Annotated in this window: 46 protein-coding genes (2 of these 46 cut by a window edge); 31 read left to right on the forward strand and 15 right to left on the reverse strand. The window is 71.0% G+C overall.

What is annotated here, in order from left to right; all coding sequences use genetic code 11:
- A protein-coding gene (locus ABH920_RS42555; RefSeq protein ID WP_370355008.1) for an MFS transporter crosses the window boundary here: on the reverse strand, positions 1 to 279 show its start. The gene continues 1,074 nt to the left of window position 1, outside the view; 279 of the gene's 1,353 nt are visible here — the first part of the coding sequence; its start codon is at positions 277 to 279; its stop codon lies off the left edge, out of view.
- Between the two features lie 98 nt (positions 280 to 377).
- Between ABH920_RS42555 and ABH920_RS42560 the strand changes: the two genes are divergently transcribed.
- Positions 378 to 1,475, forward strand: coding sequence for a DUF5937 family protein (locus ABH920_RS42560; protein WP_370355009.1), 1,098 nt, complete (start codon positions 378 to 380; stop codon positions 1,473 to 1,475).
- A 33-nt stretch (positions 1,476 to 1,508) separates the two neighbouring features.
- Here ABH920_RS42560 and ABH920_RS42565 read toward each other — a convergent pair whose 3' ends face one another.
- Positions 1,509 to 3,494: a hypothetical protein gene (locus ABH920_RS42565; RefSeq protein ID WP_370355010.1), complete on the reverse strand. Its 1,986-nt coding sequence runs from the start codon at positions 3,492 to 3,494 to the stop codon at positions 1,509 to 1,511.
- A gap of 42 nt (positions 3,495 to 3,536) precedes the next feature.
- Entirely contained in the window at positions 3,537 to 4,421 is an 885-nt protein-coding gene (locus ABH920_RS42570; protein ID WP_370355011.1) for a LysR family transcriptional regulator, read from the reverse strand.
- Between the two features lie 131 nt (positions 4,422 to 4,552).
- Here ABH920_RS42570 and ABH920_RS42575 point away from each other — a divergent pair, with 131 nt between their 5' ends.
- On the forward strand, positions 4,553 to 5,545 hold the full coding sequence (locus ABH920_RS42575; RefSeq protein ID WP_370355012.1) for an amidohydrolase family protein: 993 nt from the start codon (positions 4,553 to 4,555) through the stop codon (positions 5,543 to 5,545).
- A gap of 97 nt (positions 5,546 to 5,642) precedes the next feature.
- A complete protein-coding gene (locus ABH920_RS42580) occupies positions 5,643 to 6,923 on the forward strand; it encodes a hypothetical protein (protein WP_370355013.1) in 1,281 nt (426 codons plus the stop codon).
- Between the two features lie 238 nt (positions 6,924 to 7,161).
- On the opposite strand, the gene ABH920_RS42585 is transcribed toward ABH920_RS42580, so the two are convergent.
- From ABH920_RS42585 to ABH920_RS42595, 3 genes are all read right to left on the reverse strand, one after another.
- Positions 7,162 to 7,881, reverse strand: coding sequence for a transposase family protein (locus ABH920_RS42585; RefSeq protein WP_370355060.1), 720 nt, complete (start codon positions 7,879 to 7,881; stop codon positions 7,162 to 7,164).
- Positions 7,882 to 7,979: 98 nt separating this feature from the next.
- Positions 7,980 to 8,804: a hypothetical protein gene (locus ABH920_RS42590; RefSeq protein WP_370355014.1), complete on the reverse strand. Its 825-nt coding sequence runs from the start codon at positions 8,802 to 8,804 to the stop codon at positions 7,980 to 7,982.
- Positions 8,805 to 8,985: 181 nt separating this feature from the next.
- Positions 8,986 to 10,800, reverse strand: a complete 1,815-nt coding sequence (locus ABH920_RS42595) for an FUSC family protein (protein ID WP_370355015.1) — start codon at positions 10,798 to 10,800, stop codon at positions 8,986 to 8,988.
- Between the two features lie 88 nt (positions 10,801 to 10,888).
- On the opposite strand from ABH920_RS42595, the gene ABH920_RS42600 reads away from it, so the two are divergent.
- Together ABH920_RS42600 and ABH920_RS42605 are read left to right on the forward strand one after the other, a co-directional pair.
- A complete protein-coding gene (locus ABH920_RS42600; protein ID WP_370355016.1) occupies positions 10,889 to 11,329 on the forward strand; it encodes a MarR family winged helix-turn-helix transcriptional regulator in 441 nt (146 codons plus the stop codon).
- 27 nt (positions 11,330 to 11,356) lie between these two features.
- Positions 11,357 to 11,923 (forward strand): GNAT family N-acetyltransferase, encoded by a 567-nt coding sequence (locus ABH920_RS42605; protein WP_370355017.1) that lies wholly within the window; start codon positions 11,357 to 11,359, stop codon positions 11,921 to 11,923.
- A gap of 11 nt (positions 11,924 to 11,934) precedes the next feature.
- On the opposite strand, the gene ABH920_RS42610 is transcribed toward ABH920_RS42605, so the two are convergent.
- Positions 11,935 to 14,217: an FUSC family protein gene (locus ABH920_RS42610; RefSeq protein ID WP_370355018.1), complete on the reverse strand. Its 2,283-nt coding sequence runs from the start codon at positions 14,215 to 14,217 to the stop codon at positions 11,935 to 11,937.
- A gap of 167 nt (positions 14,218 to 14,384) precedes the next feature.
- Here ABH920_RS42610 and ABH920_RS42615 point away from each other — a divergent pair, with 167 nt between their 5' ends.
- Positions 14,385 to 14,960 carry a MarR family winged helix-turn-helix transcriptional regulator gene (locus ABH920_RS42615; RefSeq protein WP_370355019.1) on the forward strand — a complete coding sequence of 192 codons (576 nt, stop codon included), beginning with the start codon at positions 14,385 to 14,387 and terminating at the stop codon, positions 14,958 to 14,960.
- Positions 14,961 to 14,975: 15 nt separating this feature from the next.
- Here ABH920_RS42615 and ABH920_RS42620 read toward each other — a convergent pair whose 3' ends face one another.
- Complete coding sequence (locus ABH920_RS42620) at positions 14,976 to 16,562, reverse strand: MFS transporter (protein WP_370355061.1); 1,587 nt, start codon at positions 16,560 to 16,562, stop codon at positions 14,976 to 14,978.
- Between the two features lie 397 nt (positions 16,563 to 16,959).
- Here ABH920_RS42620 and ABH920_RS42625 point away from each other — a divergent pair, with 397 nt between their 5' ends.
- The 12 genes from ABH920_RS42625 (at position 16,960) to ABH920_RS42680 (ending at position 33,153) form a co-directional block, all read left to right on the forward strand.
- Positions 16,960 to 20,403 (forward strand): FtsX-like permease family protein, encoded by a 3,444-nt coding sequence (locus tag ABH920_RS42625; protein ID WP_370355020.1) that lies wholly within the window; start codon positions 16,960 to 16,962, stop codon positions 20,401 to 20,403.
- Complete coding sequence (locus ABH920_RS42630) at positions 20,400 to 23,216, forward strand: FtsX-like permease family protein (RefSeq protein WP_370355021.1); 2,817 nt, start codon at positions 20,400 to 20,402, stop codon at positions 23,214 to 23,216. Before ABH920_RS42625 ends, ABH920_RS42630 begins: the two co-directional genes overlap by 4 nt.
- 10 nt (positions 23,217 to 23,226) lie before the next feature.
- The gene (locus ABH920_RS42635; protein WP_370355022.1) at positions 23,227 to 24,240 is read left to right on the forward strand and encodes an ABC transporter ATP-binding protein; all 1,014 of its coding nucleotides are present in this window, start codon (positions 23,227 to 23,229) and stop codon (positions 24,238 to 24,240) included.
- Positions 24,241 to 24,386: 146 nt separating this feature from the next.
- Entirely contained in the window at positions 24,387 to 25,754 is a 1,368-nt protein-coding gene (locus tag ABH920_RS42640) for an ATP-binding protein (protein ID WP_370355023.1), read from the forward strand.
- A gap of 3 nt (positions 25,755 to 25,757) precedes the next feature.
- Positions 25,758 to 26,168, forward strand: coding sequence for a roadblock/LC7 domain-containing protein (locus ABH920_RS42645; protein ID WP_370355024.1), 411 nt, complete (start codon positions 25,758 to 25,760; stop codon positions 26,166 to 26,168).
- Positions 26,165 to 26,512 carry a DUF742 domain-containing protein gene (locus tag ABH920_RS42650; protein WP_370355025.1) on the forward strand — a complete coding sequence of 116 codons (348 nt, stop codon included), beginning with the start codon at positions 26,165 to 26,167 and terminating at the stop codon, positions 26,510 to 26,512. Before ABH920_RS42645 ends, ABH920_RS42650 begins: the two co-directional genes overlap by 4 nt.
- Complete coding sequence (locus ABH920_RS42655) at positions 26,490 to 27,104, forward strand: ATP/GTP-binding protein (protein WP_370355026.1); 615 nt, start codon at positions 26,490 to 26,492, stop codon at positions 27,102 to 27,104. The genes ABH920_RS42650 and ABH920_RS42655 overlap by 23 nt, the downstream gene beginning before the upstream one ends.
- 41 nt (positions 27,105 to 27,145) lie before the next feature.
- Complete coding sequence (locus ABH920_RS42660) at positions 27,146 to 28,315, forward strand: cytochrome P450 (RefSeq protein WP_370355062.1); 1,170 nt, start codon at positions 27,146 to 27,148, stop codon at positions 28,313 to 28,315.
- A gap of 138 nt (positions 28,316 to 28,453) precedes the next feature.
- A complete protein-coding gene (locus tag ABH920_RS42665; protein ID WP_370355027.1) occupies positions 28,454 to 29,698 on the forward strand; it encodes a cytochrome P450 in 1,245 nt (414 codons plus the stop codon).
- Between the two features lie 62 nt (positions 29,699 to 29,760).
- Positions 29,761 to 30,465 (forward strand): response regulator, encoded by a 705-nt coding sequence (locus ABH920_RS42670; protein WP_370355028.1) that lies wholly within the window; start codon positions 29,761 to 29,763, stop codon positions 30,463 to 30,465.
- A complete protein-coding gene (locus ABH920_RS42675; RefSeq protein WP_370355029.1) occupies positions 30,465 to 32,294 on the forward strand; it encodes a sensor histidine kinase in 1,830 nt (609 codons plus the stop codon). Before ABH920_RS42670 ends, ABH920_RS42675 begins: the two co-directional genes overlap by 1 nt.
- A 52-nt stretch (positions 32,295 to 32,346) precedes the next feature.
- Positions 32,347 to 33,153, forward strand: coding sequence for a L,D-transpeptidase family protein (locus ABH920_RS42680; protein WP_370355030.1), 807 nt, complete (start codon positions 32,347 to 32,349; stop codon positions 33,151 to 33,153).
- Position 33,154: 1 nt separating this feature from the next.
- On the opposite strand, the gene ABH920_RS42685 is transcribed toward ABH920_RS42680, so the two are convergent.
- Positions 33,155 to 33,742: a TetR/AcrR family transcriptional regulator gene (locus ABH920_RS42685; RefSeq protein ID WP_370355031.1), complete on the reverse strand. Its 588-nt coding sequence runs from the start codon at positions 33,740 to 33,742 to the stop codon at positions 33,155 to 33,157.
- A gap of 70 nt (positions 33,743 to 33,812) precedes the next feature.
- Here ABH920_RS42685 and ABH920_RS42690 point away from each other — a divergent pair, with 70 nt between their 5' ends.
- From ABH920_RS42690 to ABH920_RS42700, 3 genes are all read left to right on the forward strand, one after another.
- On the forward strand, positions 33,813 to 34,706 hold the full coding sequence (locus ABH920_RS42690; RefSeq protein WP_370355032.1) for an NADP-dependent oxidoreductase: 894 nt from the start codon (positions 33,813 to 33,815) through the stop codon (positions 34,704 to 34,706).
- A 106-nt stretch (positions 34,707 to 34,812) separates the two neighbouring features.
- A complete protein-coding gene (locus ABH920_RS42695) occupies positions 34,813 to 35,142 on the forward strand; it encodes a plasmid stabilization protein (RefSeq protein WP_370355033.1) in 330 nt (109 codons plus the stop codon).
- 50 nt (positions 35,143 to 35,192) lie between these two features.
- Positions 35,193 to 37,157 (forward strand): aconitate hydratase, encoded by a 1,965-nt coding sequence (locus ABH920_RS42700; RefSeq protein WP_370355034.1) that lies wholly within the window; start codon positions 35,193 to 35,195, stop codon positions 37,155 to 37,157.
- A 75-nt stretch (positions 37,158 to 37,232) separates the two neighbouring features.
- Here ABH920_RS42700 and ABH920_RS42705 read toward each other — a convergent pair whose 3' ends face one another.
- Together ABH920_RS42705 and ABH920_RS42710 are read right to left on the reverse strand one after the other, a co-directional pair.
- On the reverse strand, positions 37,233 to 37,604 hold the full coding sequence (locus ABH920_RS42705; RefSeq protein WP_370355035.1) for a hypothetical protein: 372 nt from the start codon (positions 37,602 to 37,604) through the stop codon (positions 37,233 to 37,235).
- Positions 37,605 to 37,894: 290 nt separating this feature from the next.
- Positions 37,895 to 39,406, reverse strand: a complete 1,512-nt coding sequence (locus ABH920_RS42710) for an amino acid permease (protein ID WP_370355036.1) — start codon at positions 39,404 to 39,406, stop codon at positions 37,895 to 37,897.
- A 91-nt stretch (positions 39,407 to 39,497) separates the two neighbouring features.
- Between ABH920_RS42710 and ABH920_RS42715 the strand changes: the two genes are divergently transcribed.
- Both ABH920_RS42715 and ABH920_RS42720 read left to right on the forward strand, forming a co-directional pair.
- The gene (locus ABH920_RS42715; RefSeq protein ID WP_370355037.1) at positions 39,498 to 40,406 is read left to right on the forward strand and encodes an aminoglycoside phosphotransferase family protein; all 909 of its coding nucleotides are present in this window, start codon (positions 39,498 to 39,500) and stop codon (positions 40,404 to 40,406) included.
- 620 nt (positions 40,407 to 41,026) lie between these two features.
- On the forward strand, positions 41,027 to 42,427 hold the full coding sequence (locus ABH920_RS42720; RefSeq protein WP_370355038.1) for a serine hydrolase domain-containing protein: 1,401 nt from the start codon (positions 41,027 to 41,029) through the stop codon (positions 42,425 to 42,427).
- A gap of 13 nt (positions 42,428 to 42,440) precedes the next feature.
- Here the strand turns inward: ABH920_RS42720 and ABH920_RS42725 are convergent, their stop codons facing one another.
- Positions 42,441 to 44,225: a cellulase family glycosylhydrolase gene (locus ABH920_RS42725; RefSeq protein WP_370355039.1), complete on the reverse strand. Its 1,785-nt coding sequence runs from the start codon at positions 44,223 to 44,225 to the stop codon at positions 42,441 to 42,443.
- 316 nt (positions 44,226 to 44,541) lie between these two features.
- Between ABH920_RS42725 and ABH920_RS42730 the strand changes: the two genes are divergently transcribed.
- The 8 genes from ABH920_RS42730 to ABH920_RS42765 all read left to right on the forward strand — a co-directional run bounded on the left by ABH920_RS42730 (position 44,542) and on the right by ABH920_RS42765 (position 52,952).
- Positions 44,542 to 45,501 (forward strand): dihydrodipicolinate synthase family protein, encoded by a 960-nt coding sequence (locus tag ABH920_RS42730; RefSeq protein ID WP_370355040.1) that lies wholly within the window; start codon positions 44,542 to 44,544, stop codon positions 45,499 to 45,501.
- 71 nt (positions 45,502 to 45,572) lie between these two features.
- Entirely contained in the window at positions 45,573 to 47,294 is a 1,722-nt protein-coding gene (araD, locus tag ABH920_RS42735) for an L-arabinonate dehydratase (RefSeq protein ID WP_370355063.1), read from the forward strand.
- A 253-nt stretch (positions 47,295 to 47,547) separates the two neighbouring features.
- Positions 47,548 to 48,783: an extracellular solute-binding protein gene (locus tag ABH920_RS42740; protein ID WP_370355041.1), complete on the forward strand. Its 1,236-nt coding sequence runs from the start codon at positions 47,548 to 47,550 to the stop codon at positions 48,781 to 48,783.
- A gap of 2 nt (positions 48,784 to 48,785) precedes the next feature.
- Positions 48,786 to 50,015, forward strand: coding sequence for an ABC transporter ATP-binding protein (locus ABH920_RS42745; protein ID WP_370355042.1), 1,230 nt, complete (start codon positions 48,786 to 48,788; stop codon positions 50,013 to 50,015).
- On the forward strand, positions 50,012 to 50,932 hold the full coding sequence (locus ABH920_RS42750; protein WP_370355043.1) for an ABC transporter permease: 921 nt from the start codon (positions 50,012 to 50,014) through the stop codon (positions 50,930 to 50,932). Before ABH920_RS42745 ends, ABH920_RS42750 begins: the two co-directional genes overlap by 4 nt.
- Positions 50,933 to 50,949: 17 nt before the next feature.
- Entirely contained in the window at positions 50,950 to 51,810 is an 861-nt protein-coding gene (locus tag ABH920_RS42755; RefSeq protein WP_370355064.1) for an ABC transporter permease, read from the forward strand.
- An 18-nt stretch (positions 51,811 to 51,828) separates the two neighbouring features.
- Complete coding sequence (locus tag ABH920_RS42760; RefSeq protein ID WP_370355044.1) at positions 51,829 to 52,086, forward strand: hypothetical protein; 258 nt, start codon at positions 51,829 to 51,831, stop codon at positions 52,084 to 52,086.
- Complete coding sequence (locus tag ABH920_RS42765; RefSeq protein WP_370355045.1) at positions 52,083 to 52,952, forward strand: NAD-dependent epimerase/dehydratase family protein; 870 nt, start codon at positions 52,083 to 52,085, stop codon at positions 52,950 to 52,952. Before ABH920_RS42760 ends, ABH920_RS42765 begins: the two co-directional genes overlap by 4 nt.
- A gap of 265 nt (positions 52,953 to 53,217) precedes the next feature.
- On the opposite strand, the gene ABH920_RS42770 is transcribed toward ABH920_RS42765, so the two are convergent.
- The 3 genes from ABH920_RS42770 to ABH920_RS42780 form a co-directional block, all read right to left on the reverse strand.
- A complete protein-coding gene (locus ABH920_RS42770; RefSeq protein ID WP_370355046.1) occupies positions 53,218 to 55,209 on the reverse strand; it encodes a hypothetical protein in 1,992 nt (663 codons plus the stop codon).
- Positions 55,210 to 55,319: 110 nt separating this feature from the next.
- The gene (locus ABH920_RS42775) at positions 55,320 to 57,380 is read right to left on the reverse strand and encodes a glycoside hydrolase family 76 protein (protein ID WP_370355047.1); all 2,061 of its coding nucleotides are present in this window, start codon (positions 57,378 to 57,380) and stop codon (positions 55,320 to 55,322) included.
- A gap of 12 nt (positions 57,381 to 57,392) precedes the next feature.
- On the reverse strand, positions 57,393 to 57,671 hold the final stretch of the coding sequence (locus ABH920_RS42780; RefSeq protein WP_370355048.1) for a hypothetical protein. The gene runs 1,242 nt beyond the window's last position; 279 of the gene's 1,521 nt are visible here — the last part of the coding sequence; its start codon lies off the right edge, out of view; the stop codon is at positions 57,393 to 57,395.

Genomic DNA, 57,671 nt, shown 5'->3' on the forward strand with positions numbered 1-57,671 from the left:
GATGCCGTAGAGCAGCAGGAACGGCCGCAGCAGGCCGTTGCCGAAGGAGTCGACGAGCAGCGCGACGGCGTAGCGGGGTCCGCCGGTGGCGCGCAGCAGGCCGCGTGCGCTGACGCGGGGTCGGGCGGCAGCGGGCCGGTCTTCAGGCGAGGCGGCGTCATTCGAAGAGGCGTCGGACGAAGAGGCGTCGGACGAGGGGGCCTCGGACGCAGGGGCGCCAGGGGTGGTGGCGCCGGACGCGGCGGTGTCGTCGGGCACGGTGGGCGCGCTCATGGTCATGGCTCAAAGGTGCGGACCGTCCGCCGAACGGTCACGTGAGTTGACGAAACGCGTCAACCGACGCGGCGTTCAGTACCGCCACCAGCGACAATGGTCCCGTGACCTTGCGCATCGACATCACCGGCATGCCGCCCGAGCGGCTGCGCTTCGCCGTCTCCCCGCTCGCCGAGCTGACCGCGATGCTGCACGCGCTGGCCGCCACCGAGCACCACCTGAACGTCGCGCCCTGGGCCGCCGGCGTCCGTGCGGCGCTGCGTCCGGAGCTGGCCGAGCGCCTTCAGGAGGCCGAGTTCCTGTGGCGCTCCTCGCGGGCGGACTTCCTGCTCCCGGCCCGGCCGAAGCCGAGCCTGAAGGAGGAGTTGGACGACGTCGACCGCATCGACGACGAGGCCTACGTGCTTTCCGCGCTGGTCACGACGTGCGGCAGCAACCGCGTCCACTTCGGCGCGGCCTCGCCGCTGACCGACGACGCGGCGCGCGAGCGTGCGCTGGAGCAGGCTCAGGCGCGCGGCGCGGTGCAGGAGGCGTTCGCCGAGCGGCTGCTGGCCGATCCGGCGGCGGTGCGGCAGCGGGTGCGGCAGACGCTTGAGCAGTGCGCCGAGGCGTTCTTCGACGCCGCCTGGCCGGACGTCGTGGTGCGGCTGGCGGCCGACGCGCAGGTGAAGACGGATCTGCGCGAGCGCGGAGGCATCGGCCGGGCGCTGGCCTCGGTGTCCGGCGCGGTGGCGGTCACGGCGCTGGGGGACGCAGGCGAGTGCATCGTCGTGGACAAGCTGCAGGACAACGCGACGAGCGCGCAGGGCGTCGGGATGACGCTCATCCCGAGTGTGTTCGGCAGCCCGCATCTGGTCGCGGTCCACGCCGCCGGCTGGCGGCCGGTGATGCAGTATCCGGTCGCCGAGCTGAGCGTGGTGGAGCGTCCGGTGCCGATGGACGTCATCGAGCGGCGGCTCCAGGCGCTGTCGCATCCGGTGCGGCTCCGGCTGGTGCGGACGATGGCTCGGAGCCCGCACACCACGGGCGAACTCGCCGACGCCTGGCGGCTGACGCCTCCGGAGGTCTCGCGGCACCTCGCGGTGCTGCGGAAGGCGGGGTTGTTGGTGACCGAGCGGCGTGGGCGGTATGTGTATTACGCGGTGGACGCGTCGGTGCTGACTGCGCTTGGCGGCGATTTGCTGTCTGCGGTGCTGCGCTGATTCTTCCGCGTTGACGGTGCTCGGCTCTCGCTCTCAGCTCCACAGGATGCCGATGCCCGCCCCGAACGGCTTCGTGTACTTCTTCACGTGGTTGGCCCACTGCTTCCGAGTCGTCAGGTCGTACCAGCGGTTCGTGCCGGTGGTGCCCGCGTTGATCCAGTCGGGGCCGTAGTCGCCGCTGCGTGCTCCGAAGAGGTTGCGCAGTGCGGGGTCGTTGTCGGTCAGAGTCTTGACATAGTCGTCGAGGATGCTGCCCTTGAGCGCGTTGGTGAGGGCGGTCGGGTTCTTCGACTTGGCGATCGAGGCGAGGTTGTCCCTGGTGTAGCCGATCTTGCCCTTGTTCCAGGCGTCGAGGGCCTGGTCGACGTAGTTCTTCAGCTTGTTCGCGATCGGGTCGGGGTTGGCGAGCGGCTTCCCGTCGGGGCCGACCAGGCGGGCCGTCGTCGGGCAACTCGCGGCGGCGCCGGGGGCGGCGGTGCGGAACGCGCTCGGCACGGCGTTCGCGGGCGAGCACGGGTCTTCTTGCTGGTCGTCAGCCTGCTGATTCTCCTCGTCCCGGACGAGCTGGTCGACGGAGACCTGGGCCGTGGCGTAGACGTAGTACTCGCCGTTGAAGTGCACGTAATAGGGGACTTCGGCGCCGTTCTCGGCCCTGGACTGGGCCTCGGCCGCCGCCTTCTTCTCGGCGTCGACGGACGTGAACACGCCGCCGGCGCCGGGGTCCGAGCAGCCCATCGTGGCGGTGTTGTTGAGCGGGAGCTGGCCGCTGGAGTCGCAGGACCCTGCCGGTTCGCCCTCGATGCTGACGTCCGCGTGCAGCTCCGCCGAGATCTGGCCGCCGGTGATCTTCGCGTTCGCGGTGGTCGGGTCGATCGTGTTGCTGACGGCGACGCTGACCTGGCAGCCGCCGGCGTTGCAGCTGATCTGGCCGTTGCCCTGGAGTTTGAACTGGAGGTCGCTGTTGACGGCGGTCGCCAGCTGCTTGGTGTCGTCGAGGATTTCGTTGTCGGTGGCGGCGGGCTCGGTGGACGGGTCGGTGGGGAAGTCGGTGTCGGGAGCTTGCCGGCCGGTCCAGGTGAAGGCCGCCGCCGCGGCTGTCGGGGAGCCGTTGTTCGGCGGGGGCGGGGACGCCGCGCCGTCGCCGAGCGACACGATGCGGTACGGGGCGTCTCTGGACACTGACAAGGTGCCCAGCGAGGTCTTCGCCGTCAGGACACGAACACCGTCGACCACGGTTCCGGGGTCGGTGTCGGACGGGAGATCGCCGCCGGCGGCCAGGGCCTGGGCCAGCCGGTCGGCGAGTTGTCCGGGCGGGACGAAGGGGGCGAGGCGGTCGCCGAGCAGGGTGTCGACGTCCTTGCCGGTCAGCCACTTGCCGCTGATCGCTGCGAGCTGGGCTTTGTTCGTCACGCCGGGCAGGCCCGAGGCCGGCGGCTTGATGTAGAGCTTGCCGGCGACGCTGAGCAGGCTGATCGCGGCGCCGCTGTCGGTGATGGTGCCGACGGACTCGCCGTGGCCGGTGACGCGGATGTCGATCGGGTCGCCGTCGACGGTGCTGCGGTAGTGGATTTCGGGTGCGGCGGCCAGGGTGTTCAGGGCGGCCATGAACGGGGCCTGCGATAGGGCCGGGTGCAGCTTGGGGACGGCGGGGGTGGCGGACGAGCTGGTCGTGCCGGTCGTGCCGTGATGCGTGGACATGGCCGGGACGATGGTCACCGCTGCGAGGACCGCTACGGTCAGCGCGCCGATGCCGGATGCGAGGATCAGCTTCCGCCGTCGCTGCGGCTTCGGTGGCGGGGGCGAAAGCCAACCTGGAACGGGAACTGGAGTCGGCCCCGCGGCCCAGGTGCCCAATTGCACGGTCGGGGTGCCCGAGTTCGGCGCCGGCGGCGTGGCCGGCATCATCGGCGTGATCGGCGTGACCGGAGCGCTCGTCGGCGTGCCCTGATTTGGTTGCTGCTGCCACGTCGGTTGGTTCGACGCGGAGCCTTGCTGCTGCCAGTAGTGCTGCTCGTCCATGGCGTCCCTCCCTCGGCCGTGGAGGCCAACTGTAGGAACGCGCTAAGAGGACCGGTCCTCCAAGAACGCCGAGACAGCCGGATCGGTCTCGGTCGTCCGGTACAGCAGATGGAACCCCACCTCCAGACCCGATCCCGCGAGCGGCCGGTAGACCACATCCGGCACCGCGGCCCTCCGCACCCCCGCCGGGACCACGGCGACGCCGACACCTGCGGCGACCAGCGCGAGCACGGTCAGCGTGCTGTCCGCGCGGTGGCGAGCCGTGGACGGCGGCAGGGTCAGGCCGGCGCGGCGCAGTGCGTCCGGAACCTGATCGTCCGGCTCCGCGCCGACCGCGTACTCGATCAGGTCCTCGCCGGCGATCTGCTTCACCGTCAATCGTTCGTGCCCGGCCAGAGCATGACCGGTCGGCAGCGCGACCACGAACGCCACCGAGCTGACCGGGACCGACGCCAGCCGCGGCTCGTCGGGCGGCGCGGGCAGGGCGCTGTAGCCGATGTCGAGGTCGTTGGCGAGGATCGCCGCGCGCTGCCGGGGCGGCGTGGCCTCCCGCAGCTCGATTCGGACCAGCGGCCTGGCCTGGTGGAACGCGCGGATCCGGTCGGCCAGCATGCCGCCGAGCACCGCGGCGCCCGCCACGCCGATGCGGACCGTGCCGGAGCGGCCTTCCAACGTCAGGCGCGTCGTGGCCTGGGCCCGCTCGGCCTGCGCCAGCACCTGTCGGGCCTCGACCAGGAACACCTCCCCGGCGGCCGTGAGCCTGGTGTGTCGGGCGCCGCGGTCGAACAGCGGACCGCCGAGCTCGTTCTCCAGGTCGCGGATCTGCATGCTCAGCGTGGGTTGCACGACGTGGAGCCGGCGTGCGGCGCGGCTGAAGCCGCCTTCCTCGGCGACGGCGACGAAGTACTTCAGGTGTCGCAGTTCCACGCGCGGCCTCCTATCAGCAGAACTGATCGCTCCATCATAGACAAGTGTTTGAGCTTATGGCTGATCGGGACCATCGTGGGTGGTGGAGACATCGCTGAAGACGCGGATGTCGAGAAGGCAAGGTGGTAGCGATGCGCATCGTCACGCTCGAAGAACACTGGACCGACCCGGCGATCGCCGCGGCCGGCGCGCCGACCGTGGCCGAACTCGTTCCGGCGAACGCGGAGCTGTTCGCTCCCGGGAATCCGTACACCGAGCGGCTTCAGCTGTTGCGGGACCTCGGCGACGAGCGGATCGCCGACATGGACCGCAACGGGATCACCACGCAGGTGCTGTCGTGCCTGAACATGTTCCTGCCCGCGGATGTGGCCCCCGCTTTGACCCGGACGGCCAACGACACTGCCGCGCGGGCTGTTCGGGAGCATCCGGGGCGGTTCGCGGCGTTCGCGACGCTGCCTACGGCGGTGCCGGAGGTGGCCGGCGACGAGCTGCGGCGATGCGTCGGGGAGTTGGGCTTCGTCGGGACGATGATCCTGGGGCGTACCGACGGGGAGTTCTTGGACGAGGCGAGATTCGATCCGATCCTGCGTGCGGCCGATGCGCTGAACGTGCCGATCTACCTGCATCCGGCTCCGCCGCCGTCGGCTGTCGGCGAAGCGGACTATGGACGTGGGCTGTCGCCGGTCGTGTCGTCGTCGTTCCGGCTGGCGGCATGGGGGTGGCACCAGGAGACGGCGGTGCATTTCCTGCATCTGGTGCTGGCCGGAGTGCTGGATCGGTATCCGGGGCTGCAGTTCATTCTTGGGCACTGGGGCGAGTTCATCCCGTTCTACCTCGATCGGCTGGACGAGGCGATGCCGCGGCACTTGACGAAGCTGGACCGGACGTTCCGCGAGTACTTCCGCGACAACGTGTTCATCACGCCGAGTGGGATGTTCAACCAGGCGCAGCTGCGGTACTGCGTCGACACGGTCGGGGTGGACCGGATCATCGACGCGGTCGACTTCCCGATGCTGGGGAACGAGGGCGCGGTGGCGTTTCTGGCCGATTCGTACCTGTCGGAGGGGGATCGGGCGAAGATCGCGCATGGGAATGCCGACAAGCTGCTCGGGCTGTCCGCGTAGGTGTTCGGTTCGTCCGCGGTTTGCAGGCGACGACTGTACGGATACGATCAGTCGCTCGTTTGTCGGCGTTGGATGATCTGAATATTCGGGGGCTCGCGTGGGTGCGGACAAGCATGAGGGCAAGGGCGAGGACAAGCGCGAGGACAAGCGCGAGGTCGGCGGTGTTGAAGGTTCCCGCAGCGGTTCCGGCGGCGGTTCCGGCGGCGTTGGAGGCGGAGCGCTGCCGTTGCCGTCGGAGCCTTCGCCGGACGCTGAGACGGTCGCTGTCGCGTTCGGGCCCGCGGATGTCGCTGCGGCGGCGGGGGCCGGGGACGGTGATCAGCGGCGTCGTCGCATGGTGATCGTCGGCGGTGCGACCGCGCTGGTCGTGGCGGTGGCGGTGGTCGGCGGGGTGCTCGCGGCGGGTGGCGGCGACTCGCATGCGGCGGCCGCGGGTTCGTCGCGGCAGGGGTCGCAGACCGGGAACGGCGGCGCGCCGTCCGGGGCTGACCTGGCCGGCGGTTCGGCGGGGCAGTCGACGTCTGAACAGGGCGGCGGGGGTGCGGCCAGCGGGAGTGCTACGGCTCCGAGCTCGCTCGGTTCGTCCGGGGCGGTGGGTTCCACCGGTGGCCAGAGCAGCGCTGGCGGTGGGGCTACGAGCGCGGGGCAGCCGGGTGGTTCGTCCAGCGCGAGCAAGGCGGGGCGGCCGTCGAGCTCGGTTCCTTCCAGCGGTGGCGGTCCCAGTGCTGTGGGGACCGGTGGCCCCAGCGCTCCGCCGTCGCAGCAGGCTGCGAAGGCTCCGGCTTATGTTGGGCGGTTGGCGTCGAGTGCGGCTTCATCGTCGTCTTCGACGTCGGTGACGCTGCAGACGTCGGGGTCGTCGGCCGGCGGGGACACGTTGGTGGTGTCGGTGATGCTCACCAATACGCACTCCGGGGGCGTGGGGGCGTCCGACAGCGCGGGCAACAGCTACTCGGTGGTCGCGGACCAGAGTGATGGGGCGGGGGATCGTACCCTGATTCTCGCGGCGGTCGGCGCGAAGGCGCTCGGCGGCGGCGGGTCGGTGACGGTCACGTTCCCGTCCACGCCGGAGCACCACGTCGCGATCGACGACTTCTCCGGCGTAACCGGCATCGGCGGCCACTCTTCGGCGACCGCGGCGTCCGGCCCGTTCGCATCGGGTTCGGCTTCCGGCGGCGGGATCGTCTTCGGCGTCGCGGGCGTGCAGGGCGGGGAGAACGCGACGTGGGGTTCGGGATTCACAGCGTTGCCGACCCTTGTCGTGGCTCCGGCGGACCAGCTGGCGACCGCTTACGAGATCGTGGGGTCGGGGAGCTTCCAGGCATCAGGGTCCTGCAACCACCAGTGGATGGCGGCCGTCGCGACGCTGACCGGCTGAGACTGAGACCGATCGGCTCACGCGCAGTGGCTCGGCGCTAGATAACTGGCCCCTCGGGATCCAGCCAATCTTCAGGGGCACAAGCCAACCCTCAACAGCAGTGGGTCATGACAGGCAGGGCTGACAGGAGCGTTGTGGCGTGGGCGGGGCCGTGCGTGCTGCGCCTGGCGGGCCGGCTAAAGGTTGTTGCATAAGTTTTGGTCCGTGCAGGTGGGCTCGTTGTCGCGATCTTCCTGGATCAGGCAGCCATGGCGAGATTGTGGATGGTGGCAACGGCCTGGACAGCGGTGTGCAGGACGTTGCCCTTGCACCGGCAGTCCCGCAGGATCTTGTAGTTCTTCATCTTCATCCGGGCGAAGGTGTGCTCGACTCGGGAGCGGACTCGTCGGTGCTCGGTGTTGTCGGTCTCCTGTGCCGGCAGCAGCGGGCGCCCAGTACGTTTGCGGTGCGGCACGATCAAGCCGGTGCCCCAATAGGCTCCGTCGGCCAGCACGGCCTGGCCTTCACAGACCTCGGCCATGCCGGAGCGGCGCAGCGCTTGCGCGTCGTCGACGTTACCGGGCACCGGCCGGCCGGTGGCGATCACCAGACGGGAGTCGGCATCGATGATGACCTGCACGTTCGCCGAGAATCGATAGTTCCGCGAGGACGCGGCCACGTTCCGGTCCCGGACCGGGATCATGGTGCCGTCCACAATCCACAGCCGATCCGGGGTTTCCGCCCGGCGCCGTACCGGCTCCAACGCCAGGTGCGGACCCACCTGCGTCACCGTGCGGCACACTGTCCCGGCCGAGACCCCGAACAGCGCACCCAGCTGCCGCATCGTCAGGTTCGTGCGGTAGTGCACCGCCACAAGCAGTACACGCTCCTCCAAGGTCAGCGCCCATGGCCGGCCCAGCGCCGGGTGCGCCCCGCCCCGCTCCCGCACCACCTTCACCAGCGCCCGGAACTGCCGCATCCGTAGCCCCGTGAACAGCTCGACCCACACCGGCTTGGCACGCAAAATCCCGCCCACACCCTGACCGTCCCGCCGCCGGCAGGGTTACGCAACAACCTTTAGTCCGCGGACAGTTGCTCGGTCCCGGGCGGTGCGTAGGCGATGAGCCGCGCCTTCTGGCGCTCGCGGGCCGCGGCGAGTTGTGTGCTGAGGTCTTCGTGGTGGTGCTTTGTCCGGAAGGTGCCGGCGAAGGTTCTCGTGGAGTCCCCTGCCAGTTCGCGGAGTACGACGATGCGGCGGATTTCCTCCAGTTCCGGCTCGGCGGAACATTCCCATACCCGGTCCTGGGCCAGGAGCAAGTCGAGGTCGTCGCGCGCGTGGCACAACTCGCATATGCGAGGGGTCTGGATTTCCGCATCCAGTAGTGCCTGCAACGCTTCCCGCAGTGGCTCCGGGGTACTCGCGCTTGTGCGCCAGTAATCGAACGCGGAGGACGGCGACGCCCACTGGATCTGGATGAGTCGCTGGACCAAGATGTTCTCCGCGCCGTCCTCGCCGCGATCCAGCAGGTGGGCGCGGAACAGTAGTAGCTCCTGGCCGCTCACGCCGATCGCCGGGTGGTCGTCCGGGTTGAGTTCCCATTCGAGGCGGTACTCGCGAGTCGCCGCTGGTGGCACGTCGACCGTGCACTCGATGCGGCGGGGGTCGTCGCTCGGAAGGGTCACCGCGTTGCGCTCCGGGCCCAGTTCTGAGCCGTCCTGTGCGAGGTCGCGGTAGCGCAGCAGAGTCAGGCGCGGCAGGTAGCGGTGCAGCCGCAGGGTCGTACCGGCTTCGTGGTCCGCGGGTCGGACAAGGATGCGAGCGTGGCCGCGGGCGGTGCCGGCCGGCTGCACGATGACGGACTCCACGGTCAGCTCGGGAGTCTGCTGGTTCGATGCGGTCACCTGGCTAGCCTAACGGGCAGTCGTCTGCCCGTCCCCAGCCGTTCCCGCCCGCGGTTGTTAGGGCCGTGTTAGGGCTCTTAGAGGCCCCGGTGCGAGCCTGGTTACCAGGCAGTACACAGTGCCTACGGCGTCGGGCCGCCGTTACTCCCAATCCACCCTGAAGGGGAGATCCGCCATGCCATCATCCACGGGGGCAGTCCGAGGCGTTCTCGGTGCCTGGTACGACGGAGGCGCCGCGTTGCGGTGCTTCGGACGCTTGATCTTCGGTGGGCTGCGGGACGCCGACACCGGGTGGGGGAACTGACCGGTCGGCTGCGATGTGCCGTGCTGCGGGCGGCGCTTCGGACGGCGCTTGGGGCGGTGAATCAGGGGGCTGCCAAGTCAGGAGCGCTGACTTGGCCAGTCCTGTGAGTGCCGTGTTCAGTGCGATCAGGGCCGAGGCGGCGGTGGATCGGGGTTGCGACTCGATCGTCCGGAACGGGGTGCCGGGCCGGCCGCCGAGGGCCCGGCGGATCGCCCCGACGTTCGCCGCGACGGCGCGGCGCAGCGGGTCCCACTCCGGTACGACGGCGGCGCTCAGACCGGTGCCGGCACCGGGACCGGGACCAGCGCCGGTCCCGGCGAAAACCCCGGCAAGCGTCCCGACCGGCTCGACGCAGCCATGCAGCAGGTCGACCGCGTCGGCACGGTCGGAAGCGCCGGACAGCATCCGCTGCGCACGCAACGGCCTGGCGATCTGCTCCAACTGCGTGACCGCGTGCCGGAAGTGCCCCTGCAACCGCCGCACCTCGCCCGCGTCGCCCATCGGCGCGCCGAGGAAGGCGCTCAACGCCGCGAGCGCGTCGGCCAGCCGGCGCTTCACCACGCTCCCGGTGCGCACCGGGAGCAGGAACCAGGACACTGCGATACCGATCGCCGCACCGACGACGATCGCCTCCAACCGCGTCTCCAACAACGACGGCGCGCTCTGCCCGAAGTACCCGTACAGCAGCGACAGCGCCGCAGTGACGCTCCCGGCCCAGAACGCATAACTGATCTCTCGCAGCCAGCTCGCCAGGCCCAGCACCGTGAAGATGATCACCACCGACCACCGGTCCCCGGCCGGAAACGCCCCGGCGATCGCGGTGGCGACGACCGTCCCGACAGCCGCGCCTGCCGCCCGCAGCACGCCCTTGTGCAGCACGTCACCACGTCCCCGCGAGCCGCTGCAGACGATGAACGCGGTGAGCACGGCCCACGGCCAGTGATCGTGGAAAACGCCGTGGCCGAGGGCGAAAGCGGCGCCGAGGGCGACGGCCATCTGGCAGGCCATGCGCGTGCTGGCCGGAATGCGAGCGGTCCTGGACGGAGCAGGCGGAGCAGATGGAGCAGGGGAAGCAGGCGGAGCAGACACGATAGATGGAGTGGACGGCGGGGCGACAGGCGCCGCTGGCGATGGCCTGACGCGCTGCTCGCGAAAGCCCAAAGCCGCACCGCCAAGCTGAAACACCGCGACCCAGAACGCCGCAACCAGCGCGATCAGCGCGCACCACAAGTCATAACTCGCAGCGTGCGCCGGAACCCCCTCGCCATGCGTCACCAGCAGCGTGATGAACGGAACCACCACCACCGTCCCGGCCTTCGTCGCCCGCGGCCCGAACCGCCGCACCCAGATCACGCCGGCCATCGTCGCGGTGAACGCCGCGTCCCCGAAGAACGGATACCGCGATAGCAGAGAACTGACTTCCGAAGCCCCCGCCGCCGCGACCGCGACCACCACCGTCCCGACCAACCGGTCCCGGTGAGCCGCCCCGAGCTGAACACGCCCCAAGGTCATCGTCATCGCCACGGCCGCGATCACGATGTCGACGTGCAGATGCGCACGATGCTCGATCCAGATCGCCGACCCGAACGCGCACAGCACCGCCGCCATCGCCACCACCGCGGCGCGCAAAGCCGCAGGCCGCCACACCGACCGGCTCCGGCGCGACCCGATGGCTATCAGATTAGTACTCACTGTTTACGACCTTGAGCGAGAAAGTTGCACGTCAGAGCATGAGGAGCGTAAGTGGTGTCACTCGGATAGTAAGTGATAGCGTACGGATGTGACAAACGCCGAGACCTCACCGGATCACCTGGAAACCGCCACAGCCATCCGCCACGGCGCCATCCGCCTGGCCCGCCGCCTGCGCTCCAGCCGCTCGGCCGGAGCGCTGAGCACCAACAAGATCAGCGTCCTGAGCCACCTGAAACACCACGGCCCCTCCACCCCCGGCGAGATCGCCGCCGTCGACCGCCAGCAGCCGCAGTCCCTCACCCGCGTCTTCGCCGACCTGGAGCGCGACGGCCTCATCGGCCGCTCCGCCGACGCCGGGGACCGCCGGCAGTCGATCATCACGCTCACCGACGCCGGCAGCCGCGAGCTGGAGCGCGACGTCGCCGAGCGCGACGCCTGGCTCGCCGGGGCCCTGGCCGGCCTGACCGAGACCGAGCGCCAGGTGTTGCGGCTGGCCGCGGCGTTGATGGAACACATCGCGGACGGCTGAGAGGCGAGTGCGCCCGGTTGGGGCAGGATGTGTCAGGTGAGCGACATTGAGCGACCGGCCACCGCCCCCGAGCCGGAGATCCGCGTGGCGACGGTCGACGACGTGCCCCGGATCGTCACCCTGATCGAGTCCGCCTACCGCGGCGACTCCAGCCGCACGGGATGGACGACCGAGGCGGACCTGCTCGACGGCCAGCGCACCGACGAGGCCGACGTCACCGAGGCGGTGACCGACCCGGCCAGCCGCATGATGGTCGCCGAGTCCGGCGCGGACCTGGTCGCGTGCTGCCTGGTGCAGCACCGGGAGACGTACGCCTACTTCGGCATGTTCGCCGTCAGCCCGAAGGCGCAGGGCGGCGGGCTGGGCAAGCGCGTGCTGACGGTCGCCGAGCAGCTGGCGCGCGACGAGTTCGGCATGAGCACGATGCACATGACCGTCATCCGGCAGCGGGCCGACCTGATCGACTGGTACGTGCGCCGCGGATACCGGCGCACCGGGGAGATGAAGCCGTTCCCTTACGGCGACGAGCGATTCGGCAAGCCACGTCGAGACGATCTCGAATTCGAAGTGCTCATCAAGGATCTGGCGGCCTGAGCCGCAGGATCTCAGCGCGCTTCGATCGCCTGGGCCAGGACCCGGTACGTCCGCGCCAACTCCGACGACGGCCCGGCCCCGAGCCCGTCCGAGATCCCGCCCCCGACGCCGAGCCCGCTCCCGGCGGCGCCCCCGACTACGCCGGCGGCCCCACTCCCGGCGAGCCGGTTCGGCACGTCGGCCAGCGCCCGGGTCCGTCGCGCGATCGAGGCGTGCCCGGCGAGCCGGTCGCGCGCCGCGACCGGATCGGTGCCCGATATCAGAGGCCTGGTCATCGGCTTCGCGACCAGCGCGAGCTGCCGCATCCGCTCCTCCATGAGCCGGACCCGCACCGGCAGGTCCGGCTCGGTCTCGTCGTCGAGGGCTGACGCGCTCGCGCGCAGCACGTCGGCGACGGATTCCAGGAACGCGCGCTCGGCGGCGTCCAGCGTGTCGCGGGTGCTCGTCGGCAGCACGAACACGCCGACGGCGATGCCGACCGCGGCGCCCAGCGCGGTCTCCTTCAACCGCAGTACCAGCAGCGACGGCACGGTCTCGTGCAGCACGCCGTAGAGCTGCGCCACCATGATCGTGACGAAGAAGATCATGCCCGCGTACGAGAGGTTGACCACGTAGAACCCGCACGACATGCTCGCCACGATCACCACGACCGCGGTCACGGTGTGCCCGGAGGTCAGTGCGGCCAGGCCGACGCCGACCCCGAGGCCCAGCGCCGTGCCGAGCACCCGCGCCAGCGCCTTGTGCGAGGTCTCCGACCTGGTCGCGGTGCCGCCGAAGACCACGAACGCGGCGATCACGGCCCAGTAGTAGCGCTCCGGCGACAGGATCCGGCCGAGGACGATCGCGAGCGCCCCGGCCAGCGCCACCTGCACCGCCTGGCGCGTCGTGAGCGATGCGCGGCTGAGCGGGTTCCAGCGGCCGCGCGCCGGAAGGGCTCCGGCGACGGCGGCGGATCCGGGCAGCCGGCCCTGGACGAGGGCGACGGCCGGTGCGAAGTGGGGAGCGCGTGCGTGGGCGGGTTTCCTCGGTACTTCTGACTGTTCGGGAGTGCCGGCGATCGCCAGATCCGCGATGGCCGTGGCGGCCAGGGCGAAGCGTGCCAGCGGTGCCTGCGCGCCGAGCTCGGTCCCGGCGGCGACGGTGGATTCGAGGGCTGCGACGTCTTGGGCGTTCGCGCTCGCGGTACCCGTGATCCTTGCGCGGATGCTCACACGGCCACGGCCACGGCCACGGTCACCACCGCCGCCACTAGCCGGGAGCGCCGAGTTCACCGCGTCGAGCAGTTCGAAGGCCTGGTGAACGGCAGCGACCTCGACCGCCATCGGGTCGTCATGCCGCGGCAGCAGCCTCTGCGCGCTCTGGCGAGCGGCATGGTAGTCGCGGCGCGCGATCAGCCCGGCGGTCTGGACCGGCACCTGCATCCGCTGCCCGCCTTGCGCGATCAGCGCTTCCGTCGCGTGCGCCAACTCGTCGAGCGCGAGCTGCGCGTCGAGCAGGCGCCGCCGCAGCGCGAACGCCTCGCCGGCGTCCACAGCGGGATTCGGCTCGGAGAGCCAGGCATCGATCACCAGCGCCGTCTCCGCCAGGCGCAGACCACGCGAGTGCAGCCGCCGCACAGCCCGGGCGGTGCGGCGCGGATCGTCGCCGGCCTCCAGCAGATCGGCGCACGCCCTGGCCACGGCACGTGCCCGGGCGCCGAACGCGTTGCGCAGCCGGGTCAGGGTCCTGCCGGGATGCTGGCCCAGCACGGTCAGCGACAGCAGCAGCGAGACTCCCGTGCCGACCAGCAGATCGGCGAAGAACGTCGGCAGCGTGGAGAGCTTCGCGCCGAGGAACGCGGCGAAGAAGTAGCCCATGAACAGCATGAAGCCGTAGAAGAAGAACGCCGGTCCGAAGCGCCGCACCCAGACCGCGGCGAACATCACGACGACGAAGACGCACAGCATCAGGTCCTTGTGTCCGGCGACCAGCGCGCCGGGCAGCAGTCCCGCCCCGAACGCGACCGGGAAGAACACCGCTGTGCAGACCTTCGGCCGGCGCGCGGTGCCGGTCAGGGCCATCGAGCCCATGATCGCGACCATGCCGCCGAGCAGCATCGCGACCAGTACGCCGCGGGCCGCGTCGTGGATCGCCTCGGCGTAGCCGAACTCGACGGCGAGCGCCGCCGCCATCGCCACCGCCCCGGACACCGCCATCCGGGCCCGCACCAGGCCCGGGTCCGAGGCCACGATCCGGTCCCAGAGTTCGAGCGGGGCGCTCGCCCGCGTCGTGTCGCCAGCAGCCGATATACCCACCCGCAGCCTCCAGTTCCGGCGCCGCGGCGGCCCGTGTCCCGGGTCCGCCGCCGGCGCTCTCGCGGGCTCGGACGCCCTATCCTGCGGGAAAGGCCCTGGCCCGGAGATTACATGTATCATACCGATAATTGGAGGCGGTCGTGGAGGCAGCACGGACGAGCGGATCCGTGGCGAAGCCCGGAGTGGGCGTCGGCGCGGGCCCGAGCTCGGGTGCCGGAGCCGACGTGGACCCGGGCGCGAACCCGGGCGCGGGCGCGGGCCGACGCCGCACCGACGCCCTGTCCGGAGTCGAGCGGCAGACGGCCGTCCTGATCCGCCACGTCGAACTGCTCTATCGGCGCACCGACATCCACGACAACCTCGACCGCGCCGAGTACCTGCTGCTGCGCGCGCTGGACGAGGCCGGGCCGCTGAACATCAACGCGCTGGCCGCGCAGCTGGGCCTGGATCCGTCCACGGCGGGACGTCAGGTCTCGGTGTTGCAGGGGGCCGGGCTGGTCGAGCGCCGTCCCGACCCGGCCGACCGGCGGCGCTCGGTCGTGACGCCGACCGCTGATGGCGCGTCGTTGATGCGTCACGTCCAGGCCAGGCGGACCGAGAACATCGCGGATCTGCTGGCGGCCTGGACGGACGAGGACGTGCGGGCGCTCGGGACGATCCTCGCGAAGTACAACTGCGCGGTCTCGGCCAAGTACCTGACCGGGCCCGCGCTGATCGAGGAGCCCTCGGGCGCGGGTCGGTGAGATCCTGAGTGCTTGCTACTCGTCGTGCCACTGCGGCGGCAGCAGATGCTCGACCGTCGGCGCCGGTGAGGACAGGTCGTTGGCCCGCTGCTCGAACTCCGAGTCGGCACCGGTGAGCCGGATCGAGCGCTGGTCCTGGTGCTCCTGCCACGAGGCCACCTCGAAGACCTCGACGAACGTGTCCTCCTGGTCGCCGTCGCGGAAGACGCCCCAGCGGGTCGCGCCGGTGCGCCGCCGGGACAGCCCGACCCAGTCCATCGCCTCTCTGAACGCGGCCTGGTCGCTCGGCGCGACCTGGTACCGCTTGACCACCAGGATCGGCCCGCTGTCGAGGTCGGGTTCGTAGGTGAGGTGCGGGTCCGGCCAGTTGGCGTTCGTGGTGCGGTCCAGCTTCCCGGTCAGCGCGTGCAGCGGCAGCCAGCGCACGCTCACCGCCGCCAGTACGAGCAGCGCCGCGGCGATCACCAGGACCGTGGTGAGGCCGAGCGGCGCGGCCAGCGCGCCCCAGCCCAGCGACCCGATCGCCTGGCCGCCCATGAACACCAGCAGGTACACCGCCAGCGCCCGGGCCCGGACCCACGCCGGCAACGACAGCTGAAGGGCCGAGTTCAGCGTCGAGAGCGAGACCAGCCAGGCGACGCCGGTCGGCACCATGACGACGACCACGGCCGCCTTGTTCGTGGTCTCGCCCAGGACCAGCGTGCCGACCGCGAACACGAGGGCTGACGCGGCCAGCAGCCGGTTCGACGTCAGGAAGCTGTTCAGCCACGACAGCGTGAACGCGCCGATCACGGCCCCGATGCCCAACGCCGCCAGCAGCACGCCGTAACCCCCGGCGCTCAGCGCGAGCCGGGAGCTGGCGACCACCGGCAGCAGCGCCCACAACGCGCTGCCGGGGATGACGAACAGCGCCGCGCGCAGCAGGATCCGCCGGGGCGAGGGCGCGTTGCGCATGTAGCGGTTGCCGGCGCGCAGCGCGGCCAGCGCCCGCTCGGGGTGTTCGCCGCCGGGCTGCGGGCCGCGGTGCCAGGCCGCCACGGCCAGCACGACGAACAGGAACGACACGGCGTTGATCGCGAAGACGAGCGCGGCTCCGGAGGCGGCGACCAGGAAACCGGCGACCGCCGGCCCGACCGCCCGGGCCAGGTTGACGGTGAGGCTGCCGAGCGTCGCCGCGGCCGGGATCTGCTCGCGCGGCACCAGCTCCGGCTGGATCGCCTGCCACGCCGGCCCGACGAAGGCCTGGCCGCAGCCGAGCAGGAAGGTCAGGGCCAGCAGCACCGCGGGCGTGGTCAGCCCGGCCGCCGTCAGCCAGGCCAGCGCCCCGGCCACCACGGCCATGACCAGCTGCAGGTAGATCAGCAGGCGGCGGCGGTCCAGCACGTCGGCCATCACGCCGGCCGGCAGCGAGAACAGCATCACCGGCAGCAGGCTGGCCGTCTGCACGGCCGCGACCAGCGCGGTCGAGGAGCTGTGCTCGACCAGCAGCCACTGCGCGCCGACCGTCTGCATCCACGAGCCGACGTTGCTGCCCAGCTGCGCGAGCCACAGGATGCGGAAGATGCGGTCGCGCATCGGGGCCCAGGGGCTGGTCGAGGGCATTGCGGCGGCCGGGCGCCGGGCGTTGTCGGCAGATTGCGTCACACCGGAGTTGTACCTCGGAACGAGGCTGCGTCGCCTGCGGGGGTTGTCAGGGGTGTCCGTGTCGGGTCGGCCGCCCGGCGGACTGACGGTGGACGGGTAGCGGGTGGTCACCGGTGAAATCGTCAGTGGTCTTACTTACCAAGCGGCGCGGGCGAAGAACATCGCGCATGCGGCGACTGCACGTCGTCGGCCCAGGACGCGCTGAGCGCCGGAATGTAGGTCTCTCGACGCTCGGATTCTTTCGAGATCCTGTCAGGATATTGCGCCAAGCTGTCGCGACTCTGTAGCCTCGCCGCTGTACGGGCACCGGACCGAGGCACCACACCGAGCACGTCGGCTTGGAAGGACCCACGGGGTGAGACGGCACGTTCGGCGCGCGCTCAGGCAGACCGCCCACCGCCTGCGCACGGGGCTGCCGGCAACGCTGGTGGCGACGTCCGCCGCACTCGTATTCGGCACCTTGGGCGCCTTCGTCGCCGCCCTCGCGCACTCGGAGCCCGCGGCGGTGCTGCGCGGCGCCCCGGCGGCGGACCGGGTGGTGCGGTACTTGGGGACGTACCGCAGCGATGAGCTGGCGGCAGAGGACGCGGCGGTCGCGGCGGCGGCGCGGCGGGTGTTGGGGGACGTGCCGGGGGCGGTGTATCGGCTGGACGCTTCGCCGGTGCTGACGGTCGGTGGGGGAGGGGCGGAGCCGTTCAGTGTGGCGGCGGTGACGGTTGCCGGTGGCGGGATCGGGGAGCATGCGGCGCTGACCGCAGGGCGATGGCCGGGGGTTTCCGCGCCGGGAGAGATCGCCATCCCGGCATCCTTGGCCGGCGCCGAGAACCTCAACCCGGGCAGCGTGCTGACCGTCGGCGCTGACTCCGCCAGCAGCCGCTCGCTCGTCGTCGTCGGCGTTTACCGCCCCGACGGCAGCGCGTTCTGGCAGGCCTTGCCGCCTGCCGCGCTTCCGCAGGTTGCTGCCGATCCGGCGCAGGTTCTGGTCGTGGACTCGGCGGCGCTCGCTGTTCTGGGGCGGGCAGGGAGCGTTAGTTGGATTGTTGATCCGCGCCTCGATGGGTTGTCCCCGGCGCGCCTGTCAGGGCTCGTTGATCGTGCCGATGCTGCCATCGTGCAACAGGATGCGCGTGCGGTGCCCGGCGCCGCGTTCATCAGTCCGCCGATCATCGTCTCCTCGGCGTTGCCGGAGCGGCGCTTGGTGGCGCGGCGCACGGCGGTCGCGGGGGAGGCTGAGCTCGCGGTGCCGGCCGGTGTGCTGATCCTGCTTGCGGGGACGGCCATGGTGCGGGCGGCTCGGAGTGTGGCGGCGCGGCGGCGTGCGGATCTGGTGTTGGCGCGGGGGCGGGGTGCGGGGTCGGTGAAGCTGCTGGCCGCTGTGGGGCTGGAAGGGTTGGGCGTCGGGGTACCGCTCGTCGTCGCCGTTCCACTCGTCGCGCCCGCAGCGGCCCGCCTGCTTGCCGCGACTGCGCACGTCAGAGGCCTCACGTTCCCCGCGACCGCAGCGCAGTCCGTCCTGATCGCGGCGACCGTCGCCGCCGCCCAAGCCCTCCTCGCCCTTGCTGCTGCCTGGCCCGATGCCGTCGAGCGCGCGCCCGGAGCGGCCTTCGGGCGCCGCGGCGCGCGCGTCGCACGCTTCCAGCGCGCCGGTACCGACCTCATCCTCGCCGCCGTCGCGGCCTGGGGCCTGGCCGAGCTCCACCACTACCGCTCTCCGCTGGCCGCGCGGATCAGCGCGCAGACCGCCACCGGCGGCGGCACCGACTCCCTCGACCCGGTCTTGATCCTGGTCCCCGCGCTGGTCACCGGCGCCCTCGCCATCCTGGCGCTGCGCCTGCTCCCGCTCCTCGCGCGGCCCCTGGACAGGCACGCGGCGCGCCGCCGCGGCGTGACCGGCGCCTTCGGCGCGTGGCAGGTCAGCCGCCGCACGACCCGCCTCACCGGGGCGCTGCTGCTGATGGTCATGGCGATCTCCGTCGGCGCCCTCGCCCTCACCGCGACCGCCATGCGCACCGCCAATACCGGCGACCAGGCGGCGTTCGCGGTCGGCGCGGACGTCCGCATCGACAGCTCCGCCCTGCCACCCCTCGCACGCCGCGCCGCCTACACCGCGACGCCCGGAGTCACCGCCGCGACGCCGTACTGGTCGACTGCGGCGACCACGGCCGACGGCACGCACACCGCCACCACCCTGATCGGCGTCGACCCGCACACCGCCGGCGCCGTCATGGCCTTCGGCCCCGGCACCGCCACCCCGTCGGCACGCAACGCCCTCGCGCACCTCGGCGGCACGGCCCTCGGCGGCCTCCCGTTGCCCGGACGTCCAGTGCGGCTCACGGTCGCGATGACGACCACGGTCTCGGACGGGGCACTCCCGGCTGACTCAGAGCTCGAACTGACCCTCACCGACGCCGACGGGCTGACCGTGACGCGCGCCGAACCGCTGACCTCGAACGACGCCACGAACGACGTCAAGAGCGACGTCACGTTCGACCTTGCCGGAACCGGCACGCCCACCTACCCGCTTCGAGTCACCGCCATCAGTGTCCTGACACCGGAATCCCCGACCACGCATCTGGTCCGCATCGACCTCCGCGCCATCACCGGAACCGCCGCCGACGGTATCCCCACCCTCCCGGCCACGTCGCCCGATGCCAACCCCTGGCAAATCACCGCGGGGCAACACGGCGCATCCGGCCGCCCAGGCAACGACTCCATGATCAGCGCTTGCCCCGAGCCGGTTCCGCAGCCCGCACCAGGGCAGGAGATCGGCGGCAGGCTGTGCCGCAGCAAAGCCTCCGCCGGTGCGCTGGTCACGCTCGCCTTCCTGACCCCCGGCATCAACACCACCGGCACGACCGACACGGCCCGGCCACCCCAGCGCGGCCCCCTGAACGTCACCGCCACCCTGCCCGCACCGCTCGCCGATGGCCTGGCCCCCGCACTTCCCGCCGTCGTCAGCCAGGACCTGCTCACCGCGACCGGGACGCACATCGGCGACACGATCACCGTCACCCCCGACGAAGCCCCGACCGACATCTCCCTGCCCGCCGGCCTCGGCAGCGCCGACGAGCTCCGCGCCCTCGACGCCCCGGCGCAGCTCACGCTTCGCATCACCGGCGTCGTCGCCGCCGTCCCGGGCCAAGGCGCTGACACAACCACCGGCCCGGCCGCGATCCTCGACCTCTCCACCCTCGCCGACCAGCTCTCGACGCTCGGCGTGCCGCCGCCAACCGACACGCCCTGGCTGCTCAAGACCGCACCCGGCGGCAACGCAGAGCTCGAACAAGCCCTCGCCGCGCACCCCGCCCTCGGCACCCCGATCCTGCGCACCACCGCGACCACCGCCGCACGTGCCGACGTCTTCCACGCCGGCTCGGCCGCCCTGTTCGCCGCCTGCGTCGTCCTCGCCCCGCTGTTCGCGCTCCTGGGCTTCGCGATGGACACCGTCGTCTCGATCCGCGAACGCTCCCGGGGCTTCGCCGCGCTCCGGGCCTTCGGCGCGCGCCCGCGCGAGCTGGCCTCGGCGCTGCTGATCGAGCAAGGGGTCGTCGCGGTGGTGGCGCTGCTGGCCGGCACCGTCATCGGCGCCGGCGTCGCGGCCATCACCGAACCGCTGCTCGCCACGTCATCCGACGGCTCGGCGGCCCAGCCGGCGATGGCCGTGCTGATCCCGTGGCTTCGCGCCGGAGGCCTCGGCCTGGCGACCGTCGCGGCGGTGGTCGCGGTGCTGTCCGGCATCGCACGTGCCGCCGCCGCGCTGGACCTGGCCAGAGTGCTGCGCGCGGGGGAGGACCTGTGACGCGCGCCGGGGTGCGGGTGCGCATGGCACGCCGCGAACTGCGGACCGACGGCGCGCTGTTGGGATGCATGGCCGCGATCATCGCCGTCAGCACTCTGATCGTGAGCGCAGGTCCTGCGCTGGTCGCGAGGCTGGACGATCGCGCACTGCGTCAGAACGTTGCGACAGCCTCCGCGCAAGGACTCGGGGTCACAGCGACGCTCAGCACGATCGGCATCGACGCCAGCGACAGCACCAGCGGCAGCGGGACGACCAGCGGTAGTCCCAGCACCAACTCCACAGCACCGGCCAGCGTGTTCGCCGGCTTCATCAGCCAACTGCTCGCGCCGCTCCCGTCGTGGGCGCGCCCGATGCTCGGCGCGCCGTCGGTCGACATCGCCGCGCCCTTCGTCGACGCCGGCGCGCCGGGCATCGCCACCGTCGGCGGAGTCCCGCCCGAGCTGCGCGTCGAGTACGCCGATCCGGTTCCGGGCGGCCTGCGCTACGTCGCCGGCAGCGCGCCGCCGCCGGGCCCGCTGGCGTCCGGTGCGCCTGTGCCGATCGCGGCCTCGGTCGCGACCCGCGACGCACTGCACCTCACGCTCGGCGAAACCATCACCCTCGGTCAAACCACTCCCGCGCCCGATGGGACACCGGCAACAACCATCGCCGCTCGCCTCGTCGGCTTCTTCGAGCCCATCGACACCACCTCGCCCGCGACCTCCACGTTCTGGTACAACCACCCCTGGCTGCGCGCGCCGGTCTCCGGCCAGGGCCCGCCACGCAACGGCTTCACCCCGCTCATCCAGCGCGCGACCGTTCTGACCAGCTTTCCCGGACTGGCCGCGGTCCTGCCGTCAACCACAGCCGCCGGACCGGTGACCACCAGCATCACCTTCCCGCTGGCCCCGGCGACGCTGACCGCCGACAGCGCCGCCGCGCTGTCCACATACCTCGGCCGCATGACCGACCCGGCGTTCGACTACCCGTGCGGCACCACAGCACCCACGATGGCGCAGCAATGCGGACCGTTCGCCGTCACGCGGAACGGCCTGGTCATCTCCGCCGACATCAAACCGACGCTCGACCGCTTCGTGGCGGCGCGCGCCGAAGTCTGGGTCGTGGACTCGTTCTCGCTGGCGAGTCTGGCGACCGTCGCACTTATCACGCTCTTCAGCGCGGCGCGGCTCACCGTCGCACGCCGCGAACGTGATCTCGCCCTGCATCGAGCGCGCGGCGCGAGCGTCAGAGGCCTGATGACGGCACGCGCTGCGCATGGTGCGGCGATCACAGTGCCCGCCGTGGGACTCGGCGGGCTCGGCGCGCGCCTGCTGCTGCTCATCGGGCGCCATCGCCCGCAGAGCACTGGTCCCGGCGCCGCCTGGCTGCTCGGCACGATCGCCATCGCAGGCCTCGTACTCCTGCCGGCGCTCACCTGGGCTCGCAGCCGTCCGCGCCGCGTAGCCACCATCGATCGCGCCAGAACCGCCGGCGCCATCGCCAGACGCCGCCGCCTCGCGATCGAAGCCGGCCTGGCGATCCTCGCCATCGCAGCAGTCACCTCCCTCCACAGTCGCGGAACCGCCGCAGCGAGCGCCGCGCCCCGCGTCGACCCGCAGATCAGCCTGGTTCCCGCACTGCTCGGCGCGGTCGGCGCCGTCGTCCTGCTCCGCATCCATCCTGTCCTGCTCGGTGCCTGCGTGCGTTGGGCACGCCGCCGACGCTCCGCCGTGCCGGTCCTCGCGTTCGCCCAGGCCAGGCGGAGCTCCGGCCTCGGCGCCGCCGGCCTGCTCGTCCTGGTCCTCACACTCGCCGGGCTGGTCTTCGGCGGCTTGGTGACCAGGACGGTCACCGGTGCGCACGTCGACGCCGCGAACTCGGTCGGCGGCGACGCCGTCATCACGGGCCGGGGCCTCGCGCCGGCGGTGCGGAGCGACGTCGCCGCAGTGGCCGGGGTCCAGCACGTCATCGCCGAGCAGTCGCTGTGGCTGACCCCTGATGCCGCAACGGGATCCGCGCCGATCAAGACCATCGCGGTGGACGTCGATGCCCTGATGAAAGCTGATCCGCAATCCCGGCTCGCACACCTGCTGACCGGCCCCGGCCAGCTCGCTTACGCCTCGGCAGCGGTCCCGCACAGCGACGCAACCGCCACCGGGACCCTGAGCGCCGCCGATCTGCGCGTGATCGGAAGTGAACTCGGCGACCTCACACCTAACGACCCGTTCCTGGTGGTGCCGTTGACCGCAGTGTCCCGACTGGCTCCGGGCACGGACCCTGACACTCTCGTGATCGACGGCCCCGGCGTGGCCGAATCGGAGCTACGCGCGGCGCTCCCGGCCAACATCGGCTACACGATTCTGCTTCGCAAGGACCTCGGCAGCAGCCTTGATGCCAGTGCTCTCACTCACTCCCTGACTCTGGTCGCGACAGCCTGCGCCGCACTGGCATCAGCCTTCGCACTCCTGGCCGTCATCCTCGAACTCCTGGCCGGAGCCCGCGCTCGCGGCGAGGCCGTGTCGTTCCTGCGCACCATGGGCCTGCGCAGCCGCGCCGCGACGTCCATGCTCATCGTCCAACTGCTGCCGCCGGCCTGCCTGGCCGCGCTGGCGGGCGTCGGTCTCGGTGTCCTGATACCCGCGCTGCTCGGCGCGGCGCTCCAGCTCCAAGCCGTCACCGGCGGCGCCGGCGAACCCGCCATCCGCGTCGACTTCGCCGCCACCGCCGCGCTCGGCGTCGGCCTGATCGTGCTGGTCCTGCTGGCCGCGCTGATCGACAGCCGGCTGGCCCGGCACCGCAAGCTCGGCCCCGTCCTGCGCCTGGATTCCCGCTGACGAGAAGGCGATGACCACCGTGACCACCCTGCCCGACCTCGAAGCCGACGCGACCCGGTCCCGGCCGCGCTTCGGCCACGACGCGCACATCGTCTGCGACAACCTGGTCCGCATCTACCAGACCGAGGGTGTCGAGGTGCAGGCGCTTCAGGGCCTTGACTTGCTCGTCGACCGGGGCGACCTGGTCGCGGTCGTCGGGGCCTCGGGCAGCGGCAAATCGACGTTGCTCAACATCCTGTCCGGGCTGGACACCCCGACCGCCGGCGGCGCGCGGGTCGCCGGCTGCGATCTGTTGACGATGAAGGCGAAAGACCGCCTGCGCTATCGTCGCGACGTCGTCGGCTTCATCTGGCAGCAGACCGGCCGCAACCTGTTCTCCCACCTGGACGCGCTCGACAACGTCATGCTCCCGATGAGCTACGCCGGGACGCGCGGCCCCAAGGCCGAACAACGGGCCGCCGACCTCCTGGAACTCCTCGGCATCGGCTACGCCCGCGATCGCCGCCCGCACCAGCTGTCCGGAGGCGAGCAGCAGCGCGTGGCGATCGCCGTCGCGCTGGCCAACGCCCCCGACGTGCTGTTCGCCGACGAGCCGACCGGCGAGCTCGACACCGCGACCGCGCACCAGGTGTTCGAGGCGCTGCGGACTGCGAACCGCGAACTCGGCGTGACCGTCGTCGTCGTGACCCACGACGCGAACGTCGCCGGTCAGGTGCGGCGCACCATCGCGATCCGTGACGGCCGCACCAGCTCCGAGACGGTCCGCGCGGTCGCAGTGGACGAAGACGGCGCCGAACGCCACGTCGCCGAGGAATACGTGATGCTCGACCGCGCCGGGCGGATGCAGCTGCCGCGCGAGTACGTCGAGCGCCTGGAGATGCGCGATCGGGTGCGGGTCGCGTTGGACGACGATCACGTCAGCGTGTGGCCGACCGCGACCGCGACCGTGGCCCCGAACCCGAACCCGACCAACGAACAACCCGCCTCCGCCGAGAAACCCAACCCAGGCAACGGAAACATATAGTCGAACCCGCATCCGCCTCCGATTCCCTCACCCACTGCGGTAGTGTCAGGCACCGTAGATGCTCCGTGTATCCTTCCGGCCACAGCCGGCTGAGTATCACGCCTGACATGGGCTCGTTCCCGGCGCAGACCTGATTGAGAAGACGGATGAATGCTGATATAGCCCTGTGGTGCACGGTCGGCGCGCTCGTCGTCGCGATAGCGTTGGCGGTGTACTGGGTCACCGCCGCCCGGCGCCTGCGGGCCCGCGTCGCAGGACTCGAACAGGCGTGTGCCGCCCGGGACGCCGCGATGGGCCAGCTCGTCGCGCTCGGCCTGCCGGCGGTGGCCGATGTGCTCAGCGACGCACCCGTGGCCCGGACCTCTCTCGCCCTCGCGCCGTCCCTCAACGGCACCGCCTTCGCCGGCAACGCCGGTGTGCTGGCGCAGCGCTACACCATCGGCCTTCGCGAGCTCCAGGGCAAGGTGGCCGGGGCCGTGCGGCAGCGCGTGGAAGAAGAGGCGCAGCAGACCACTGAGTCCGCGGTGCGCTCCTTCGCCGAGACGGTCGTCAGCCTCGGGGCCAGCCTGAGCAAGGTGGTCGCCGAGGCCATGCGGCAGCACCGTGGCGACGAGACGTTCGAGACCCTCACCCTGATCGACCACACCGTCCAGCAGATGATCCGGCAGGCACAGTCCTACGTCGTGGTCTGCGGCGGGCTCCCGGGGCGGCGCTGGCCGGCGCAGTCGATGACCGACGTGGTGCGCGGGGCGATGGGCCGCATCCAGGACTACCAGCGGATCCGGCCGCGGGAGCTGAGCCGGCAGGTGGTCGGGCAGGCCGTCGAGCCCGCCGTGCACGCCGTCGCCACCTTGCTGGACAACGCCGCGCGCTACTCGCCGCCCGGGTCGTTCGTCGACGTCACGTTCCAGGAAGGCCACCACGGCGTGACCGTCATCGTCGACGACGCCGGCGTGGGCATGAACAGCGAGCAGCTGGACTCCGCGCGGCGCATCCTGTCCGGGCAGGAACCCGTGGACCTGCACCGGTTCGGGCCGCATCCGAAGATCGGGTTCCCGACGGTCGCGGCGCTGAGCAAGCGCTACGGGTTCCAGGCGTCCATCGACGGATCGAGCAGTCCCTTCGGAGGTACGCGTGCCGCGCTGTTCATCCCCGAGGCGCTGCTGGCCGCCGACGCCCCGTCCACGGCTACGGGCACAGACGGCGTGACGCCCGAACCCGCGCAGGCGCAAGGGCAGGCGCAGGGACAGGGGCACGCGATCGCGCAGGCGTCCGCGGCGTCGGCATCCGGGACCGGGCCCGTGTCTGCGTCCGCCTCCGCCCCGCAGGTCGAGCTGACCGAGACCGGCCTGCCGCGCCGCAAGCGGCACAGCGCCACCACCGACACCCAGCCCCTCCCTCCGGTCCTGAGCACCACGCAGCCGCGGCCCAGCGTCGCCGCGGCCTGGCAGAGCGGTGCCCACGGTGCCGACCGCGCGGCCACGCCCTCCGACCCCGCAGAAGGGACTCGATAGCCCGTGAGCACCTCAGCCCCGCCGGCCGACGGGAACAACAAGCTCACCTGGATGCTCTCCAGCCTGGACATCGAAGGGGTGCGCTATTCCGTCCTGATCTCCGGGGACGGGCTGCGCATGGCGCATTCGGACTCGATCACCCGGGACGAGGCCGACGCGTTCGCCGCCGCCGTCAGCGGGGTCCAGTCCCTGGGCAAGGCGCTGGCCGCGATGTGCGGGGACGAGAACAACCGGCTGCGGCAGAACCTCATCGAGTACGACCAGGCGCTGGTCCTGGTCACCGCCGCCGGGCAGAACGCGATGCTCGGGGTGTGCGCGACGCCCACGGCCGATGCCGGGCTGATCGTGCACCGGATGAACGACCTGGCCTCGCGGCTGGGCAACGAGCTCACCAGCGAGACGCGCCGGCCATGAGCCGGCCGCGGCGCGACCCGGATCTGGTGCGCGCGTACGTCATGACCGGCGGGGCCGTGCGCCCCAGCCGGGAGATGGGGCTGGTGACCCTGCTGGTCGCGCAGGACGTCCCGGCCCAGGGCCTGGCTCCGGAGCAGCGCAGGGTGCTGGGGGTGTGCAGCCGGCACGGCGCGCTGTCGGTCGCCGAGATCGCCGCGCACCTGGACCTGCCGCCGTCGGTGGTGACGATCCTGGCCGCCGGGCTCATGGACTCCGGGCATCTGGCCGTCCCCACCCCCGCCGCTGACCTCCCCGACGTCGACGTGCTGAAAGAGGTGCTTCGTGGGCTCCGCCAACTTGTCTGAGGTCGCCTACCTGCCCGGCACCGTCACCCGGTCGGTGAAGCTCCTGGTCGCCGGGCCCTTCGGGGTCGGCAAGACCACGTTCGTCGGCAGCGTCTCGGAGATCAGGCCGCTGCGGACCGAGGAGATGATCACCGAGGCCAGCGTCGGGGTCGACGATCTGGCCGGGCTGCCGGCCAAGACCTCCACGACCGTGGCGATGGACTTCGGCCGCCGGACGTTCGGGGGAGTGGCGCTGTACCTGTTCGGCACGCCGGGCCAGCACCGGTTCCTGCCGATGTGGGACGAGCTGGCCCGGGGCGCGCTCGGCGCGCTGGTGCTCGTCGACACCCGGCGCCTGGACCACGCCGACGAGATCCTGAGCGCCGTGGAGAAGCGGGACATCCCCTACACGGTGGCCGTGAACCAGTTCGACGGTGCCCGCCGTTACCCCGACGAGGAGATCCGCGAGGCGCTGGATCTGGCCCCGGGCACGCCCCTGACGTCCTGCGACGCCCGCGACCAGGCCTCCTCGGCCAGGGCGTTGATCGTGCTCGTCGAACACCTCACCAGCAGCCGAACCAGCCGACCCAGCCGACCGGAGATGTTTGCGTGACCACCCAGACCGCGGCGGACGCCACCACGGCGCGCGTCCCGATGTACACGCCGGAATTCGCCGCCGATCCGCACGGCGCCTACGCCGAGATGCGCCGGCTGCACGGCTCGCTGGTGCCGGTGCTGCTGCACCCGGACGTGCCGGCCACGCTGGTGATCGGCTACCACGCCGCTCTGAAGATCCTGCACGACCAGGACCGCTTCCCCGCCGACCCGCGCCAGTGGGAGGAGGGGATCGACAACGCCTGCCCGGTCAAGCCGATGATGGAGTGGCGGCCCAACGCGCTGCGCAGCTCGGGCATCGAGCACGCCAGGTACCGCAGCGCGAACGTCCACAGCCTCAGCGGCGTGGACCTGCACGGCCTGCGCAAGGTCGTGCAGGACGTGGCGATCGGCTTGATCAACGACATGTGCCAGGCCGGCGAGGCGGACCTGATCACCCAGTTCGCCTTCCCGCTGGCCTTCCAGGTTCTCAACACCCTGCTGGGCTGCCCGCCGGAGATCGGGCAGCGGGTCGCCACCGGGATGGCGCAGATCTTCGAGGGCAACGACGCCGAGGCCGGCAACGCGATGCTGGCCGGGGCGCTGGCCGAGCTGGTCGTGATGAAGAAGGAGCACCCGGCCAACGACGTGACCACCCGGCTTCTGCAGCACGGGTCGGCGCTGGACATCCCGGAGATGGTGCATCAGCTCGCCACGCTCTACGGCGCGGGGATCGAGCCGCAGCAGAACCTGATCGCCAACGCCCTGCTGCTGATCCTCACCGACGACCGCTTCTCCGGCGACGTCCTGGACGGCAACCTGACGGTGCGCGACGCGCTGGACGAGGTGCTGTATCAGGACCCTCCGATGGCCAACTACGCCATCTCCTATCCGCCTTATCCGGTGCAGATCGACGGCGTCTGGCTGCCGGCGCACCAGCCGGTGCTGATCAGCATGTCGGCGTGCAACAACGATCCCGCGATCGCCTCCGACCAGCGGGCCGGGAACCGTGCGCACCTCGCGTGGAGCGTCGGCCCGCACGCGTGCCCGGCGCAGTCCGCCGCGTACCTGATCGCGCAGGCGGCGATCGACCAGATCCTCGACGCGCTGCCGGAGATGGAACTGGCGGTCCCGGTGGAGGAGCTGGTCTGGCGGCCCGGACCGTTCGCCCGGGCGCTGGCGGCGCTGCCGGTCACGATCCCCGGCTCGCCGCCGATTCCGCTGCGCTGAACCGACCGCCCACTGAAGCGTCGATCCCGTCGCGCTGACTCAACCGCCGACCCCCCGCGCTGACCCGAACCCCACCCCCATCCCGTCGCGCCGACCGAACAGCCCTCGTTCGTCCCCGTCCGCCATGGAGGCCCCAGCATGGACCAGCCAGTGCTCACACTCGACCCGACCGGCGCGAACCGCCACACCGAGGACGCCTATCTGCGCGACCACGGTCCGGCCACGCGCGTGGACCTGCTGGGCCAGGAGGTGTGGGCGGTCGCCGATCCGGCGGTGCTCAAGGCGCTCCTGATCGACCCGCGGGTGTCCAAGGACGCCGCTCAGCACTGGCCGAAGTTCCCCGACGAGATCATCGGGAAGTGGCCACTGGCGCTGTGGGTCGGGGTGAGCAACATGTTCACCGCCTACGGCGCCGACCACCGCAGGCTGCGCCGCCTGGTCAGCCCGGCCTTCGCCGGCCGCCGGGTGGCCGCGCTGGCCCCGCGCATCGAGGAGATGACCGACGCGCTGCTCGACGCGCTGGCCGAAGTCCCGGCCGGGCAGAGCGTGGACCTGCGCGAGAACCTGGCCGTGCCGCTGCCGATCCAGGTCATCAGCTCCCTGATGGGGCTGCCGCCGACCGCGCAGCAGGCGTTCCGCGGCCTGGTGGACGCCGTGTTCGACACCACGCTGTCGCCGGAGGAGGCCCAGGACAACGCGGTGAAGCTCTACGGCGTCCTGGCCGGCCTGGTCGCCGAGAAGCGTGAGAACCCCGGCGACGACATGACCTCGGTGCTCATCGCCACCCGCGACGACCAGGACGAGGAAGGCGACGGCTCGGCGCTGACCGAGCAGGAGCTGCTCGACACGCTGCTGCTGGTGGTCTCGGCCGGTTATGAGACCACGGTCAACCTGATCGACCAGGCCATCACCCTGCTGCTGACGCACCCCGAGGAGCGCGCGAAGGTCGACGAGGGCAAGGCCCCGTGGCGCGACGTCGTGGAGGAGACGCTGCGGTTCGAGGCGCCGGTGGCGCACCTGCCGCTGCGGTACGCGGTGGAGGACATCGAGCTGGCCGGCGGGCTGGTGATCCGGCAGGGTGAGGCGATCCTGGCCTCCTACGCCGCGATCGGCCGCCACCCGGACCTGCACGGCGAGACCGCGGGCGCGTTCGACGTCACGCGTGCGGGGCAGGACCACTTCGCGTTCGGTCACGGCGTGCACTTCTGCCTCGGCGCGCCGCTGGCGCGGATGGAGGCGGAGACAGTGCTGGACAAGCTGTTCGCGCGGTTCCCGGACATCGCTTTCGCGCCGGGGGCGGAGCTCGCGCCGCTGGGGTCGCTGATCTCGAACGGGCATCAGGCGCTGCCGGTGGTGCTTCAGCCGGCGGCAGCGAATCTTTAGGAACCTGTCAGGAACGTCGATCTTTGCTGCTTCCGGCCGCTGACATCTCTACAGTCGGTCGGATGAGCGGCACCATCTTGATCGTCGAGGACGACCCCAAGCAGGCGGAGCTCATCCGCGTGTCGCTGGTGAGCGAGGGGTATCGCGCGACGGTCGTGCACGACGCGCCGGCTGCCTTCCGCAGCCTTGAGGATCGGCCCCCGGACCTGGTGGTCCTGGACCTGATGTTGCCGGGGGCCGACGGGCTGAGCATCTGCCGCTGGTTGCGGGGACGCGGGGACACGCCGGTGCTGATGCTGACCGCGCGCTCGACGGAAGCCGACGTGTTGGCCGGGCTCGACGTCGGGGCCGACGACTACATGACCAAGCCGTACAGCCCTCGGGAGCTGGTGGCACGGATACGGACGGTCCTGCGCCGGGCTCGCGGGAGTGTCGGCGCAGAAGCTCCCGCCCCGAACTCGACCGCTCTCCACGTCGGCGCCCTCGTCGTCGACCCGGTTCACCACACGGTCCTCTGCGACGGCCACCCCGTCGCCTGCACCCCCGACGAGTTCGCCGTCCTGGCCGCGATGGCCGCAGCCCCCGGCCGCGTCTTCACCCGGGCCCAACTCCTGCGCCACACCCGCGGCTTCAACCGCGCTTCCACCGAGCGCGCCGTGGACGTCCACGTCATGAACCTGCGCCGCAAGATCGAGCCGGACCCGGCCAAGCCGACCCGCCTGCTCACCGTCTACGGCGTCGGCTACAAACTGGTCGGAGCCCCCTGATGCCGCGGCCGGTTCCGCTCTACCGCAGCCTGCTCGTCCGGCTGCTGGCCGCCTCCTGCCTGATCGCCGGCAGTGCCATCGCGGCCACCGCGTGGCTGGCCGCCTCCACCGTGACCTCGGCCCTGGCCCGTCAGCAGGGGCAGACGCTGCAGGCCGACAGCGACATCGTCTCTCAGCTCAGCACCTACGCCGTCGGGCACACCGACTGGACCGGCGTCGCGCCGTTCCTGCGTCAGCTGTCCGCGCAGTACCAACTGCGGGTCGCGCTGGTCGGCACCGACGGCAAGGTGATCAGCGACTCCGCGGCGCCCCAACCGGCGCCGTTGCCGCCGTCCGCCACCGCCACGGTCGACCCCCTGAGCTTCGACACCTCCACCAACCCGGGGGCGCAGCACCCCGGCATCGACCCGCGCGTGGTCGGCCCGTACCGGCTCACCTCGGCGGAATCCACCGGGCTCAAGCTGATCGCCGACAAAGAGGTCTTCTGCCTGGTGAAGGACGGCACCCAAGCTCAGACGGTCGAGTCGCCTTCCGGCCGATACACGGTCCAGGACGTCTCCGCGATGACCAAGGACGCGGAGACCTGCGCTCCCGATTACGACGAGTACGTCGCCGAGCCCCAGCCGACCGAGTCCAAACCCTTGGCGGCTCTGGCGTCGGCCACCGCGGCGTGCGTGGCACGCGAAGGGCTCGTCGTCCCGTACGAAATGGCCGTCACCCCGACCTTCCAGCTTCGGGAACTCCTGCCGCGCGGCGAGACGGCCGCCCCGAGCGAACAGTGCCTGCACACCGCACGGCTCGACCAACTCCGCCCCTACGTGGCCGCCCCGGCCCAGCTCTACCTCGGCATCGGCACCAGCGCGCGCGGGCGCTTCGACCTGTCCGGACAGAACCGCAGCAAGATCATCTGGACGGCGGCGAGCGTCCTGGCGCTCACCCTGGCCGTGACCGCGCTCGTCGGGCTGCGCCTGGTCAGGCCCCTGCGAGCGCTGATCCACACGGCGCGGCGCGATCCGGGCGAGTTCGCGCGGGCGCCGGTCACCACCCGCGACGAGACCGGGTACCTGGCCATGGCGTTCAACCAGCAGACCGAGCGCCGCCAGCAGATGGATTCCCAGCGCAAGGCGATGGTCGCCGACATCGCGCACGAACTGCGCTCGCCGCTGACCAACATCCGCGGCTGGCTGGAGATCACGCGCGACGGCGTGGTCGAGGCGACGCCGGAGCTGATCACGTCGCTGCACGACGAGGCCGTACTGCTGCAGCGGATCATCGACGATCTCCAGGACCTGGCCAGCGCGGACGCCGGGACGCTGCGGGTGCATCCGCAGCCGATCCCGGCGGTCGAGCTGCTGCAGCAGATCGCCGTCGCGCACCGGGCCCAGGCCGCGGATCTCGGGATCACGGTGACGGTCGAGGCGGCGCCGGGGTTGGAGGTGTACGCCGATCCGGAGCGGATCCGGCAGGTGTTGGGGAATCTGGTGTCCAACGCGGTGCGGCACACGTCGCGCGATGGCCGGATCACGCTGACCGCGGCCGCGACCGCGACTGGCGCCGGCGCCGATGCCGACGCCGATGGCGACGCTGTCGATGCCGTCGAGCTGCGGGTGCAGGACACCGGGACGGGGATCGCGGCCGCCGATTTGCCGTACATCTTCGACCGCTTCTGGCGCTCGGAGAAGTCCCGGAACCGCAGTACCGGAGGCAGCGGACTCGGCCTGGCCATCGCGCGGCATCTGGTGCAGGCGCACGGTGGCAGTATTCGGGCTGACAGCGAGGTCGGCGTCGGGACGACGATGACAGTGCGGCTGCCGGCGCGACAAGAATAGTTGTGCCGACGATCCTGACGAGTTCCGAACAAGTGCTCGTCAGGCTTGGAACATGTCTCGCAGAAGTCTCATACAGTCGGTATGGATAGCGGTTCCTTTCGCGGCGGTCAGCGTATTGCCTACGGCGTGTTCCTCAGCGCATTCGTCGAGCATCGCGGATGCTCAGAGCGACCCCATAGCGGCCACCTCGACACAGGCTGCCGTCCCGGCCGTCTCCTCGGTGCCGCGGGCGAATCCCGATGTCGTGCAGCCGGCGGCGGTGACCGTCCTGACCAGCCTGCCCGGCCTCGGCCCGAGGACGTCGGCCGCGATCCCGGCCTCGGCGGGTCAGGTGGTGCTCGCTACCGGAGCGGGCTCGACATCATCGGACACGACAGTGCAGCTGTTCACCAGGGTTCCCGGCGGATGGCAGCCCGCCGCCCCGGCGTGGCAGGGCCACAACGCGGTCGACGGCTGGACCGCCGAGCACCACGCCGGCGATTCGAGGTCTCCGGTCGGGGTGTTCGGCCTCACCGACGCCGGCGGCCTTCTGCCCGATCCTGGAACAAAGCTGCGCTATACGCAGTCTTCGGGATTCACCATCAACGGGACCGGATTTCGGCACGAGCCATTGGCGGGGTCGTTCGACTATGTCATCGCCATCAATTACAACCGCACTCCGGGCACATCTCCGATGGACCCGACGATGCCGATGGGCGCTTCGCGCGGTGGCGGCATCTGGCTGCATGTCGACCACGGCGGACCGACGCACGCGTGCGTGAGCGTGCCGCGCGACGACATGAGGCAGCTGCTGCTGACGCTGGATCCGGCGCTGAAGCCGGTCATCGTGATGGGGGACCGGGGGTCGCTGGCGCGCTGAATCAGGGTGCTGTCGGCGCGTCCCAAGCCGCCTGGATCATGCCGAAGAGCTCGTCCACGGTGGCTTCCGGATCGTCCGATTCGCGGGCTACGGAGAACGCGTCGACGGCGAACCGGGCGATCGCTTGGCAGGCCGTCGCGGTGTGGTATGTGGAGGTATCGGCGGTGATGGCCGTGGCCAAGGCCTGCGCATGCCGCAGCCGCATCGCCGCCTCGTACTGCCGCAGCGCCGGCGTCTCGTCGATCATGCGCCACATCGGGGCGGCGTCGTCCGTGGTGCAGTGCCGGATCAGGGCCTGGACCTGGTCGCGCAGCGCGGGGATCAGCGGGTCGTCGGGCTTGCGGTCGGTGACCGCCCGCACCAGGCCGCGCTCGAAGTCCTCGTCCTGGTCGAAGACCAGCGCCTCCTTCGCGGCGAAGTGCGAGAACAGCGTGGTCACGGCCACGTCGGCCTCGGCGGCCACCTCCCGGATGCCCACCGCGTCGTAGCCGCGCTCCAGGAACAACTGGAGGGCGGTGTCGGCGATCTTCTGCCGGGTCGCGGCCTTCTTGCGCTCGCGGCGCCCCTGCTGCTCAGGCGGCTCGGTCATGGCTGAACACTAGCAGGTGCAAAACAGTAGCTGTTTCAAAACACTAACCGTTAGTGCTACGGTCTGCGGCATGAAGAAAGTGAGCTTCGCCGAGTTCGGCGGTCCCGAAGTCCTGCACCTCATCGACGCCGAAGAACCCCACGCCGGCCCAGGTCAGGTGCGCATCGCGGTGCGCGCGGCAGGCGTGAACCCCGTCGACTGGCGGGTCCGGGAGGGCCAGAAGCTGTCGGCCCATCCGCTGAAGCTGCCCTCCGGCGTCGGGCTGGACGCCGCCGGGATCGTGGACGAGATCGGGGAGGGCGTCGACGGCGTGCAGGTCGGAGACCCGGTGTTCGGCGAAGGTTCGGAGACCTACGCCGAGTTCGCGGTGCTCGGTGCGTGGGCCCGCATACCCGAGGGGCTGTCGTTCGAGGAGGCGGCCGGGTACCCGTCGGTGGTCGAGACGGCGCTGCGCATCATCGGCCAGGTCGGCGTGCGGCCCGGGGAGACGCTGCTGGTCAGCGGCGCGGCCGGGGGCGTCGGGTCGGCGGTGCTGCAAGTCGCCCGCGATCGCGGCATCGCGGTGATCGGCACGGCGGGGGAAGGGAACCAGGACTACCTGCGCAGCCTCGGCGCCGTCGCCACGACCTACGGCCCCGGCTGGGTCGAGCGCGTGCGCGGGCTCGGGCACGTCGACGCGGCCCTGGACCTGGCCGGCTCCGGCGTCATCGGCGAACTCGTCGAGCTGACCGGCGATCCGCAGAAGGTCGTCTCGATCGCTGACCTCGACGCGCCACAGTTCGGCGTGCGCTTCTCCGGCACGGCCGGCAGCGTGCCGGACGCGCTGGTCGAGGCCGTCGCGATGATCGAGCGCGGGACGCTGCACATCCCGGTCGAGAGGTCGTACACCCTGGCCGACGCCGCGCAGGCGCACATCGACAGCCAGGCCGGCCACACGCGTGGCCGACGGGTGATCGTCGTCTGAGCGGTGACCGCCGCCGGGCCGGAGCGTGTTTGATCCACTGACCTCCGGGCACACGCAGCCAGATGTCCTGCCGCAGGACATCGGTCTCGTACCAAGGGAGGCGAACATGCCCCGCGGACAGTGGAGCGCAAAGCGCGAACGCCAATACGAGCACATCAAGAAGAGCGCCGAGGAACGCGGCGAATCCGAGTCGCGGTCCGAGGAGATCGCCGCCCGGACCGTGAACAAGGAACGAGCGCGCCAGGGCGAGTCCAAGACCGCCAGCCCGCTGTCCAAGCAGGACATCTCCTCCGGACGGCGCGGCGGGCTGCGGTCGCACCAGGGCTCCGGCGGCCGGACCTACGACCAGCTGTATCAGGAGGCCCGGCACCGCGGGATCAAGGGCCGCTCCAGGATGACCAAGGCCCAGTTGCTGAAGGCGCTCGGCGATCGCTGACGGTTCCTTCGAATGCGTTTAGTTCTGTACTTACCGGGCAATCGTCGGCAATGGCCGGAATGAACCTTGCGCGCAAGCTCATCGGAGCTCATCTGGTCGACGGCGAGATGTCGCCCGGCTCCGAGATCGCGGTGCGCGTGGACCAGACGCTGACGCAGGACGCCACCGGGACCCTGGTGATGCTGGAGCTGGAGGCGCTGGGGCTGAAACGGGTCCGGACCGAGGTCTCGGTGCAGTACGTCGACCACAACCTGCTTCAGGCCGACGAGCGGAACATGGCCGACCACCTGTTCCTGCGCTCGGCCGCGCAGCGCTTCGGGCTGTGGTTCTCCCCGCCCGGCGGCGGGGTGTCGCATCCGGTGCACATGCAGCGCTTCGGGATCCCGGGCAAGTCGCTGATCGGCTCGGACTCCCACACCTGCGCCGCCGGCTCGCTGGGCATGCTGGCGATCGGTGTCGGCGGGCTGGAGGTCGCGCTGGCGATGGCGGGGGAGCCGTTGTATCTGACGATGCCGCGGGTGTGGGGTGTGCGGCTGACCGGCGCGCTGCCGGACTGGGTCAGCGCCAAGGACGTGGTGCTGGAGATGCTGCGGCGCCACGGCGTCAAGGGCGGCGTGCACCGGATCATCGAGTACCACGGGCCCGGCGTGGCGACGCTGTCGGCGATGGACCGGCACGTCATCGCCAACATGGGCGCCGAGCTCGGGGCGACCGCGACCGTCTTCCCCTCCGACGAGCGGGTCCGGGAGTTCCTGCGCGCCGAGGGGCGCGAGGACGACTTCGTCGAGCTCGCCGCCGACCCCGACGCCGAGTACGACCTCGCCGACGAGATCGACCTGGCCGCGCTGGAGCCGCTGATCGCCAAGCCGAGTTCGCCCGGCTCCGTGGTGCCGGTGCGCGAGGTCGCCGGCACCCCGGTGCACCAGGTGGTCGTCGGCTCCTCGGCCAACCCCGGGCTGCGGGACTTCGCCGTCGTCGCCGCGATCCTGCGCGACCGCCGTGCGCATCCGCAGGTCTCGCTCGACGTCAACCCGACCTCGCGCGAGATCCTCGCCGACCTGACCAGGACCGGCGCCACCTTGAACCTGATCCGCTCCGGCGCGCGCCTGCACCAGACCGGCTGCCTGGGCTGCATCGGCATGGGTCAGGCCCCTGCGAAGGGCCGCAACAGCCTGCGGACCTTCCCGCGCAACTTCCCCGGCCGCTCCGGGACGCCGGAGGACCAGGTGTGGCTGTGCTCGCCGGAGACGGCCGCGGCGGCGGCGCTGACCGGCAGCATCACCGATCCCCGGGACCTCGGGTTCGACTACCCGGCCGTGGAGCTGCCGGAGACCGCGTCGGTGGACGTCGTCGTGCTGGAGCATCCGTTGCCGCCGGGGCTGGCGCAGGACGTCGAGCTGGTCAAGGCCGAGAGCATCGGCAGCCTGCCCGAGCTCGATCCGCTGCCGGACCGGCTGCGCGTCCCGGTGGTGCTGAAGGCCGGGGACGACGTGTCGACCGACGAGATCCTGCCGGCCGGCGCCAAGGCCCTGCCGTACCGCAGCGACATCGCCAAGCTCGCCGACTTCTCCTTCACGCGGCTGGACGAGAGCTACCCGCGGCGCGCCCGCGAAGCCGGCGACCACGCGGTGATCGGCGGCGAGAACTACGGCCAGGGCTCCTCGCGCGAGCACGCCGCGCTGGCCCCGCGCTCGCTGGGACTGCGTGTGGTGATCGCCAAGTCCTTCGCCCGGATCCACGCCTCGAACCTGGTGAACTTCGGGGTGCTGCCGCTGGAGTTCACCGACCCGGCTGACTACGACGCCGTGCAGCCCGGCGACGAGCTCGAGCTCGACGGGCTGACCCGGAGCCTGGCCGCGGCCGACGGGGATACCGACGGGGAAACCGACGGCGAGCTGGCGATCACGAACGTTTCGCAGAACACGACGTTCCGGGTCCGGCACCATCTCTCGCCGCGGCAGATCGCGACGATCCTGGCCGGCGGGCGGATCGCCGAGCACCTGCGCGATCGGTGATCACCGGAATCGGTCACCGATCGCCGAACACCGTAAGTCGAACGTCGTATATCGATCGCCGACGTGCCCGCCGGTCTACCAGCCGACGACGCGCCGGTCGTCCTCGGCTTCCCGGAACCGGATCCGGGTGTTGAGGACCCACTCCTCCAATTGAGCTTCGAGCAGTTGCCGCGTCTCGGCATAGGAGTCCAGAGCCGCCGCGCACGCCCGGTTCGCATTCTCAAGTCTGCGCCGCGTCTCCACCACCGCCTGCTGGTCCCCGACGAGCTGCACGACGGTCAGCCGCTCGACGAGCCGCTCACGCACGTGCGTGCAGAGGCTCACCGTCGACTGCGCCTCGTACTCGGCCAGCAGCAACTGCCCTATCCAGGCGTCGCTCACCGCCTGCTCGGCGCTCCGCACGACCGCGCGCTGATCGAGGCCGCGGTCGTCCCGGTTGATGTCCATGTACTGTCACCTCCCTGTGGCATCTTCGAGCACTGACGGTAAGTGTGCACCGCCGTGAAGACGCCAAGACTTCCGACTTGACCGTTCTGCTGAGATCGAAACGGGGGCAGTTGAGGTTTTTCGATGGTGTGGCTGCGAAGGGTTGGGATCCGACCTTACGACCATGGCGCCACCCTCCGCACCTTGATCGGGTTTGTCGTGGGATTGTCGGTCGGCGCCGAGGTCCACGCCGGGGGACGGACTTCGGGCGGGCCGCGTTCGGCGGCCCGCCCGGATCTCCGTGCTCTGAGTTACTCGGCTGGTTCCGTGCTGCTTTGTTCCAGGGCGCGAGTCACGTGCCGTCGGCTGTAGCCGAAGTAGACGACCAGCCCGACCAGCATCCACAGCCCGAACCGGATCCAGGTCTCGACCGGCAGGTTGAGCATGAGCCACAGGCAGGACAGGATCGCCGCGATCGGCACGTACGGCACGCCCGGCGTGCGGAAGGCGCGCGGCAGGTCCGGGCGGGTGCGGCGCAGGATGATGACACCGAGCGAGACCAGGATGAAGGCCGCCAGCGTGCCGATGTTCACCAGCTCGGCCAGCGCCTTGAGCGGGATGACGGCGGCGAAGCAGGCCACGACCAGGCCCAGCAGGATCGTGGAGCGGTAGGGCGTCTTGAACCTGGGGTGCACGCGGGAGAAGGAGCGCGGCAACAGGCCGTCGCGGCTCATCGCGAAGAACACCCGGGACTGGCCCATGAGCAGCAGCAGCGTGACCGAGGTGAGCCCGGCGACCGCGCCGGCGCTGATGAACCCGCTGAGCCAGTGCGCGCCGGTGGCGTTGAAGGCGTCGGCCAGCGGGGCCTTCTCCGACAGCAGGGTGTACTTCTGCATGCCGGTGACGACCAGCGTCACGGCCACGTACAGCACCGTGCACACCGCCAGCGAGGCCAGGATGCCGCGCGGCAGGTCGCGCTGCGGCTTCTTCACCTCCTCGGCGGCGGTGGCCACGACGTCGAAGCCGATGAACGCGAAGAACACGACCGCGGCCGCGGTGAAGATCCCCATCACGCCGTAGGCGCCGGGCGCGAAACCCAGATGCTGGATCAGGGGCTGCGCCGCCCCGGTGGCGGCGTTCGCGGACTTGTTCGACGTCGGCGGGATGAAGGGGTGGTAGTTCGAGCCCTTGACGAAGAACAGGCCGGCGACGATGACCAGTAGCACGACGGCCACCTTCACCGCCACGATGGCGGTGGTGAACCGAGCCGACTGCTTGACCCCGATGACCAGCAGCGCGGTCATCGCCAGCACCAGCGCCGCGGCCGGCAGGTTGAGCCCCCAGTGGCTGTCGGTCCCGCCGCCGATCGAGGTCGGCACATGTATGCCGATGTCGGCGAGCAGCGTCTGGATGTACCCGGACCAGCCGACCGCGACCACCGCCGCACCGAGCGCCAGCTCCAGGATCAGGTCCCAGCCGATGAGCCACGCCGGGAACTCCCCGAGCGCGGCGTAGGAGAACGTGTAGGCCGACCCCGCGACCGGCACCGTCGAGGCGAACTCGGCGTAACACAGGGCGGCCAGCGCGCAGACCACCCCGGCCGCGACGAAGGACAACGCGACCGCCGGACCGGCGTACTGCTTGGCGGCCGTCCCGGTCAGGACGAAGATCCCGGTGCCGATGATGACGCCGATGCCGTAGACGGTCAGGTCCAGGGCGGACAACTCACGTTTCAGGCTGTGCTCGGAGTCGGCCGCGTCTCTGATGGTGTTCTCGATGTTTTTAGTACGGAACAGACCTTTCGTCACGTTCTGAGTGCTCATTGGACCCGGCTACCCCGAAATCGCGGCGGCTATCAGCGCACCGTCCCGAAATCCCGTTGCGGTGATCCGTTCCGCCGGTCAGGATCGCGCCATGACGACCTCTGCCCCGGACGGCCGCGCCGGCATCGACGCAGCCCTGGTCAAGCGCCTGATCGCGGCGCAGTTCCGGCAGTGGGCCGGGTTGCCGGTGACGCCGGTCGAGCTCGACGGCTGGGACAACCGCACCTACCGCCTCGGCGAGGACATGACCGTGCGGCTGCCGACCGCGGCCGGGTACGTCGCCGGGATCGCGAAGGAGAACGAGTGGCTGCCGCGGCTCGCCCCGCAGCTGCCGCTGCCGATCCCGCAGGTGCTGGCCACGGGGGAGCCGGGGGAGGGGTATCCGCACCCTTGGTCGGTGCGCGGCTGGCTGCCGGGCAGCACCCTGCGCATGCCGGAGGTCGCCGATCCGGTCCGGTTCGCCACCGACCTGGCCGGGTTCCTGCACGCGCTCCAGTCCTGCGACACCACCGACGGCCCGACGGCCGGCGAGCACAGCTTCTACCGCGGCACCCCTCCGTCCTTCTACGACGCCGAAACCCGCGCCTGCCTCGAAGACCTCGACGGACGCATCGACACCCACCGCGCCGCCGACGTCTGGGACGCCGCACTGAAGGCCGAATGGAACGGCGAACCGGTCTGGTTCCACGGCGACATCGCCACCGGCAACCTGCTCACGGAAGACGGCCGCCTCAGCGCCGTGATCGACTTCGGAACCAGCGGCATCGGCGACCCGGCCTGCGACCTGGTCATCACCTGGGTGACCCTGACCGGCGAAGCACGCGAGGCCTTCCGCACCGCGATGGCGCAGGACGCTGGCATGTGGGCCCGGGCGCGTGGCTGGGCACTGTGGAAGGCACTGCTTCAAGTCAGCGGAAGGGCGCAGCTCGACGCCGCGATGGTTCCGGTGACCGAGAGGGTGATCGCGGACATCCTCGACGATCACGATCGGCACGCTTAGTGCGACCGGTTGGGCACGACCAGGAGGAGCGGCAAGGCGCGGCCTGCGTGGCGAGCGCGACCCGCATGGCGCGCGGCCTGTGCGGCCGGCACGATCGGTGCGGCGCGGCTGGCAGGACCCGGCACGGTGCGCGGTCTACGCGGTCGGCACGATCGGTGCGGCTCGGCTGGCGCTACCGGTACGGCTGGCGGGTTTGGCTCGGCGCGGCCGGCAGGAACGGCACGGTGCGCGGCCTGTGCGGTCGGCACGATCGGGTCGGCGCGGCTGGCGGGTCTGGCTCGGCGCGGCCAGCACGATCGGCGCGCCACGGCTGGTGCCACTGGCGCGGCTGGCGGATTTGGCTCGGCACGGCCGGCAGGATCCGGCACGGTGCGCAGTCTGCGCGGTCGGCACGTTCGGTGCGGTGCGGTTGGCGCTACCGGTACGGCTGGCGGGTTTGGCTCGGCGCGGCCGGCAGGACCGGCATGGCGCGCGGTCTGCGCGGCCAGCATGATCGGCGTGGCGTGGCGTGGCGCGGCGCGGCCGGCTCGGTGCGGCGATCGCGCCGAGCGCCACCTGAAGCGCTTCAGCGAAATCCGGTAGCCTCAAAGCCTCACAGCAACCGCACGCCGGAGGCCCGCATGACCGCCCTGCCCCGCTCGGCCCCCTCCGCGCAGGCCACCGATGCCGGCGGCGTCGTCGCCTTCCTCGACGCTGTCGAGGGCGTCTCCGGCATCGAGCCGCACAGCATCATGCTGCTGCGCCGCGGCCGCGTCATCGCAGAGGGCTGGTGGTCGCCGTACCACCCGGGCGGGGTTCAGCAGATCTACTCGCTGAGCAAGAGCTTTACCGCCACCGCCGCCGGATTCGCTTGGGCAGAAGGGCTTTTGGACCTCGATGCCCCGGTAGTCTCCTATTTCCCGGAGCTCGACGCTGACATCACCGACCCTCGCAGCCGGTCGATCCTGGTCCGCCATGTCGCCTCCATGTCCGCCGGCCACACCTCCGAGCAGTGGGATCGGGCTTTGGCCGCGGATCGGGAGGAGCCGGTGCGCGGGTTCCTGCTCGAACCGCCGGACGGCACCCCCGGCGTCACCTTCGCCTACAGCCAGTCCACCACCTACGCTCTCGGCGCGATCATCCAGCGCCAGTCCGGGCAGTCGCTCATCGAATACCTGCGGCCCCGGCTGTTCGAGCCGCTGGGTATCGGCGAGGCGTTCTGGTTCCGGCACCCCGCGGCAGGACGCGACCTCGGCTTCGCCGGCCTGCACGTCACCACCGACGCCATCGCGCGCCTCGGCCAGCTCTACCTCCAGAACGGCGTCTGGGAGGGACAGCGGCTCCTGGCGCCGGAGTGGGTGGCCGAGGCCACGCGCGCGCAGGTGGACAACAGCAACGGCAGCGGTTCGGACGCCGACTCGGACTGGGCCCAGGGCTACGGCTTCCAGTTCTGGATGTCCCGGCACGGCTACCGCGGCGACGGCGCGTTCGGCCAGCTGTGCGTCGTCCTCCCCGAGCAGGACGTCGTCCTGGCGATGACCACCGAGGCCGTCGCCATGCACCTCATCCTCGAAGCGGCCTGGACCCACCTGCTGCCCGCCTTCGACCGCGCGGGCTCGGCGGAGGCCGACGCGGCGCTGAAGCAGCGCCTGACCGGCCTCCAGCTCCCGTTCCCCGACGGGGAAGAGGTCCCGGACAGCGAGTTCACCGTGGCCCGTACAGCTGTCGAGCGGCTGCGGCGGGTCAGCCTCACGGCGCAGAAGCTGACCCTTCAGGAGGACGACGGCACGGTCACGACGCTGCCGCTGCTCACCGGCGCCTGGCCGCCGCCGACCGGACATCTGTCGGCGCGCGCCGCGCGGACCGACCCGGACACCGTGCGCGTCGACGTGCAGTTCGTCCAGTCGCCGCACAAGCTCGTCATCACCGGCGATCTGCGCAGCGGCACGTTCGACGCGGCCTGGCGGGCGGCCCCCCTCGGGCACGTGTCGAAGTTCTCGTTGTTCGACCTCGCCAACCCCGAACCGCGCAAGGCGCCGTGACCATAGCCGTCGCTCAGCTCGCGGTGCAGATCGGAGTGGGAGCAGGGTTGGTCCCGCTGTAGCTCGCCTGGAACCCGAACGACGTGGTGGCTCCGGGCGCGACGACCGCGTCCGAGCTCACCGCGGTGAACGTCTCGTTCTGCCCGCTGTGCGACTCGGTCGCGTTCCAGGCGTTGCTGACCTGCTGGCTGCTCGGCCACGTCCAGCCGACCTGCCAGCTGTGAGTCGCCGCGGTCCCGGTGTTGGTGATGGTGACGGTCGCGGTGAAGCCGTTGTTCCACTGGTTCGACACCGCGTAGGCGGCGGTGCAGCCGGAGTTGGAGCCGGTGCCCTGAGTCGTCGCCGTCACCGGATTCGAGGCCTGCGACACGTTCCCGGCCGCGTCGAACGCCTTGACGCTGTACGTGTAGGCGGTCGAGGGGCTCAGGCCGGTGTCGGTGTACGTCGTCCCGGTCGCCGTGCCGGCGAGCGTGCCGCCGCGGTAGACGTCGTACCCGGTGACGCCGACGTTGTCGGTGGACGCCGTCCAGGACAGCGTCGCCGAGGTGGACGTGGTCACGGTCGCCGCCAGGTTGGTCGGGGCCGTCGGCGGCGTGGTGTCGCCGCCGCCTCCGCCCCCGCCGGAGAACCCGGGTGCCTTGATCGTGGCCAGGTAGGCGTCCTTGGCCGTGTTCACCGTGGTCCAGTCGTCGTTCAGGATGCCGCCGGTGTCGCCGGAGTCGGGGTTCCAGGACCAGAACGTCCACTGGTAGGCGTCGGCGCCGTAGGCGGCGGTCGGACGCAGGTAGGTGACCAGGGCCTTGAGCCACGTCTGGTCGGTGGTCGAGGCCAGCGTGGTGCCGAACTCGCCGACCCACACCGGCGCGGTGTTCGACTCGAACAGGTAGCCCCAGTTCTTGTCCCAGATGCCCGGCATGTTGGACGGGAACGACGGGTCGGTGAACCACGGCTGGCTGGCGACGCTGGTCGCGTAGTCGTGCGCCGAGTACACGAGCTGGTTCGCGACGTTCAGCCGCACCGGATACGCCCCGGCGCCCTGCAGGTTGCCGCCCCACCAGTAGGAGCTGCCGTTGTAGGTCTGCACGCCCTCGACGAAGATCAGCAGGTGCGGGTTCACGGCCAGCACCGCGTTCCCGGCGCGCTCGGCGGCCAGGCGCCAGTCGATGGTGACGTCGCCGCAGCCCCAGCACGCGGGGTCGTGCGGCTCGTTGTGCAGGTCGATGCCGACCACCGTCGGGTTGCCCTGGTAGCGGGTGGCGATCGCTGTCAGGTCACTGATCCACGTCGACTCCGGGACCGAGGCGGTGTACCAGAGTGCCGACTGCCCGCTGGCGTCCGGCCGGTGCCGGTCCAGGATCACCTTCAGGCCGATGTTGCCCGCGTAGGCCACGATCTTGTCCATCACCTGGAGCGAGGTCAGGCCCTGCAGGTCGGTGTTCATCTGGTAGAAGTTGATGCTGTTCGGCATGGTGCCGGGCTTGAAGATGTCGTCGCTGTACGGCAGCCGGATCGTGTTGTAGCCCAACGACTTCATCTGGTCCATCATCGACTTGTAGTCGCGGGACCAGAGGCCGTGGACGACGTCGTTGCTGGTCTCGAAGCCGAACCAGTTGACGCCGGCGATGCGGACGGGCTGGTTGGCGGAGTCCAGGATGTCGCGGCCGCTGGTGTGCCAGTAGCCGGTGCCGGCTGCCGGGGTCGCTGTCGCCGGTGCAGCCGGTGCCGCCGGCTTGGTATCGGCCGCGGTCGCCGGCTGCGCGACCGCCCCGGCGAGGACCAAGACCAAGGCCGCGGCCATGTGCCGTATCGACAATCTTCGAAGTCTGATCGGCCGCATGGCGACTCCTGTCTGCGTGGTCCGTGGCCTGTGGAGTTCACTACAGGGCACGTATATCGGCGCGGCAACCGAGGCCTGCGACACCGGCTGCGGCGCAGGGACGAATCCCCTTGTCATGGCGATGGTTCCCGAGCAGTGCGCGGGCTTCGGCATCTGGAAGTTTCACCGCCGACGAGTGTTGACGCGCCCGGCCGCCCGCCCTAAGCTCCCCAAGCATCTCATATATGAGATCTGACGGAGCCCTTCGGGGGAGCGCACGAAACGGAGTCGACCACCTATGACCGCCGCACCGGACCACGCGCTACCGGACCACGCGACACCGCGGCCCCTGGCCCAGCTGCGGGACCGCCTGGCCACGGTGGTGGCGATCCCGGCCACCCCCTTCACCCCCGCCGGCGACGTCGACTGGGACGGCCACGCCGCGCTGCTCCGCCGCCTGGTCGAGCACGGCGTGCAGGCCGTGACGCCCAACGGCAACACCGGCGAGTTCTACACGCTCAGCGATTCCGAGAAGAAACAGGCCGTGGAGTCCACGGTCCGGGCCGTGGAAGGCCGTGCCGAGGTCGTCGCGGGGGTCGGCCTCGACATCGCCTGCGCGGTGAACGCCGCCGAGCACGCGGCGCGCGCCGGTGCCAGTGCCCTGATGATCCACCAGCCGGTGCATCCCTACCGCTCGGCCGAGGGCTGGATCGAGTACCACCGCGTCATCGCCGACACCGTGCCCGACCTGGGCGTCATCCTCTACATCCGCGACGAGCGCGTGGCCGGGGAGCACATCGCCACGCTGGCCGAGCACAGCCCGAACGTGATCGCCGTGAAGTACGCGGTCCCCGATCCGGTCCGCTTCGCCTCCGTGGCGCGCGACGCCGGGCTCGAAACCTTCGCCTGGATCGCCGGCCTGGCCGAACTGTCCGCTCCCGGCTACTGGGCCGTCGGCGCGACCGGCTTCACCTCGGGCCTGGTGAACGTCGCGCCCCGGCTGTCGGCGGCGATGCTGGACGCGCTGCGCGGCGGCGACTTCGCCAAGTCGATGCTGTTGTGGGAGACGGTCCGCGAGTTCGAGGAGCTGCGCGCGGCCGACGCCAGCGCCGACAATGTCAGCGTGGTGAAGGAGGCGTTGGCGCAGCTCGGGTTCGTCGGCCGTGACGTGCGCCCGCCGTCCCGGGTGCTGCCGCAGCCGCTCCGGGACCGGATCGCCGCGGTTCTGGAGCAGTGGCGGAGCGGGGGTTGGCTGTGACCGATGACGCGGAGAGTCAGGACACGTCGACGCATCAGGACGCATCGGCCAATCCGGGTACGTCGACCACGCTGCGCAGCGCGGCCTGGTTCGGCGCGGGCGCGACCGGCGGCCATCTGCGCGCCTTCAGTCATCGCTCGCGGATGCGTCAGCTCGGTTACCTGCCCGAGGAACACCTCGGCAAGCCGGTCATCGCGATCCTGAATACGTGGTCTGACATCAACCCCTGCCACATGCACCTGCGCGAGCGCGCCGAACAGGTCAAGCGCGGAGTGTGGCAGGCCGGCGGATTCCCTTTGGAGTTCCCGGTTTCCACGCTCTCCGAGACGTTCCAGAAGCCCACGCCGATGCTCTACCGCAACCTGCTGGCGATGGAGACCGAGGAGCTGCTGCGCTCCTACCCGGTCGACGGCGCGGTGCTGATGGGGGGCTGCGACAAGACCACGCCGGCGCTGCTCATGGGTGCCGCCAGCGCCGGGCTTCCGGCGCTGTTCGTGCCGGCCGGGCCGATGCTGCGCGGCCACCACCGGGGCAAGACGCTCGGCAGCGGCACGGACTTGTTCGCCTACTTCGACGAATACCGCGCCGGACGCGTCGGGGAGTGCGAGATGGCCGAGGTCGAGTGCGGTCTGGCCCGCTCGCCGGGGCACTGCATGACGATGGGGACGGCCTCGACGATGACCGCGTGCGCCGAAGCCCTCGGCATGACGCTGCCCGGGGCGTCGTCGATCCCCGCCGTCGACTCCGCGCACCATCGGATGGCCGCGGCTTCCGGGATGCGTGCGGTCGCGATCGCGCTGGCGGGTCTGACTCCGCAGCAGGTGATGACGCGCGAGGCGTTCGAGGACGCGGCGGCCACGGTGCTCACGCTCAGCGGCTCGACCAATGCCCTGATTCACCTGATCGCGATGGCCGGACGGGTCGGGGTCAAGCTGCGTCTGGAGGATTTCGACACGATCGGGGAACGCGTCCCGGTTCTGGCCGACATCCGGCCGGTGGGCAGGTTCCTGATGGAGGACTTCTACTACGCCGGCGGTCTCAGGGCCCTGTTGCACCAGCTCGCCGAGGTCCCCGGAGCGCTGCATCCGGACCGGCCGACGGTCGCCGGCGTGCCCTTCGGTCAGTACTACGCAGACAGTCAGATCTACGACCCGGAGGTGATCCGCACGCCGGCGAACCCGGTGGCCGAGCACGGCGGGGTCGCGGTCCTGCACGGCAATCTGGCCCCGGACGGCGCGGTGATCAAGCACCTGGCCGCCGAGCCGCGGCTGCTCACGCACAGCGGGCCGGCGGTCGTCTTCGACTCCTATGCCGACTTGCAGGCTCGCATCGACGATCCGGCGTTGGGGGTCACCGAGGACACCGTCCTCGTGCTGCGCGGCGCCGGGCCGCTCGGCGGGCCCGGGATGCCGGAGTACGGGATGCTTCCCATCCCCGCGTACCTGCTCAAGCAGGGGGTCACGGACATGGTCCGGATCTCCGACGCCCGGATGAGCGGCACCAGCTACGGCACGTGCGTGCTGCACATCGCGCCGGAGTCCCATGCCGGCGGGCCGTTGGCGCTGGTGCGGACCGGGGACACGATCACGCTGGACGTTCCGGGGCGCACGCTGCGGCTGGAGGTCGACGACGCCGAGCTGGCGCGGCGGCGCGAGGCGTGGCGGCCGCCGGCGCCGCGGTTCGAGCGTGGTTACGGCGCGCTGTACGCGGAGCACATCACGCAGGCCGATCAGGGCTGCGACTTCGACTTCCTCGCCCGGCCCGGGGCGAATCCGGCGCCGGATCCGCACTGAGTACGTCCGCACAGCACCTGCACTGAGTAGTTCTGTACCGCACCTGTACTGAGCACACCGCACCTGCACTGCCGCACCACCTGTACTGCCGCACCACCTGTACTGCTGCACCACCCGCACAGCGCACCCGCAAGACGCATGCCGGTTCACGGCCGCCGCCGGGCCGAATCCGCCCGCCGGTCCCGCATCATCAGGCCCCTGCCGCACCACTGCGGCGTCGGCTTCTCACACCCACTCAGCGAAGGACACCCCTATGTCCGTGCGCACGAAATCGTCCATGTCCCGCCGCACCCTGCTCGGCTCGCTGGCGGCCGGTGCCGCCGCCGCGCCGCTGGTGTCCGCGTGCGGCGCGCCGGGATCGTCGAGCTCTGCCAAGGCCGCGCCGCCGAGCACGCTGGCGACCGTGCCGTCCAAGCCGGTGGCGTTGAACGTTCTGGACGTGGCCGGGAACCTGCAGCTGACGCAGCCGATCCTGGACGCGTTCAAGGCGCAGCACCCTGAGATCGTCTCCGGGATCACCACCAGCACCGGGACCGCGCCGGAGCTGGCGCCGAAGGTGCAGGCGCAGCAGCAGGGCGGGAACGTGCAGATCGACCTGGTGCTGACCGGTACCGACGGGCTCGCCGCCGGGATCGAGAAGCAGCTGTGGTACCAGCTCAAGCCGTACTACGACACGTTCTTCCCGGGGCTGATGGCCAACTACCAGCCCGCCGCCGTGTCCATGGCGGCGCTCGCGCAGGACCAGGGGATCGAGCTGGTGGTCACCCCGTCCGGGCCGCTGCTGGAGTACGATCCGGCGAAGGTTCCGACGCCGCCGACGACGCCGGACGCGTTGCTGGCCTGGGCGCAGGCGAACCCCGGCAAGTTCCAGTACGCGCAGCCCCGCAACTCCGGTCCGGGGCGGACGTTCCTGATGGGGCTGCCCTACCTGCTGGGGGATTCGGACCCGGGCGATCCGACCAACGGCTGGGCCAAGACCTGGGACTATCTGGCGCAGCTGGGCAAGTACGTGCAGAGCTACCCGACGAAGACCTCTGCGACGATGACCGGGATCGCGCAGGGGACCGTCTGGATGATCGCCTCGACCGCCGGCTGGTACATCAACCCGCGGGCCACCGGGACCGTTCCGGCCGGGGTCAAGGTGGCGAAGTTCGACAATCTGACGTGGGTCAGCGATGCGCAGTACGGCGTGATCCCGAAGGGGATTCCGGCCGATCATCTGACGGCGGTGCTGCGGCTGCTGGCGTTCGCGCTGACGCCGGTTCAGCAGGCTGCGACGTACGACCAGGGGTACTTCTATCCCGGGCCCGCGGTGAAGGGTGTGACGCTCTCGCAGGCGCCGGCGGCTTCGCAGCAGGTGGTGCAGAAGTACGGGGATCCGGACTTCGACGCGTGGACGTCCTCCGGGCCGATCCGGAACTCGCTGCCGGCTCAGGCGCAGGTCACGGCGTTCGACTTGTGGGATAAGAAGATCGGCGCGGCGAAGTGACGATGACTGGTGCGACTGGTGTGACGTCTTCCGGGCCTTCTGCCTCATCCCCGTCCTCGTCCACGCCTGCCGGCCGGCGGCCCGACTCCCAACTCGGCCGGCTGAGCCTGCGGGGCGTCAGCCGGGCCTACGGCGCGCACACCGCGCTGCACCCGCTGGACCTGGAGATCGCCGGCGGGGAGTTCATCGCGCTGCTCGGGCCGTCCGGCTGCGGCAAGACCACGGCGCTGAACTGTCTGGCCGGGCTGCTGCCGCTGACCTCCGGCGCGATCGAACTGGACGGCCGGCGCGTGGACACCCTTCCTCCGGAGAAACGCGGCTTCGGGATGGTGTTCCAGAACTACGCGCTGTTCCCGCACCTGACGGTCCGCGCGAACGTTGCCTTCGGCCTGAAGATGCGCGGCGTCGGCAAGGCGGAGATCGAACGCCGCGTCACGGAGGTGCTGCGGCTGGTCCGCCTCACCGAGCACGCCGCGAAACACCCGGCACAGCTGTCCGGCGGCCAGCAGCAGCGGGTCGCGATCGCGCGGGCGATCGTCACCGAGCCGGCGCTGGTGCTGATGGACGAGCCGCTGTCGAACCTGGACGCCGCCCTGCGGCTGGCGATGCGCGGCGAGATCCGGCGCATCCACCAGGACTTCGGGCTGACGACGGTCTACGTCACGCACGACCAGGAGGAGGCGCTGTCGCTGGCCGACCGCCTGGTGGTGCTGCACGACGGCCGCGTGAGCCAGATCGGGACGCCGGCCGAGCTGTACGAACACCCGGCGGACCCGCACGTCGCGGCGTTCATGGGGTATCGCAACCTGCTGCCGCTGACAGTGTCCTCGGCCGAGGCCGCGACGGCGCTCGCCGAGGGGGACGGGCTGCGGATAGTCGGTACTCCGGCCGGGGAACCGCCGCGCGCCGGGGAGCAGGTGCTGGTCGCGATCCGGCCCGAGGACCTGCACGTCGCCGCCGAGGGAGAGGCCGGTATCGGCGAGGCCACGGCGGAGATTGTGGAGTACCACGGCCGGGTGCTGCATGTGGAGGCGGCGACGAGCGAGGGCCGGCGGTTGCACCTGAAGGCCAACGAGCCGGTGCGCCCCGGCGACCGGCTGCGTGTCGCGGTGGCGGCCGAGCGGGCGCTCGTGTTTCGGGACGCGGCGGCAGAGGCGGTGTTCGCACCTGAGGTAGAGACAGGCGCTACAACCGTTGCGGTGCAAGGGGACTCGGGGGCCGAGGCCTCATGACCGCCACCACCGCACCCGCCACCGCACCTCCCGGCCCGGACCGCCGTCCAGCATTGCGCCACCGCCTGGCCGAGCGCGGCGTCGATCGCACGCTGCTGCTTGTGGTGCCGGGGGCGCTCGCCCTGATCGCGCTGTTCTGCTATCCGTTCTTCTACGGCCTTCAGCTCTCGTTCCAGCCCACTCAGGGCGGCGTGCTGGGCGCGTACCACAAGTTCTTCAGCGATCCGTTCTCGCGCAAGTCGATCTGGGCGACCTTCTCGCTGGCCGTCCCGGCCTCCGTCATCAACGTCGGCGCCTCCGTGCCGATCTCCTATCGGATGCGGCGTGACTTCCGGGGCAAGCGCATCATGCTCGCCGTGCTGGTCGTGCCGATCACGCTCGGGACGGTGCTGACCGCCGAGGGCATCCTGGAGTTCTTCGGGCCGGCCGGGTGGTTCAACCGCACGTTGCACCTGCTCGGGCTCGCGGCGTCGCCGATGCGGCTGACCATGAACTACACCGGGGTGCTGCTGTCGCTGATCATCAGCGGGTTCCCGTTCGCCTACCTGCTGACCCACTCCTACCTCTCCGGCATCCATCCGAGCCTGGAGAAGGCCGCCGCCACGCTCGGCGCCGGGTGGTGGCAGCGCTTCCGCTACGTCACGCTGCCCCTGCTGCTGCCCGGTCTGCTGACCACCTTCAGCCTGACGTTCGTCATGGCCTTCGCGGTGTTCCCCTCCGCGCTCATGGTCGGCGACCCCGACGGCCACACGCACGTCATCTCCATCGAGGCCTACGAGGCCGCGCTGGAACGCTTCGACTACGCGCAGGGCTGCGCCGACGCCATGATCATGACGCTCCTGATGCTGGCGGTGATCGGCGCGCTGGCCGCGGCCCGGTCCCGGATGTACCGGGGCGCGACGGGAGGCAAGGGATGAGCACTTCGAGCGCGACGATGCCCGACGCTCTGGACGCGTCCGCGCCGGACGCGGAGCGCCGCCGGCTGGCCCTGCGTCCGGGGACCTGGATCACCTGGGGCGTCCTGGCCTTCTTCCTCCTGAACCTGGCCGGCGTGATCACCACCGTCCTCCTGGACTCCTTCGGCACCCGCTGGTTCGACTCCTGGCTCCCCGGCGGCTGGACCGGCCACTGGTACTCCGACGCCTGGCGCGAGTTCAGCCTCGGCCGGGTCCTGGGCGTCACGCTGGAGGTGACGCTGCTGGTCGTCGCGATCTCGCTGGCGCTCGGCGTCCCCGCCGCCTACGCGCTGGCGCGCCGCGACTTCCCGGGCAAGCGCGCGCTCACGCTGCTGTTCGTGCTGCCGATCCTGGTGCCGCCGATCGCCTACGGCATCCCGCTGGCCACCATGCTCTACAAGGTCCACCTGGCCGGGACGCTGACCGGCGTGGTCCTGGCCAACCTGGTGCCCTCGATCCCGTTCGTGGTGTTCACGATGACCCCGTTCATCGAGCAGATCGACCCGCGGATCGAGGCGGCGGCGCGGGTGTGCGGGGCCGGGACGCCGACCGTGCTCGGCCGGATCCTGGGGCCGCTGCTGGTGCCCGGGATGCTGGCCGCCGGGATCCTGGTGCTGGTGCGGACGTTCGGCATGTTCGAGCTGACGTTCCTCACCTCCGGGCCGAGCAGCCAGACGCTGGTCGTGACCCTGTTCTCGGCCGTGAACTCCGCCGGCATCCGCTCCACCCAGTCCATCGACGCCATGGCCGTCGTCTACACCGGCTCCATGGCGGTCCTGCTGCTCATCGCGCTGCGCTTCGTGAACCCGACGCAGTTGGTCGCGAGGTCCGCGGACTAGAGATGAAAGAGGCCTGACATGAACGAGCACACCAGTCGCCGTGACGTGCTGCGCCTGGCCGCGGTCGACGGCCAGGCCTGGGCAGCGAACTGGTGGGCCTGGAAGAGGCAGGGCGATGCCGTGCGCGAGGTCTGTGCCGGGGATCTGACGATGACCACCACCGACCTGCGAGTCGGCCATCGGCTCAAGGCCCGACCGCTGCTGCTGACCGACGTGGTGCGCCACGTGCTGACCGACGTGCTGACCGGCGTGGTGATCGACGGAGTGCCGCAGTGAGCCCCCGGGGCCCGGGCCCGGTCCTGGTGACCGGCGCGGCCGGTCGGATCGGCGGCTACCTGCGGTCCGGCCTGCCGCCGCTGGGCTGGCGCCTGCGATGCCTGGACCTGGTCGGTCCGCCCCGGTCCGAGCTCGCGCCCAAGCGCAAGCACCAGCACGCGCACGCGCCCGACACCCTGTCCTGGGTGGTCGGCGACATCCTCGACCCGAAGGCGCTGGCGAGAGCCATGGCCGGCATCGAGGCCGTCGTGCACCTGGCGGGCATCCCGACCGAGGCTCCGTTCGAGGATCTGCTGCCCGCGAACCTGGACGGGACGTATCAGGTCTTCGAAGCGGCACGGCGAGCCGGCGTGCGACGCGTCATCTACGCCAGCAGCAACCACGCCGTCGGCTTCCACGGGAGCGGATCGCTGCTCACCGCCTCGGCGAGAGCGCGCCCTGATTCGCTGTACGGCGTCACGAAGGCCTTCGGCGAGGCACTGGGCTCGTTCTACTCGGATCGCTACGGCATGGACGTCGCGGCGGTGCGGATCGGGAGCTGCTTCGACCGGCCGCCGGGGGAGCGGGGCCTGGGCACGTGGCTGAGCCCGAACGATTCGGTGCGGCTCATGGACGCGCTGCTGCGCGCCCCGTCGTTCGGCTTCGCACTGCTGTACGGCATCTCCGCGAACACGCGTGCGTGGTGGGACCTGGAGCCGGCGCGTGCCCTCGGCTACCGGCCGCAGGACGACGCCGAGGTCTTCGCCGAACAGATCCTCGCCGAGCACGCGGCACTGGCCCCCGACGACCCGGACCGCCGGTACGTCGGCGGTCGCATGGCTGCGACCAGCGCTCATCACCCGGGAGTGGGAGAAGGAAGGACCTGACGGCGTGTCCCCACGAACCGCACGCCGAATCCGCGCCATCGGGATCTGGTCCCTGGGCCCGGCCGTCGTGCTGGCGACCGCGACCACCTACCTGCTCGGCACACCGGTTTCGGCGGCCCCGAGCCTCGCCGGTGGCGGTGGCGGTGGCGGTGGCGGTGGCGGTGGCGGCGGCGTCCAGGCCGGTGCCATCTGCGTCGGTGCTGGTAAGGCGGCTCCCGTCCTGGCCACCGGCGACAGGGAGCGTGCCGTCGTGCACGTTCCCGGGCTATCCGGGGCTGTGAGCCGACTGGTCTCCGCCGGTGTCGGCCGTCGGAGCGAACTCCCCGATCAGCTCCGCGTCCGACGCCTCCGGCCGCGCCGCGAGCCGGCCGGCCAGCTCCAGCCAGCGCTCGACGTGGCCGTCGAGGCGGCTGCGGACCAGGTTCTCCAGCGGCCGGTTCAGGGGGTGGTCCAGGGCTTCGTCGGTGCGTGGCCATCGAGTGTCGTCGGGCTCCGGCGCCTCGTCGGGGATCGGGGTGGCGCGCGCCGCCGCGAAGATCGGCTCGGCGTCGCCGGTGGCCATGGACTCGCGGACGTACGGCTCCATGTATTCGAGGGTGCCTGAGCGGTGCAGGTCGAGCGCCCACACCGCCTCCACGCCGACGATGTCGGCGAGCAGGGCGTAGGTGGCGGTCTCCTCCGGTTCGTCGACCTCTTCGATGATGTCGCGCAGCAGGCTGAGCCACCACGCGGGATCGTCCGCCATGCCGCGGAGCGCGGCGAGGATTTCGCGGGTGTTGTAGCCCGCGTTCTCGACCATCCACTCGCGCAGTTTCTGGCCGCGCGGTGCCGTGGTGAGCGCACGTGACCGGACTTCCGGGCCGACCTCGTCACGATCCATGATCGCGAACGGGATGTTCGTGAACTGCGCCTTGTCCAGCAGCCGGTGCAGCACCGAGTCGGGCGCCGTCTCGTTGGCGGCCAGCGCCTCGCGCTGCGGGACCGTGCCGCGGGTGACGATGTGCTCCACCAGCGCGCGGCACAGCGGGACTTGGGCCGCCAGAGCGTTGATGGTGCGTTTCATGTTCTTCGTGACCAGCGCGCGGGTTGCGATGTCGTGCGGTGCCGACGCGAGCAGCATGTTGCGCGCGTCGAGTTCGGTGATCCGGGAGCCGTGGTCGTCGGCGAATCGGCGGTCGCGGTCGGCGATCGGGCCGGCCAGCAGTTCCGGCAGCGTGCCGCCGTAGGCGTTCACCCACGTGACCGCGTGCGCCCAGCGCTTCACGTCGTCGCCGAGGTGTGCGTTGGCGGTCTGTGCTATCAGAGCCCGCATATCGTCCGCGGCACGTCTCTCCCCGGGCCGTACGTCCTCGTCGTCCTCGCAGACGGCCAGCGAGACGACGGCGGCGGCCGGGCGGGTGTGCTCCAGCACCTCGGCGGGAGACAGGGTTCCGGCACGCAGCGACGCCCGGGCCATGGCACGCATCTGAGCGTAGGTCGGGTCGCGCGGGCTCTGGGACTCCTCGACGAGCGCGCGGTACTGGTCCAGGGACAGCGGATTCACCAAATGGGCGTTCGGGGTGCGGCCGAACGCGGTCTCGCGCGAGTGGTTCGCCGTGACGGACCCGAAACGGCGGTGCCCGAGCACGGTGAAAGCGCGGCCCCGGCCGGCCCACAGCCGGCGATGCCGCTTCGCTTCGGCCCGCAGGCCGTACGCGTCCAAGGTGATGATGGCGCGCGCGGCTTCCCGCGCGGCGAGTTGGTCGGCGTACGGCAGCACCGCCAGCACCAGATCCGGATCGTCGGCCCCGGCCAAGTCGTCCAGCAGAACCCTGTCGGGCGCCGAGGCGGCGACGGAGTCGAGCAGGGACTGCTTCACCGACGGCGGGATGACCGCTCGACCGTCAGGCCCCTTACGGTCGCGGAGGATTGTCGTGCGAGCCTTACGCACCAGGTATCCGATGGGAGCCGGCTCGAAGAACGCCGCGTCGGCGGCCGGATCGAACCGCAGCAGAACGCGGTCCGCGACATCGTACGGCTCCTCGACCCGGCCGAGGAGCGCTTGCCGGGACAGCGCGATCAGCGCGGCCGGCGGGCCCTCGTCGAGGATGTACTCGCGGATCGCCAGGCTGATCCGGCCCTGTGCGGCCTCGACGGCCGCGGCGAGGTCGGCCGCGGGCAGCGCGGACACGACCGCTCGGGCGTCGGCGGGGCGCGCGGATTCCAGGAGTCTGAGCAGCCGGGCCAAGGCCGCCGCGTGGTCGACCACTCGCGTCACCGCCCCTCATCCTGAACCGAAGCATCCAGGGTAGGCGATGGCGATCACGGAAAAGGGCCGGGCCCGGTCTCCCGAGCCCGACCCGATATCTCAGGGCATTGCTTCGACCACTATGACACGGCTGTCCCCGGCGAAGCCCAGGAACTCCACGCCGACCACTCGCCGCCGGCGGTCTTCTCGAACCGGTTCATGATCGATCCGTCGCTCATCAGCGCGAACACCTCCACGCGGCCGTCCTGGTGCCGGGCGACGGTCGAACCCACGACGGTGACCTTTCCGGTCCCGGCCGGCCCGAACCCGCTCCAGGTGGACGTCCAGGGCCCGCTCGGACTGGTCTCGAAGCGGTTCTGCAGCCCGCCGCCGGACGGCACCGTGAACACCTCCATGCGGCCGTCGAGGTGGACGCCCGCCGAATCAGTGTCCGGCAACCCGGTGTTGTCGGCGGTGCCCTTCGACGCGTAGTCGTTCCACGGCGACCACTTCCCGCCCGGCGAGCTCTCGTAGATGTTCTTCATTGAGCCGTCGCTCATCACGGCGAACACTTCCAGCCGGCCGTCCGAGTGCTGTCCGGTGGTGACGGCGTCGACGGTCGGGTTGGTGCCCGACGTGTCCGGCCCGAAGCTGTTCCAGGTCGACCAGCTCTGGTCCGGGGCGGTCTCGTAGCAGTTCTTGATCCCGCCGCCGGTGACGGCGAACAGCTCCAGCCGGCCGTCCTGGTGCACGCCGACGGTCAGCGCCGAAGCCGTGCCGCCGGGCGCGAAGCCGTTCCAGGGGGACCAGGCGCCGTCGGGGCTCTGCTCGTACTTGTTCAGGATCGAGCCGTCGCTCATCACGGCGAACACTTCCAGCCGTCCGCTCAGATGCCGTCCGGTCGCCACCGCGACCACCTTCGGCTTCGTCCCGGACGTGTCCGGCCCGAACTCGCTCCACCCGGACCACCCCTGGTCCGGAGCGGTCTCGTACCGGTTCTCGATCCCGGCGCCGCCGGGCGTGACCGCGAACACCTCGACCCGGTAGTCGGCGTGCACGCCCGCGGCGATCCGGCCGCCGCTGCCCTGCTGGTACGGCGGCCCGACCGACGGCACGCCGCCGAGCGCGACGACCAGCGCGGCCTCGGCGCTGGCCTGGGTCCCGGAGGTGGCGTCCTGGAACGGCCCGGCCCAGCTCAGACCGAGCTGCCCGGCGCCGTTCGTGTCGTGCGCGACGATCGAGTTCGCCTGCGCCTGCAGGAAGCCGTCGTACGCCGTGGTCCCGGCCGCGGTCGCCAGTGTCCGCAGGCCCCTGACGTAGATGCCCTTGAACGACGGGCCGTCCGCCCCGCAGCTCGGCTCGCAGGGCTCGACGAGGACCCCGTTCGGCGCGAGGTGCGCCGTCGAGGCGTTGGCCAGCGTCTCGCCGGTGGTCAGCAGCCCGCTGTTGTCGTCGGCGCGGGACAGCTCGGCCAGCCCGGCCAGGATCACGCCCTGGTTGTAGGACCAGACGGTCCCGGCGTTGTTCTGGCAGGAGCCGTTCAGCCCGTCGTTGATCAGGTGCGAGCTGTTGATCATGCCGCTGCCGTTGAACCAGTTCCACTCGGAGTTCGCCCACCCCAGGTACGTGGTGTCGCCGGGCAGCCGGTTGTGCAGCGTGGCGGTCAGGTCCAGGAACAGCTCGTTCGGGATGGCGTTCTTGTAGGTCTTCGCGGTGCTCCACCAGATCCCGCCGCCGCAGGTGGAGTCCCAGTAGTTGTGGATGTACCCGGCGTCGGTCTCGGCCATCTGCAGGTACTGGATGTTGCCGGTGACGTCGTACGCCTGGAGCCACGCCAGGCCCCACCAACCGGTGTCGTCCAGGTAGGAGTTCTCGAAGTTCGAGCCCTTGTTCGCATTGAAGGCCCCGGAGATGGCGTAGCTGTAGGACGTGTCGTTGGTGGTCTGCTGGTACGTCAGCACGGTGCTCAGCGCCACGGCCGACGTCCACCAGCCGTCGGTGCCGATCAGGCCGGTGCCGGAGTTGTAGCCCGCCATCAGCACTTTGACACCGGAGGCCGCCGCCGGGCTGGAGGCCTGCGGAACGGCGGCGCGCGTGACGCCCGCGGCCTGAGAGGTGCCCGCGCTAAGACCGGCGGCCAGCGCGACGCCGACGGCGACGGATACCACGGCCGCCGTCAGACTTCTGATTCTGAATCTCATAATGGTCGAGTCCTACGGCTGGACGGTCTTCGCCGACGCATAGCTGTTCCAGGGCGACCAGCTGCCGCCCGGGCTGCTCTCGTACTTGTTCTGGATCGAGCCGTCGCTCATCACCGCGAACACCTCCAGCCGGCCGTCCTGGTGCCGGGTCACCGTCGTGGCCGTGGCCACGCCGCTCGGGCCGAAGTCGTTCCAGCCGGTCCAGGCCTGGTCCGGGGCGGTCTCGTACTTGTTCTGGATCCCACCTCCGGGGGTCACCGCGAACACCTCCATGCGGCCGTCCAGGTGGAC

This window comes from Catenulispora sp. EB89 (assembly GCF_041261445.1).
Classification (GTDB): Bacteria; Actinomycetota; Actinomycetes; order Streptomycetales; family Catenulisporaceae; genus Catenulispora.

Coding starts and splice junctions, on each gene's coding strand:
- ABH920_RS42585 (WP_370355060.1), bottom strand. CDS start 7,881: ATGCGGCAGTTCCGGGCGCTGGTGAAGGTGGTGCGGGAGCGGGGCGGG.
- ABH920_RS42730 (WP_370355040.1), top strand. CDS start 44,542: ATGACCGCCGCACCGGACCACGCGCTACCGGACCACGCGACACCGCGG.
- ABH920_RS42725 (WP_370355039.1), bottom strand. CDS start 44,225: ATGGCCGCGGCCTTGGTCTTGGTCCTCGCCGGGGCGGTCGCGCAGCCG.
- ABH920_RS42690 (WP_370355032.1), top strand. CDS start 33,813: ATGAAGAAAGTGAGCTTCGCCGAGTTCGGCGGTCCCGAAGTCCTGCAC.
- ABH920_RS42700 (WP_370355034.1), top strand. CDS start 35,193: ATGGCCGGAATGAACCTTGCGCGCAAGCTCATCGGAGCTCATCTGGTC.
- ABH920_RS42620 (WP_370355061.1), bottom strand. CDS start 16,562: ATGCCCTCGACCAGCCCCTGGGCCCCGATGCGCGACCGCATCTTCCGC.
- ABH920_RS42710 (WP_370355036.1), bottom strand. CDS start 39,406: ATGAGCACTCAGAACGTGACGAAAGGTCTGTTCCGTACTAAAAACATC.
- ABH920_RS42670 (WP_370355028.1), top strand. CDS start 29,761: ATGAGCGGCACCATCTTGATCGTCGAGGACGACCCCAAGCAGGCGGAG.
- ABH920_RS42715 (WP_370355037.1), top strand. CDS start 39,498: ATGACGACCTCTGCCCCGGACGGCCGCGCCGGCATCGACGCAGCCCTG.
- ABH920_RS42635 (WP_370355022.1), top strand. CDS start 23,227: ATGACCACCGTGACCACCCTGCCCGACCTCGAAGCCGACGCGACCCGG.
- ABH920_RS42675 (WP_370355029.1), top strand. CDS start 30,465: ATGCCGCGGCCGGTTCCGCTCTACCGCAGCCTGCTCGTCCGGCTGCTG.
- ABH920_RS42565 (WP_370355010.1), bottom strand. CDS start 3,494: ATGGACGAGCAGCACTACTGGCAGCAGCAAGGCTCCGCGTCGAACCAA.
- ABH920_RS42575 (WP_370355012.1), top strand. CDS start 4,553: ATGCGCATCGTCACGCTCGAAGAACACTGGACCGACCCGGCGATCGCC.
- ABH920_RS42685 (WP_370355031.1), bottom strand. CDS start 33,742: ATGACCGAGCCGCCTGAGCAGCAGGGGCGCCGCGAGCGCAAGAAGGCC.
- ABH920_RS42640 (WP_370355023.1), top strand. CDS start 24,387: ATGAATGCTGATATAGCCCTGTGGTGCACGGTCGGCGCGCTCGTCGTC.
- ABH920_RS42660 (WP_370355062.1), top strand. CDS start 27,146: ATGTACACGCCGGAATTCGCCGCCGATCCGCACGGCGCCTACGCCGAG.
- ABH920_RS42680 (WP_370355030.1), top strand. CDS start 32,347: ATGTCTCGCAGAAGTCTCATACAGTCGGTATGGATAGCGGTTCCTTTC.
- ABH920_RS42650 (WP_370355025.1), top strand. CDS start 26,165: ATGAGCCGGCCGCGGCGCGACCCGGATCTGGTGCGCGCGTACGTCATG.
- ABH920_RS42750 (WP_370355043.1), top strand. CDS start 50,012: ATGACCGCCACCACCGCACCCGCCACCGCACCTCCCGGCCCGGACCGC.
- ABH920_RS42720 (WP_370355038.1), top strand. CDS start 41,027: ATGACCGCCCTGCCCCGCTCGGCCCCCTCCGCGCAGGCCACCGATGCC.
- ABH920_RS42760 (WP_370355044.1), top strand. CDS start 51,829: ATGAACGAGCACACCAGTCGCCGTGACGTGCTGCGCCTGGCCGCGGTC.
- ABH920_RS42695 (WP_370355033.1), top strand. CDS start 34,813: ATGCCCCGCGGACAGTGGAGCGCAAAGCGCGAACGCCAATACGAGCAC.
- ABH920_RS42745 (WP_370355042.1), top strand. CDS start 48,786: ATGACTGGTGCGACTGGTGTGACGTCTTCCGGGCCTTCTGCCTCATCC.
- ABH920_RS42705 (WP_370355035.1), bottom strand. CDS start 37,604: ATGGACATCAACCGGGACGACCGCGGCCTCGATCAGCGCGCGGTCGTG.
- ABH920_RS42755 (WP_370355064.1), top strand. CDS start 50,950: ATGCCCGACGCTCTGGACGCGTCCGCGCCGGACGCGGAGCGCCGCCGG.
- ABH920_RS42665 (WP_370355027.1), top strand. CDS start 28,454: ATGGACCAGCCAGTGCTCACACTCGACCCGACCGGCGCGAACCGCCAC.
- ABH920_RS42740 (WP_370355041.1), top strand. CDS start 47,548: ATGTCCGTGCGCACGAAATCGTCCATGTCCCGCCGCACCCTGCTCGGC.
- ABH920_RS42775 (WP_370355047.1), bottom strand. CDS start 57,380: ATGAGATTCAGAATCAGAAGTCTGACGGCGGCCGTGGTATCCGTCGCC.
- ABH920_RS42605 (WP_370355017.1), top strand. CDS start 11,357: ATGTGTCAGGTGAGCGACATTGAGCGACCGGCCACCGCCCCCGAGCCG.